This is a genomic window from Streptomyces sp. BK022 (assembly GCF_004217355.1).
Lineage (GTDB): Bacteria > Actinomycetota > Actinomycetes > Streptomycetales > Streptomycetaceae > Streptomyces > Streptomyces griseoluteus.
In genome coordinates, this window is record NZ_SHKU01000003.1 from 57,672 (window position 1) to 115,342 (window position 57,671).

General features: G+C 72.5%; 49 protein-coding genes, 1 tRNA gene and 1 other RNA gene (2 of these 51 cut by a window edge). 39 read left to right on the plus strand and 12 right to left on the minus strand.

What is annotated here, in order from left to right; genetic code table 11:
* On the minus strand, positions 1 to 305 hold the beginning of the coding sequence (locus EV284_RS11765) for an FHA domain-containing protein (protein ID WP_130333112.1). It extends 2,875 nt beyond the left edge of the window; only the first 305 of its 3,180 coding nucleotides appear in the window; its start codon is at positions 303 to 305; its stop codon lies beyond the left edge, outside the window.
* Between the two features lie 374 nt (positions 306 to 679).
* Between EV284_RS11765 and EV284_RS11770 the strand changes: the two genes are divergently transcribed.
* The 4 genes from EV284_RS11770 (at position 680) to EV284_RS11785 (ending at position 6,320) form a co-directional block, all read left to right on the plus strand.
* Positions 680 to 2,368 carry a serine/threonine-protein kinase gene (locus tag EV284_RS11770; RefSeq protein ID WP_130333114.1) on the plus strand — a complete coding sequence of 563 codons (1,689 nt, stop codon included), beginning with the start codon at positions 680 to 682 and terminating at the stop codon, positions 2,366 to 2,368.
* A 131-nt stretch (positions 2,369 to 2,499) separates the two neighbouring features.
* Positions 2,500 to 3,720, plus strand: coding sequence for a serine/threonine-protein kinase (locus tag EV284_RS11775; RefSeq protein ID WP_130333116.1), 1,221 nt, complete (start codon positions 2,500 to 2,502; stop codon positions 3,718 to 3,720).
* Between the two features lie 221 nt (positions 3,721 to 3,941).
* Entirely contained in the window at positions 3,942 to 5,048 is a 1,107-nt protein-coding gene (gene prfB, locus EV284_RS11780) for a peptide chain release factor 2 (protein ID WP_130333118.1), read from the plus strand.
* A 327-nt stretch (positions 5,049 to 5,375) separates the two neighbouring features.
* Positions 5,376 to 6,320 (plus strand): LPXTG cell wall anchor domain-containing protein, encoded by a 945-nt coding sequence (locus EV284_RS11785; protein ID WP_130333120.1) that lies wholly within the window; start codon positions 5,376 to 5,378, stop codon positions 6,318 to 6,320.
* Between the two features lie 95 nt (positions 6,321 to 6,415).
* Here EV284_RS11785 and EV284_RS11790 read toward each other — a convergent pair whose 3' ends face one another.
* Complete coding sequence (locus tag EV284_RS11790; RefSeq protein WP_031182644.1) at positions 6,416 to 6,610, minus strand: hypothetical protein; 195 nt, start codon at positions 6,608 to 6,610, stop codon at positions 6,416 to 6,418.
* Between the two features lie 246 nt (positions 6,611 to 6,856).
* Here EV284_RS11790 and ftsE point away from each other — a divergent pair, with 246 nt between their 5' ends.
* From ftsE to ssrA, 5 genes are all read left to right on the plus strand, one after another.
* On the plus strand, positions 6,857 to 7,546 hold the full coding sequence (ftsE, locus tag EV284_RS11795; RefSeq protein ID WP_030810993.1) for a cell division ATP-binding protein FtsE: 690 nt from the start codon (positions 6,857 to 6,859) through the stop codon (positions 7,544 to 7,546).
* Between the two features lie 34 nt (positions 7,547 to 7,580).
* Complete coding sequence (gene ftsX, locus EV284_RS11800; protein ID WP_030810990.1) at positions 7,581 to 8,501, plus strand: permease-like cell division protein FtsX; 921 nt, start codon at positions 7,581 to 7,583, stop codon at positions 8,499 to 8,501.
* A gap of 67 nt (positions 8,502 to 8,568) precedes the next feature.
* Positions 8,569 to 9,756 carry a S41 family peptidase gene (locus tag EV284_RS11805; RefSeq protein WP_207229010.1) on the plus strand — a complete coding sequence of 396 codons (1,188 nt, stop codon included), beginning with the start codon at positions 8,569 to 8,571 and terminating at the stop codon, positions 9,754 to 9,756.
* Positions 9,757 to 9,833: 77 nt separating this feature from the next.
* Positions 9,834 to 10,385 carry an SsrA-binding protein SmpB gene (gene smpB / locus EV284_RS11810; RefSeq protein ID WP_130333122.1) on the plus strand — a complete coding sequence of 184 codons (552 nt, stop codon included), beginning with the start codon at positions 9,834 to 9,836 and terminating at the stop codon, positions 10,383 to 10,385.
* A 109-nt stretch (positions 10,386 to 10,494) separates the two neighbouring features.
* Positions 10,495 to 10,863: a transfer-messenger RNA gene (ssrA, locus tag EV284_RS11815) on the plus strand.
* Positions 10,864 to 10,937: 74 nt separating this feature from the next.
* Here ssrA and EV284_RS11820 read toward each other — a convergent pair.
* Complete coding sequence (locus EV284_RS11820; protein WP_130333124.1) at positions 10,938 to 12,140, minus strand: MFS transporter; 1,203 nt, start codon at positions 12,138 to 12,140, stop codon at positions 10,938 to 10,940.
* 85 nt (positions 12,141 to 12,225) lie between these two features.
* Between EV284_RS11820 and EV284_RS11825 the strand changes: the two genes are divergently transcribed.
* The 10 genes from EV284_RS11825 (at position 12,226) to EV284_RS11870 (ending at position 24,745) form a co-directional block, all read left to right on the plus strand.
* Positions 12,226 to 13,191, plus strand: a complete 966-nt coding sequence (locus tag EV284_RS11825; RefSeq protein ID WP_130333126.1) for a LysR family transcriptional regulator — start codon at positions 12,226 to 12,228, stop codon at positions 13,189 to 13,191.
* 361 nt (positions 13,192 to 13,552) lie between these two features.
* Positions 13,553 to 14,368 carry a hypothetical protein gene (locus EV284_RS32665; RefSeq protein ID WP_165425515.1) on the plus strand — a complete coding sequence of 272 codons (816 nt, stop codon included), beginning with the start codon at positions 13,553 to 13,555 and terminating at the stop codon, positions 14,366 to 14,368.
* A 17-nt stretch (positions 14,369 to 14,385) separates the two neighbouring features.
* Positions 14,386 to 16,533 (plus strand): bifunctional polysaccharide deacetylase/glycosyltransferase family 2 protein, encoded by a 2,148-nt coding sequence (locus EV284_RS11835; RefSeq protein WP_130333128.1) that lies wholly within the window; start codon positions 14,386 to 14,388, stop codon positions 16,531 to 16,533.
* On the plus strand, positions 16,530 to 17,714 hold the full coding sequence (locus tag EV284_RS11840) for an acyltransferase family protein (RefSeq protein ID WP_130333130.1): 1,185 nt from the start codon (positions 16,530 to 16,532) through the stop codon (positions 17,712 to 17,714). Before EV284_RS11835 ends, EV284_RS11840 begins: the two co-directional genes overlap by 4 nt.
* A 96-nt stretch (positions 17,715 to 17,810) precedes the next feature.
* Positions 17,811 to 18,374, plus strand: a complete 564-nt coding sequence (locus tag EV284_RS11845; protein ID WP_130333132.1) for a CGNR zinc finger domain-containing protein — start codon at positions 17,811 to 17,813, stop codon at positions 18,372 to 18,374.
* A gap of 270 nt (positions 18,375 to 18,644) precedes the next feature.
* Positions 18,645 to 19,238 (plus strand): sigma-70 family RNA polymerase sigma factor, encoded by a 594-nt coding sequence (locus tag EV284_RS11850; RefSeq protein ID WP_030810966.1) that lies wholly within the window; start codon positions 18,645 to 18,647, stop codon positions 19,236 to 19,238.
* Between the two features lie 47 nt (positions 19,239 to 19,285).
* Positions 19,286 to 20,059, plus strand: a complete 774-nt coding sequence (locus EV284_RS11855; RefSeq protein WP_278045820.1) for a zf-HC2 domain-containing protein — start codon at positions 19,286 to 19,288, stop codon at positions 20,057 to 20,059.
* An 87-nt stretch (positions 20,060 to 20,146) separates the two neighbouring features.
* Positions 20,147 to 22,456, plus strand: coding sequence for a UvrD-helicase domain-containing protein (locus EV284_RS11860; protein WP_130333134.1), 2,310 nt, complete (start codon positions 20,147 to 20,149; stop codon positions 22,454 to 22,456).
* Between the two features lie 325 nt (positions 22,457 to 22,781).
* Positions 22,782 to 24,197 carry an NAD-dependent malic enzyme gene (locus EV284_RS11865; RefSeq protein ID WP_130333135.1) on the plus strand — a complete coding sequence of 472 codons (1,416 nt, stop codon included), beginning with the start codon at positions 22,782 to 22,784 and terminating at the stop codon, positions 24,195 to 24,197.
* A gap of 266 nt (positions 24,198 to 24,463) precedes the next feature.
* The gene (locus EV284_RS11870) at positions 24,464 to 24,745 is read left to right on the plus strand and encodes an HU family DNA-binding protein (protein WP_018549700.1); all 282 of its coding nucleotides are present in this window, start codon (positions 24,464 to 24,466) and stop codon (positions 24,743 to 24,745) included.
* Positions 24,746 to 24,915: 170 nt separating this feature from the next.
* Here EV284_RS11870 and murA read toward each other — a convergent pair whose 3' ends face one another.
* Positions 24,916 to 26,256, minus strand: a complete 1,341-nt coding sequence (gene murA / locus EV284_RS11875) for a UDP-N-acetylglucosamine 1-carboxyvinyltransferase (RefSeq protein ID WP_031182632.1) — start codon at positions 26,254 to 26,256, stop codon at positions 24,916 to 24,918.
* A gap of 246 nt (positions 26,257 to 26,502) precedes the next feature.
* On the opposite strand from murA, the gene EV284_RS11880 reads away from it, so the two are divergent.
* The 7 genes from EV284_RS11880 (at position 26,503) to EV284_RS11910 (ending at position 35,427) form a co-directional block, all read left to right on the plus strand.
* Positions 26,503 to 27,078 (plus strand): YqgE/AlgH family protein, encoded by a 576-nt coding sequence (locus EV284_RS11880; protein ID WP_165425516.1) that lies wholly within the window; start codon positions 26,503 to 26,505, stop codon positions 27,076 to 27,078.
* Positions 27,079 to 27,107: 29 nt separating this feature from the next.
* A complete protein-coding gene (locus tag EV284_RS11885) occupies positions 27,108 to 27,392 on the plus strand; it encodes a DUF3039 domain-containing protein (protein WP_130333139.1) in 285 nt (94 codons plus the stop codon).
* Positions 27,393 to 27,557: 165 nt separating this feature from the next.
* Entirely contained in the window at positions 27,558 to 29,219 is a 1,662-nt protein-coding gene (locus tag EV284_RS11890; RefSeq protein ID WP_242625694.1) for a beta-N-acetylhexosaminidase, read from the plus strand.
* A gap of 225 nt (positions 29,220 to 29,444) precedes the next feature.
* Complete coding sequence (locus EV284_RS11895; protein ID WP_030810943.1) at positions 29,445 to 30,338, plus strand: FAD binding domain-containing protein; 894 nt, start codon at positions 29,445 to 29,447, stop codon at positions 30,336 to 30,338.
* Positions 30,335 to 31,792: a (2Fe-2S)-binding protein gene (locus EV284_RS11900; RefSeq protein ID WP_130333143.1), complete on the plus strand. Its 1,458-nt coding sequence runs from the start codon at positions 30,335 to 30,337 to the stop codon at positions 31,790 to 31,792. Before EV284_RS11895 ends, EV284_RS11900 begins: the two co-directional genes overlap by 4 nt.
* Entirely contained in the window at positions 31,789 to 34,095 is a 2,307-nt protein-coding gene (locus tag EV284_RS11905; RefSeq protein ID WP_130333145.1) for a molybdopterin cofactor-binding domain-containing protein, read from the plus strand. The genes EV284_RS11900 and EV284_RS11905 overlap by 4 nt, the downstream gene beginning before the upstream one ends.
* A gap of 225 nt (positions 34,096 to 34,320) precedes the next feature.
* Complete coding sequence (locus tag EV284_RS11910) at positions 34,321 to 35,427, plus strand: SUKH-4 family immunity protein (protein ID WP_130333147.1); 1,107 nt, start codon at positions 34,321 to 34,323, stop codon at positions 35,425 to 35,427.
* 75 nt (positions 35,428 to 35,502) lie between these two features.
* On the opposite strand, the gene EV284_RS11915 is transcribed toward EV284_RS11910, so the two are convergent.
* Complete coding sequence (locus EV284_RS11915; protein WP_130333149.1) at positions 35,503 to 35,907, minus strand: nuclear transport factor 2 family protein; 405 nt, start codon at positions 35,905 to 35,907, stop codon at positions 35,503 to 35,505.
* 175 nt (positions 35,908 to 36,082) lie between these two features.
* A tRNA-Cys gene (locus EV284_RS11920) sits at positions 36,083 to 36,154 on the minus strand.
* A 177-nt stretch (positions 36,155 to 36,331) separates the two neighbouring features.
* Between EV284_RS11920 and EV284_RS11925 the strand changes: the two genes are divergently transcribed.
* From EV284_RS11925 to EV284_RS11940, 4 genes are all read left to right on the plus strand, one after another.
* Complete coding sequence (locus tag EV284_RS11925; RefSeq protein WP_130333151.1) at positions 36,332 to 37,735, plus strand: MFS transporter; 1,404 nt, start codon at positions 36,332 to 36,334, stop codon at positions 37,733 to 37,735.
* A 147-nt stretch (positions 37,736 to 37,882) separates the two neighbouring features.
* Entirely contained in the window at positions 37,883 to 39,676 is a 1,794-nt protein-coding gene (locus EV284_RS11930) for a DEAD/DEAH box helicase (protein ID WP_130333153.1), read from the plus strand.
* Positions 39,677 to 39,953: 277 nt separating this feature from the next.
* Entirely contained in the window at positions 39,954 to 40,595 is a 642-nt protein-coding gene (locus EV284_RS11935; protein ID WP_130333155.1) for a helix-turn-helix domain-containing protein, read from the plus strand.
* Between the two features lie 48 nt (positions 40,596 to 40,643).
* Positions 40,644 to 41,435, plus strand: a complete 792-nt coding sequence (locus EV284_RS11940) for a S16 family serine protease (protein WP_130333157.1) — start codon at positions 40,644 to 40,646, stop codon at positions 41,433 to 41,435.
* On the opposite strand, the gene EV284_RS11945 is transcribed toward EV284_RS11940, so the two are convergent.
* On the minus strand, positions 41,432 to 41,914 hold the full coding sequence (locus EV284_RS11945; protein ID WP_130333159.1) for an Lrp/AsnC family transcriptional regulator: 483 nt from the start codon (positions 41,912 to 41,914) through the stop codon (positions 41,432 to 41,434). The genes EV284_RS11940 and EV284_RS11945 overlap by 4 nt on opposite strands.
* 123 nt (positions 41,915 to 42,037) lie before the next feature.
* Here EV284_RS11945 and hppD point away from each other — a divergent pair, with 123 nt between their 5' ends.
* Positions 42,038 to 43,183 (plus strand): 4-hydroxyphenylpyruvate dioxygenase, encoded by a 1,146-nt coding sequence (gene hppD, locus EV284_RS11950; protein ID WP_130333161.1) that lies wholly within the window; start codon positions 42,038 to 42,040, stop codon positions 43,181 to 43,183.
* 53 nt (positions 43,184 to 43,236) lie between these two features.
* Here the strand turns inward: hppD and EV284_RS11955 are convergent, their stop codons facing one another.
* Complete coding sequence (locus EV284_RS11955) at positions 43,237 to 44,715, minus strand: tetratricopeptide repeat protein (RefSeq protein ID WP_130333163.1); 1,479 nt, start codon at positions 44,713 to 44,715, stop codon at positions 43,237 to 43,239.
* 92 nt (positions 44,716 to 44,807) lie between these two features.
* Between EV284_RS11955 and EV284_RS11960 the strand changes: the two genes are divergently transcribed.
* Positions 44,808 to 46,223: an FAD-linked oxidase C-terminal domain-containing protein gene (locus EV284_RS11960; protein ID WP_130334649.1), complete on the plus strand. Its 1,416-nt coding sequence runs from the start codon at positions 44,808 to 44,810 to the stop codon at positions 46,221 to 46,223.
* A 56-nt stretch (positions 46,224 to 46,279) separates the two neighbouring features.
* Here the strand turns inward: EV284_RS11960 and EV284_RS11965 are convergent, their stop codons facing one another.
* Positions 46,280 to 46,693 (minus strand): SsgA family sporulation/cell division regulator, encoded by a 414-nt coding sequence (locus tag EV284_RS11965; protein WP_130333165.1) that lies wholly within the window; start codon positions 46,691 to 46,693, stop codon positions 46,280 to 46,282.
* A gap of 233 nt (positions 46,694 to 46,926) precedes the next feature.
* Here EV284_RS11965 and EV284_RS11970 point away from each other — a divergent pair, with 233 nt between their 5' ends.
* Both EV284_RS11970 and EV284_RS11975 read left to right on the plus strand, forming a co-directional pair.
* Positions 46,927 to 48,339 carry an RDD family protein gene (locus tag EV284_RS11970; RefSeq protein ID WP_130333167.1) on the plus strand — a complete coding sequence of 471 codons (1,413 nt, stop codon included), beginning with the start codon at positions 46,927 to 46,929 and terminating at the stop codon, positions 48,337 to 48,339.
* A gap of 61 nt (positions 48,340 to 48,400) precedes the next feature.
* Entirely contained in the window at positions 48,401 to 49,210 is an 810-nt protein-coding gene (locus tag EV284_RS11975) for an RDD family protein (RefSeq protein ID WP_130333169.1), read from the plus strand.
* Positions 49,211 to 49,310: 100 nt separating this feature from the next.
* Here the strand turns inward: EV284_RS11975 and EV284_RS11980 are convergent, their stop codons facing one another.
* Entirely contained in the window at positions 49,311 to 49,604 is a 294-nt protein-coding gene (locus EV284_RS11980) for a hypothetical protein (RefSeq protein WP_130333171.1), read from the minus strand.
* Positions 49,605 to 49,975: 371 nt separating this feature from the next.
* Here EV284_RS11980 and EV284_RS11985 point away from each other — a divergent pair, with 371 nt between their 5' ends.
* Positions 49,976 to 52,333 (plus strand): immune inhibitor A domain-containing protein, encoded by a 2,358-nt coding sequence (locus EV284_RS11985; RefSeq protein WP_130333173.1) that lies wholly within the window; start codon positions 49,976 to 49,978, stop codon positions 52,331 to 52,333.
* A 121-nt stretch (positions 52,334 to 52,454) separates the two neighbouring features.
* Positions 52,455 to 52,760 (plus strand): hypothetical protein, encoded by a 306-nt coding sequence (locus EV284_RS11990; protein WP_130333175.1) that lies wholly within the window; start codon positions 52,455 to 52,457, stop codon positions 52,758 to 52,760.
* 179 nt (positions 52,761 to 52,939) lie between these two features.
* Here the strand turns inward: EV284_RS11990 and EV284_RS11995 are convergent, their stop codons facing one another.
* Together EV284_RS11995 and EV284_RS12000 are read right to left on the minus strand one after the other, a co-directional pair.
* On the minus strand, positions 52,940 to 53,533 hold the full coding sequence (locus EV284_RS11995) for an isochorismatase family protein (RefSeq protein WP_130333177.1): 594 nt from the start codon (positions 53,531 to 53,533) through the stop codon (positions 52,940 to 52,942).
* 59 nt (positions 53,534 to 53,592) lie between these two features.
* Positions 53,593 to 54,939 carry a nicotinate phosphoribosyltransferase gene (locus tag EV284_RS12000; RefSeq protein ID WP_130333179.1) on the minus strand — a complete coding sequence of 449 codons (1,347 nt, stop codon included), beginning with the start codon at positions 54,937 to 54,939 and terminating at the stop codon, positions 53,593 to 53,595.
* A 57-nt stretch (positions 54,940 to 54,996) separates the two neighbouring features.
* Between EV284_RS12000 and clpS the strand changes: the two genes are divergently transcribed.
* From clpS to EV284_RS12015, 3 genes are all read left to right on the plus strand, one after another.
* Positions 54,997 to 55,314 (plus strand): ATP-dependent Clp protease adapter ClpS, encoded by a 318-nt coding sequence (clpS, locus tag EV284_RS12005; RefSeq protein ID WP_031182609.1) that lies wholly within the window; start codon positions 54,997 to 54,999, stop codon positions 55,312 to 55,314.
* 10 nt (positions 55,315 to 55,324) lie between these two features.
* Entirely contained in the window at positions 55,325 to 55,933 is a 609-nt protein-coding gene (locus EV284_RS12010; protein ID WP_130333181.1) for a DUF2017 domain-containing protein, read from the plus strand.
* Positions 55,934 to 56,269: 336 nt separating this feature from the next.
* On the plus strand, positions 56,270 to 57,671 hold the 5' portion of the coding sequence (locus EV284_RS12015; RefSeq protein WP_130333183.1) for an amino acid permease. Its footprint extends 17 nt past the window's final position; 1,402 of the gene's 1,419 nt are visible here — the first part of the coding sequence; the start codon lies at positions 56,270 to 56,272; its stop codon lies off the right edge, out of view.

Here is a 57,671-nt window from a genome sequence, read left to right on the forward strand (position 1 = left end):
AGCTCGGGATGCGACTCCGGGGCCACGGGGGCGCCCAGCGACAGCACCGCGCCGTCGACCAGCGGGGGCTCGCCGAGGGTGTGGCGGCGCGGGTCCAGGCGGTCGGTGCCCGCGTACAGCACCACGGGAGCCCCGCCGCCGTCCCGGCCGGCCCCGCTCTCGCCGGTGACCGCCGAGGCCAGCGCGGGCGCCACCGCCGCCAGCTCGGTGCCGGTGGGCGCGGTGACCAGCACGTCGCGCGTCGCGGCGCCACCCCGCCCCGGGGACGCGCCCTGCGGATCTACGACGGTCAGCCGGATCTGCATCGCCGTCAGCGGTCCCTTCCGCCCGGCCGCGGAGGTCCCCCACTCCGCACGGGCACGTAGGCCAGTACTGCACGCATCCTCGCACCTGTCGCGGCCGTCCCGCCCGCGTCCCGGTACGAAGTGATCTTGATTGGTCAGCTCTGCCCCCAAAAGTGCCTGACCAGTAACGGGGCGGCGATCACTTGAGATCGGTCACGCACCGGAACCGGCAACCGGCGGACCGAGGTGAGCGTCTTTCCACCGAACGCGGACGAACGCGGACCGGAAGCCGCACGTAGTACTCAGGGGGCGGCTTCCCGGGGGGCCACTACAGTGGTCGGAACGCCGGAAGACCCCGGCGGCAATCGGCGAACAAGCAGCAGGGAGCGCGTGACGTGCGGCCAGTCGGCAGCAAGTACCTGCTCGAGGAGCCGCTCGGACGCGGCGCCACGGGCACCGTCTGGCGCGCCCGCCAGCGGGAGACGGCGGGCGCCGAGGCGGCCGTGGCGGGCCAGCCCGGTGAGACGGTCGCCATCAAGGTCCTCAAGGAGGAGCTGGCGAGCGACCCGGACATCGTGATGCGCTTCCTGCGCGAGCGCTCCGTACTCCTCCGGCTCACCCACCCCAACATCGTCCGGGTCCGCGACCTGGTCGTCGAGGGTGACCTGCTGGCGCTCGTCATGGACCTCGTCGAGGGTCCCGACCTGCACCGCTACCTGCGCGAGAACGGCACCTTCTCGCCGGTCGCCGCCTCCCTGCTCACCGCCCAGGTCGCCGACGCGCTCGCCGCCAGCCACGCCGACGGCGTCGTCCACCGCGACCTGAAGCCCGCCAACGTGCTGCTGCGCCAGTACGACGGCCGGATGCATCCGATGCTGACCGACTTCGGCATCGCCCGGCTGGCCGACTCACCCGGCCTGACCCGCACCCACGAGTTCGTCGGCACCCCCGCCTACGTCGCCCCGGAGTCCGCCGAGGGCCGCCCGCAGACCTCCGCCGTCGACGTCTACGGCGCCGGCATCCTGCTGTACGAGCTGGTCACCGGGCGTCCGCCGTTCTCCGGCGCCACCGCCCTGGAGGTGCTGCACCAGCACCTCAGCGCCGAGCCGCGCCGTCCCTCCACCGTCCCCGACCCGCTGTGGACGGTGATCGAGCGCTGCCTGCGCAAGAACCCGGACGAACGGCCCAGCGCCGAGAACCTCGCCCGCGCCCTGCGCGTGGTCGCCGAGGGCGTCGGGGTGCACGCCAACCCCGGGCAGATCGCCGCGGCCGAGGGCGTCGCCGCCCTCCTCGCACCCGACCCCGCCCCGGCCCCCGTACCGGACGTGCCGGGCGCCTCCGACGCCACCCAGGTGCTGCCCCCGAACACCGCCCAGGCGGCCTACGACCCCAACGCGGCCACCAGCTTCCTGCCGCACACCGCCGGCCCGCACGGCGCCGCCGACCCGACCACCGTGCTCCCGAGCACCGGCGCGGCCGACCCCACCACGGTCATGCCGCCGGTGCCGCAGGGCCGTCCGGGCCAGTACGACCCGCAGGACCCCTACGGGCAGAACCAGCAGAACGCGCAGCACCCGGACCAGCCGCACCCCTGGCAGACCCAGCTCCGCGCCGCCCGCGACCGCAACGAGCAGACCCAGGTCCAGTACCTCGACCCGGACGAGGACCCGCTGCGCCGCCGCCCCCAGCGGCAGGCCGCCCGCCCGCAGCACCAGCCGCAGCAGCCGCGTCAGCAGCAGCCGCAGCAGCGCCCGGCGCCCCGGCGCTCGACCCCGCAGCCGCAGCAGTACTCCCCGCCGCCGCAGCCGCAGCGGTACGCCCCGGAGCCGCAGCGGCCCGCGCGCGAGCCCCGGCCGCCCCGGCAGCGCGGCGCCAACCCGATGAAGATCCCCGGCCTCGGCTGCCTGAAGGGCTGCCTCTTCACGATCGTCATCCTGGTCGTGGCGAGCTGGCTGATCTGGGAGCTGACCCCGCTGCACACGTGGGTCGGCCAGGGCAAGGACTACTGGGACCAGCTCGGCGAGTGGGCCGGCTCCGTCGCCGACTGGTTCAAGAGCCTGGACAGTTCCTCCGGCGGCAACTGAACCACCGCTCGCGCAGCCGGTTCTGGGGACTTGTCGACACCCAGCGGGTGATTTCCGTCTCCGCGGTGAAGGCGGCCCCCACGGGCGCGTAGTTTTGTCGACCGGGGCAACACGCGTCTGTGGGAGCAGTCTTGGCACGGAAGATCGGCAGCCGGTACACCGCCAACCAGATCCTGGGGCGGGGCAGCGCCGGGACAGTGTGGCTGGGCGAGGGACCCGACGGGCCCGTCGCCATCAAGATGCTGCGCGAGGACCTCGCCTCCGACCAGGAGCTGGTCGGCCGCTTCGTACAGGAGCGGACCGCGCTGCTGGGACTCGAGCACCCGCACATCGTGACCGTGCGGGACCTCGTGGTCGACGGCAACGACCTCGCCCTCGTCATGGACATCGTGCGCGGCACCGACCTGCGCACCCGCCTGGAGCGCGAGCGCCGGCTCGCGCCCGAGGCCGCGGTGGCGATCGTCGCCGACGTGGCGGACGGGCTCGCCGCCGCGCACGCGGCCGGGGTCGTCCACCGGGACGTCAAGCCCGAGAACATCCTCCTCGACATGCGCGGCCCGCTCGGCCCCGGCGGCGCCCACCCGGCGCTGCTCACCGACTTCGGCGTGGCCAAGCTCATCGACTCCCCCCGGCGCACACGTGCCACGAAGATCATCGGCACCCCGGACTACCTCGCCCCCGAGATCGTCGAGGGCCTGCCCCCGCGCGCGGCCGTCGACATCTACGCCCTCGCCACGGTCCTGTACGAGCTGCTCGCCGGCTTCACCCCCTTCGGCGGCGGCCACCCGGGCGCGGTGCTGCGCCGGCACGTCACCGAGACCGTCGTGCCGCTGCCGGGCATCCCCGAGGAGCTGTGGCAGCTCATCGTCCAGTGCCTCGCCAAGGGCCCCGCCTCCCGGCTGCGCGCCTCCGAACTGGCCGCCCGGCTCCGTGAACAGCTCCCCACCCTCGCGGGCATCCCCCCACTGGAGGTCGACGAGCCCGACCCCGAGGCGACCCCTGAGGAGCCCCCCGCCCCCGTCCCGTCCGGCGAGCCGGTCCGCCGACGGGGCGCCGTCTCCCTGGTCCCCGGCGCCAAGCCCGACTCCAACCGCGACACCCATACCTCCATGCGCGTCCCGGCCCCCGACGAGCTGGCCGGCGGTGCCCACGGAACGGCTCGCGCCCCGCGCACCCCCGGCGCCCCCCGCCCCGGCTCGGCCCGCCACCGGGCCGCGGCCCGGCGCCGGAGGATCACGCTGACCGTGGCCGGGGTCCTGCTGGCGGCAGCGGTCGGAGCGGGCGCCTGGGCGGCGACGAGCGGAGGGGACGAGACCCCGCCTCCGGCGCAGAGCAGCACGTCGGCACCGTGAGAGCGGGTGCCGTCCAGCCGGGGTCAGGCACATCAGGGGTGCCCCCCAGCCCAGGTCCAGCGACATCCAGCCCGTCCGGCGTTTGAGGACGAGGCCCCTTGGGGGCCGACAGCTGGGGTCCGGGGGCGGCAGCCCCTGGTACGCGCGCCGCAGCACCCCGCGCCCTCGTGGGCCAGACCGTCGGAGACCTCCGCACCCGGCGGAGCCGTTACGCTGGGGGCGTGGCAGTCGTCGATGTATCCGAAGAGCTGAAGTCCCTCTCCTCGACCATGGAGTCGATCGAGGCCGTCCTGGACCTCGACAAGCTGAGGGCAGACATCGCCGTGCTCGAGGAGCAGGCGGCCGCGCCGTCCCTCTGGGACAACCCGGACGAGGCGCAGAAGATCACCAGCAAGCTCTCCCATCTCCAGGCCGAGGTCAGGAAGGCGGAGGCGCTGCGCGGGCGGATCGACGATCTCGCCGTCCTCTTCGAGATGGCCGAGGAGGAGGACGACCCGGACACCCTCGCCGAGGCCGAGTCCGAAATGGTCCTGGTGAAGAAGGCGCTGGACGAGATGGAGGTCCGTACCCTCCTGTCCGGCGAGTACGACTCCCGCGAGGCGCTGGTCAACATCCGCGCCGAGGCGGGCGGCGTCGACGCCGCCGACTTCGCCGAGCAGCTCCAGCGCATGTACCTCCGCTGGGCCGAGCGGCACGGCTACAAGACGGAGATCTACGAGACGTCGTACGCGGAGGAGGCCGGCATCAAGTCGACCACCTTCGCCGTCCAGATCCCGTACGCCTACGGCACCCTCTCCGTCGAGCAGGGCACGCACCGCCTGGTGCGCATCTCGCCGTTCGACAACCAGGGCCGCCGCCAGACCTCCTTCGCGGGTGTCGAGGTGCTCCCGGTCGTGGAGCAGACCGACCATGTCGAGATCGACGAGTCGGACCTGCGCATCGACGTGTACCGCTCCTCGGGCCCCGGCGGTCAGGGCGTGAACACGACGGACTCCGCGGTCCGCCTGACCCACCTGCCCACCGGCATCGTGGTCTCCTGCCAGAACGAGCGCTCGCAGATCCAGAACAAGGCCACGGCGATGAACGTCCTCCAGGCCAAGCTGCTGGAGCGCCAGCGGCAGGAGGAGCGCGCCAAGATGGACGCCCTCAAGGGCGACGGCGGCAGCTCCTGGGGCAACCAGATGCGGTCGTACGTCCTGCACCCGTACCAGATGGTCAAGGACCTGCGCACCGAGTTCGAGGTCGGCAACCCGCAGTCCGTGCTCGACGGTGAGATCGACGGCTTCCTGGAGGCCGGAATTCGCTGGCGCAAGCAGCAGGAGAAGTAAGTTTGTCGACATGACAACCTCGCGCAACTGCCGTCCGATGGGCGGCAGTTGTTTTATGTGTGGGGTTTAGGTCACAGTCACATCAACCAACTCCCGTCAAACGCACCCCCCATGGGACATTGCGCCCGCAACGGCCTTGACGTTGCTTAAAAAAATGGGAAAGGTGAAGCGCGGCATGCGTATCCGTGGGGCGCATGTGAACCGGGGGAACGGGAGAGCGCCAGGTGCCGGCCGAGGGCCGGGACCGGTGTCGTCAGCTGCCCCCGTCGAGCACGGGCCGCCCCATGCGCCGCCACATCGACAACAGCTACTGGGGGTAGCAACCATATGACGAAGAAGACGCGCGTCCGCGTCGCACGCATAGCCGCCGGCGCCGTGATGGCCGCCGGCGCCTCGCTGATGGTGGCCGGCGTGGCCTCCGCCGACCCTGGCCAGCCCGGCCCCGACCCGACCTGCGACGTCCTGGCCACCTGCACCGAGCCGGACCCCGGCACGTCCGGCGGGAACTCCTCCGGTGGTTCCGAGGGCGCGTCCGGTGGTTCCGAAGGTGCGTCCGGTGGCTCCGAGGGCGCGTCCGGCGGGAACTCCTCCGGTGGCTCCGAGGGCGGTGACGCGAGCATCGGCGGGATCATCGGCGGTGTGATCGGCGGCGGCGACTCCGGGTCCTCCACGGGTGACCCTTCCTCCACGGGCGGTAACTCCACGGGTGGTTCCTCCTCCACGGGCGGTAACTCCACGGGTGGTTCCTCCTCCACGGGCGGTAACTCCTCGACGGGTGGTTCCTCCACCACGGGCGGTAACTCCTCGACGGGCGGTTCCTCCACCACCGGCGGCAGCTCCTCGACGGGTGGCTCCTCCACCACGGGCGGTTCCTCCACCACCGGCGGTACCTCCACCACGGGCGGCTCCACCACCACGGGTGGCGGCTCGACTGACGGCGGCGGCTCCACGGGCGGCGACGAGTCCACCGGCGGCACCTCCGGCGGTTCCGCGACCGGCGGCGGCTCCGCCACGGGCGGCGGTGACACCACCGGCGGCACCACGCCCGACGGCGGCAACGACAACGTCTCCCAGGAGGAGGGCACCTCCGCCCTCACCGACACCGGCTCGGACACCGCCCCGCAGCAGACCGGGAACGGCAAGCAGCTGGCCGAGACCGGTGCGGGGGAGACCACCTTCCTGCTGGTCGGTGCCGCGACGATGATCGCGGGCGGCGTCGCCTTCCGCGTCCTGCCGCGTCTGGCGGGCAGCCGCGGCGGCACGGCCGCCTGAGGGTAGCCGAAACGTCACTCCGCGCAACCTGGGCGGAGAAAGGGGAAGGGCCCGGAGCATCCCGCTCCGGGCCCTTCCTCGTGTCCTTGGGAGACCTAGACGGTCTGGTGCGCCAGCAGTGCCGTCAGCGCGATCAGCACCACCAGCAGCGCGACCAGCGCCGCCGGGCTCACCCCGCCCAGGAACCCCGTCTGCTGCTGGAGCCGCTCACGGCTCGCCCGGCACACCGGGCAGCGGCCCTCATTGACGGGCGCCGCGCAGTTCGCGCACACCAACCGGTCGTACGTCATGCGCTCGCCCTCCTCGTGCCAGGCCCTCAACCCCGTACAACGCCGACGGGAACGAGAACGTTCCCCCTCCACTGTGCCAGGTTCCCCCCGAAAGAGCGCGGGCGCTCCGGAAAGCGGGGAGTGCCGCCCGCGCAAACGCCCGTACAAAAACGCACAAGTCTCTCCCAACACGACCGGGCCCTGCGTAGGCACTCCCGGTTCGCGTATGGTCACGCTCATCATCCCCCGGCGACCCGTGGTGCATCCGTGATCCGATTCGACAGTGTCTCCAAGGTCTACCCCAAGCAGACCCGCCCCGCCCTCAGGGAGGTGTCCCTGGAAGTGGAGAAGGGCGAGTTCGTCTTCCTCGTGGGGTCGTCCGGCTCCGGCAAGTCGACCTTCCTCCGGCTGGTGCTCCGCGAGGAGCGGTGCAGCCACGGCCAGGTGCACGTCCTCGGCAAGGACCTCGCCCGGCTGTCCAACTGGAAGGTGCCGCAGATGCGCCGCCAGCTCGGGACGGTCTTCCAGGACTTCCGCCTGCTGCCCAACAAGACAGTCGCGGAGAACGTGGCCTTCGCGCAGGAGGTCATCGGCAAGTCCCGTGGCGAGATCCGCAAGTCCGTGCCCCAGGTGCTCGACCTGGTCGGGCTCGGCGGCAAGGAGGACCGCATGCCGGGCGAGCTGTCCGGTGGTGAGCAGCAACGCGTCGCCATCGCGCGGGCGTTCGTCAACCGGCCCAAGCTGCTGATCGCCGACGAGCCCACCGGCAACCTCGACCCGCAGACCTCCGTCGGCATCATGAAACTGCTCGACCGCATCAACCGGACGGGCACCACCGTCATCATGGCGACGCACGACCAGAACATCGTGGACCAGATGCGCAAGCGCGTCATCGAGCTGGAGAAGGGCCGCCTCGTCCGCGACCAGGCCCGCGGCGTCTACGGCTACCAGCACTAATCAAGTTCACGACGGAAAGGCTTGACCAGACGCCATGCGCGCCCAGTTCGTCATGTCGGAGATCGGTGTCGGTCTCCGCCGCAACCTGACGATGACCTTCGCCGTCATCGTCTCCGTCGCCCTGTCCCTGGCCCTCTTCGGCGGCTCCCTGATGATGAGCGACCAGGTGAGCACCATGAAGGGCTACTGGTACGACAAGGTCAACGTCTCGATCTTCCTCTGCAACAAGAGCGACGCCCAGTCGGACGTCAACTGCGCCAAGGGCGCCGCCACCGAGGACCAGAAGAAGCAGATCCAGGCCGACCTCGGCAAGATGTCCTCCATCGTGGAGAAGGTCACCTACGAGTCGCAGGACACCGCCTACAAGCACTACAAGGAGCAGTTCGGCAACTCCCCGCTGGCCAGCTCGCTGACGCCGGACCAGATGCAGGAGTCGTACCGGATCAAGCTCAAGGACCCGCAGAAGTACCAGGTGATCGCCACCGCGTTCAACGGGCGGGCCGGTGTGCAGTCGGTGCAGGACCAGCGGAGCATCCTCGACAACCTCTTCCAGCTGCTCAACCTGATGAACCGGGCCGCGCTGTTCCTGATGGCGCTGATGCTGTTCGTCGCGCTGCTCTTGATCGTCAACACCGTGCGGGTGTCCGCGTTCAGCCGCCGCCGGGAGACCGGCATCATGCGGCTGGTCGGCGCCTCCGGCTTCTACATCCAGGCGCCGTTCATCATGGAGGCTGCGGTCGCCGGACTCATCGGCGGCAGCCTCGCGTGCGTCTTCCTGGTGCTGGGCCGGTACTTCACCATCGACCACGGCATGGCCCTGTCCAGCAAGCTGACGCTGATCAACTTCATCGGCTGGGACTCGGTGTTGACCAAGCTGCCGCTGATCCTCGCGACCAGCGTGCTGATGCCTTCCCTGGCGGCGTTCTTCGCGTTGCGCAAGTACCTGAAGGTGTGACACATGCCAAGAGGGCCGTACAGGCATCCGTCTGTACGGCCCTTCTCGTTGTCCTAGACTCACCGCCATGTCAGGCCGCGCCCTGTTCCGCCAGCCCCGCCGCAAACGCCGCGGGGCCGCCCTGACATTGGTGTTCGCCGGTGCGCTCACCGCGGGGGCCGTCACCAACTGCCTGCCGGGTACCGCGCAGACCGGCCGCCCGGACGCCAACGCCCTTGCGGCCGGGGGTGGTCGGGCCATCGGGAAACCGCTTCCCGAGGATGTGCGCCGGGCCGCGGCCGAGGCGCTGGCGAAGGGGGAGTCGCCCACCGAGGCAGCCGAACAGGCCGTCAGCCGTAGCGGGGACCGCTGGGCCGCCGTCTACTCCGAGGACGAGTATGCCGAGTTCCGCGACTCCCTGGACGGTGAGTACACCGGCGTCGGACTGTGGGCCAGGCGCGCCCGGGACGGGCGGGTCACCGTGAGCCGTGTGCGGTCCCACTCGCCCGCCGCCGACGCGGGCATCCGCAGGGGGGACCGGCTGCGCAGCGTCGACGGGCGCGGGGTCGACGGCCGGCCGGTCACCGAGGTGGTCTCCCTGCTGCGCGGCGACGCCGACGACGCCTCCGCCGGAACCCCGGTCACCCTCGGCATCCAGCGCGGCGCCGACTCCTGGTCCCGGACCCTGCACCGCGCCCGGCTCTCCACCGACCCGGTGACCGTCACCGACCCGGTCGCCGGGGTCGTCGTGGTCCGGGTGTCGGCCTTCACCAAGGGCTCCGCCAAGGCCGTACGGGACGCCGTCAGGCGCGCCCCGGCCGGCAGCGGGGTCGTGCTCGACCTGCGCGGTAACTCCGGCGGCCTGGTCACCGAGGCCGTCGCCACCGCCTCCTGCTTCCTCGACGGCGGCCTGGTCGCCACCTACGACGTGGACGGCGCCCAGCGCGCCCTGCACGCGGCCTCCGGCGGCGACACCACCCGCCCGCTGGTCACCCTGGTCGACGGCGGCACGATGAGCGCGGCCGAGCTGCTGACCGGCGCCCTCCAGGACCGGGGCCGAGCCGTGGTGATCGGCTCGCGCACCTTCGGCAAGGGCTCGGTCCAGATGCCGACCGCGCTGCCGGACGGCTCGGTGGCCGAGCTGACCGTCGGCCACTACCGGACCCCCTCCGGCCACGCCGTCGACGGCCGGGGCATCACCCCGGACCTGGAGCCGGGCCCGAGCGCCCTGAAACGCGCGGAAACGGTTCTCACCGGTCTCGGCGATCCCCGATAGCCCCCTGACCCTCCCCTGACCTCACCCCTAATCCGCTTCCCTTCGCCCCCCTCCATGGTGCGAAAATGGGCGGCACTATGAGTAAGGGAATGTACGTACCGAAGGAGTCCCAGCCCAAGCAGGGCGGGGCGGCCTCCGCCAAGGGCAGGGTCAAGGACGGCAAGCGCAAGCTCGTCGCCCAGAACAAGAAGGCCAAGCACGACTACGCGATCATCGACACCTACGAGGCCGGGATCGTGCTGTCCGGCACCGAGGTGAAGTCGCTGCGCCAGGGCCGGGCCTCGCTGGCGGACGGTTTCGTCCAGATCGACGGGAACGAGGCGTGGCTGCACAACGCCCACATCCCCGAGTACAGCCAGGGCACCTGGACCAACCACGCCGTGCGCCGCAAGCGCAAGCTGCTGCTGCACCGCGAGGAGATCGACAAGCTGGAGGCGAAGTCGCAGGAGACGGGCCACACGATCGTGCCCCTCGCCCTGTACTTCAAGGACGGCCGCGCCAAGGCGGAGATCGCACTGGCGCGAGGCAAGAAGGAGTACGACAAGCGGCAGACCCTGCGCGAGAAGCAGGACCGGCGCGAGTCGGACCGGGCCATCGCGGCCGCCAAGCGCAAGCAGCGCGGCGGCTGACCGGGCCGGCGGGAATAGGCTGGCACACTCCCGCGTTGGTCACGTACGATGGCACAGCACCCCATCGAGGGTGCGCCGCCTCCTGCGGGGGGCATTGAAAAAACAACATGGGGATGATCGGTTTCGACAGCGGATGTCGAAGCAGGGGAAGCGTGTCGAGGAAGCGGCAATGATCTCGTAAACCATATGTCGCAAACAATAATCGCCAACACCAAGCGCGATTCCTTCGCCCTCGCTGCCTAAGTAGCGACTTGCGAAGTGTCAGCCCGGGGCTGTTCCCGACCCGGATCCTGGCATCAGCTAGGGAACTAAACCTTGATCCCGGTCACGGGGTGAAGAGGGAAATCTAACAGTGACTGAGCCCGTCGGAGACTTGTCCGCGTGATCTCCGGGGCCGAGAAAATCGAAGCGGACTGCACACGGAGAAGCCCTGTTTCTGCACCGGTGGACGCGGGTTCGATTCCCGCCATCTCCACGATCGGGAGGCCCTCGGGCCTTCGGAACCCATGTGGGCAAAGGCCCCGTCGCTCTGAGCGGCGGGGCCTTCGTCTTTCACCGGGTGACCCGCTCGTGCCCGGTGACCCGCAGTGCCCAGCCGAGCAGGCAGGCCGCGCAGGCCGCCAGCGCCGGTATCGCGTAGGCCGCGCCCGCGCCGAGGCGGTCCGCCGCCCAGCCGCCGGAGGCCGAGCCGCAGGCGATGCCGGTGAGCAGCGCGGTCACCACCAGGCTCATGCCCTCGTTGAGGCGGCTCTCCGGCGTGCGCTCCTGCACCAGCGTCATCGCGGTGACCATGGTCGGCGCGGTCGCCGTGCCCGCCACCAGCAGGGCGCCGGCCAGCACCAGGAGCGATCCGGTGGCGGCCGCGAGCCAGGGCAGCGTCATCAGCGCCGCCATGGCGGGCAGGCACCACCCGAGCCGCCGGGCGGCCGGCCCCGGAGGCAGCGCCCCGTACAGCAGGCCCGCCGCGCAGGACCCCGCCGCCTGGAGGGCGAGCACGACCCCGGCCAGCGCGCGCCGCCCCTGGGCGTCGGCGAAGGCCACCGTGACGACCTCCATCGAACCGAACACCGCCCCGGTCGCCGTGAAGCAGACCAGCAGGGGCCGGATGCCGGGGGCGCGCAGCGGGGACGGCGCCCGGCTGCCGGTGCTGGGCGGGGGCTCGGTGGCGCGCTGGGCGGTGAACACCAGCATCCCGGCCGCCAGCAGCGCGGCCCCGGCGAGCGTGCCCGCCTCGGGGAAGAAGGTGCCGGTCAGGAAGGACGCCAGAGCCGGACCCAGCATGAAGCACAGCTCGTCGGCGGCCTGCTCGAAGGAGTTCGCGGTGTGCCGGGCCTCGGGGTCGTCCCGCAGCAGGTGGGCCCAGCGGGCGCGGGACAGCCCGCCCACGTTGGGCGTGGCCGCCCAGGAGGCGTACGCGGCGAACAGTGTCCAGTCGGGGGCGTCGTACCGCACGCACAGCAGGAGGGCCAGGGCGCCGAGCACCGCCACCAGGGTCGCGGGCCGGGCCACCCTGGCCTGTCCGTGACGGTCGACCAGCCGGGCCAGCCAGGGGCCCGCGAGCCCGCTCGCCACCAGGCCGGTCGCGCTCACCGCCCCGGCCAGGGCGTACGAGCCGCGCGCCCCGGCGATCATCACCACCGCGCTCACCCCGGCCATGCCCACCGGGAGGCGGGCGAGCAGGTTGCCGGCGGTGAAGGCGAGGGCGCCGGGGCGGGCGAAGAGACGGCGGTAGGCGGGTGCGGTCTGCGTGGACATGCCGCTCACGCTCTCCCGTGCGGCGGCCGCCGGTCCAACACCTGTTCCGCCCCGATTCACGCGCTCCCGTTGTAAGTTCACCGCCATGCCTCCCGCGATCGACCCCCGGCTGCTGCGCGCCTTCGTGACCGTCGCCGAGGAACTGCACTTCACCCGTGCCGCCGTGCGGCTCCATGTCGCCCAGCAGGCGCTCAGCCGGGACGTACGGCGGCTCGAACGGGAGCTGGGTGCCGAGTTGTTCGTCCGCACCACCCGGCAGGTGACGCTCACCGCGGACGGCGAGCGGCTGCTGCCACACGCCCGGCGGGTGCTGGCCGCCCAGGACGACCTCCTCGCCGCCTTCGGCACCGCCCGGCCGCTGCTGGTCGACGTCAACTCCGAAGGCCCCCTCACCGCCCACCGGGTGCTGCTCCGGGCCCGTGAACTGGCCGCCGGGTGCGAGCTGCTGGCCCGCTACGAGCGCGGGCTCACCGGAGCGGCGGCCGCCCTGCTCACCGGGCGGCTGGACGTCTCCTTCGGCCGCTACGCCGGTCTGGACCCGGCGCTCCGCTCCGGCCTCGACCAACAGCCCGTGCGCTACGAGCAGATGGCGGTCCTGCTGCCCGAGGACCACCCGCTGGCCGCGCTGCCCGAGGTGCCGCTCGGGGCGCTCGCCGGAGAGGCGGTGTACGCCGGCGCGGGCAACCCGGGCACGCGGGAGTGGACCGAGCTGGCGCGTCAGCTCTTCGAGGGACGCGGCATCCGGCTCGCGCCACCCCATCCGGTGGTTCTCGGCGCCGAGGAGTTCGCCCGCGTGATGGCGGCGAGCCGGATGCCGGTGCTCGCTGTGGTGGATTTTCCGGCCATGTCCGGCGCGGCGCTGCGGCCGCTGGTCGATCCGGTTCCGCTTTCGCCCGTCTCGCTGGTGTGGCGGAAGGGGCTGGTCCATCCCGCGCTCGACGCGCTGAAGGCGGCGGCGGCCGAGCTGGCGCGCACCGAAAGGTGGCTTTCGCCGCCCGGTGACCGATGGATTCCGGCCACCGATTTCGAGGTGATGAGCCGCCCGTTCTGACACTCCGAGCACACGCGAACTCACCTTGCGCTACATTCGGGGACCCGAGCACTGGGGTAGAGGGGGGCGCTCGGACCGGGTGGGGGCCTGGTCCGGCCGGCGCGTGCTCGGGCTCGCCGGCGCACCCCGGAACAGTCCCGTGGGGGGATGCGCGCACATGGAACAGTGGCGGGAAGAACGCCGACCGGAATGGCCCGACGTGGCCTCGGCGGCACGAGACATGCAGGTCACAGGGGGTCGGACCCAGGCTTTTCCGGAAACCGGAACCGTCGCGGAAGCGGACCTCGCGCCACCGCGCGGGGACCGGCCCGGCGGTGGACGCGCCGCGTTCCCACGCGTCGTACGCCCGTCCGACGCAGGAGTGTTCGCCGCGACGGAGATACTCCGGGGCGGCCCGGCCGCCCTCGCCGGGGCCGAAGCGACAGCTCTGCTCCCGCGCTCCGGGGCCCATGTCACGGCGGCCGAGTTCCGACCCTCCGGTGCCCGGTCCGGCACCGAGCGGACGGCGCTGCTGCCCACCCGGTCCGCCGCGGGGGCCCACGATCCGCACGAGGTGACCGTCCAGCTCGACTCCGTCCAGGCCGAGGGTCCCGAGGGCGCCGACGCCTCGGACCGCCCGGTGTTCGTCGACGAGTCCGGCCGCCGCAACCGTACCTTCCGCCGCCTCGGCCTGCTGGTCGCCGGGCTCTGCGCGGGATACGCCGTCGTCATCGGCGTCACCCTGCTCTCCGGCAGCTCCGACGCGCCCTGGCTGCCGGTGCCGCAGAAGGAGGACAGGCCGGCGAGTCGCGTCGACTCCTCACCCGTGCCCAGCGCCTCGGCCCCGGCCGCGCCCGGCGGCGGTGACCGCCCCGGCCCCGGCACCGGCAGGGGACCGGCGGCGCCGGGCACCGCACCGGCCACCGTCGCCGCCGTGCCCGTACCGGGACGGCGGAGCCCGGCCGCCGCCGGCACCACGGCGGCCCGGCCGCCCGCCGCCACGAGTCCGACGCCCCGGCGGTCCGCGCCACCGGCGCCCGGCGGCGGCAGCCCGCAGCCGACGCCCACCGCGACCGCGTCCACCGAGGCGTCCCCGGTGCCCGGCACCACCGCGCCCAGTCCGGCCGCCACCGAGTCCCCGGCAGGCGGAGGCGGCCCGCAGCCCCAGGGCTCGGCCGGCCGTCCCGCCGCGTCCTGACACCGGAAGAACCTCCGATGACTCCGCGAACCGCCCGCCGGGCGCTGCCCCGGCGCCGCCGGCTCCCGCTGCGCCCGCTGCTGGCCTTCCTGCTCCTGCTCGCCACGCTGGCCATGCTCATGCTGCGCGGCTATGTCCACAACGAGATCCTCGCCGACCACCGCGTGCGCCCCGAGGCGCCCGACGGGCACGTACCCGCCCGGGTCACCGACGGCGGCCCCGTCATCGACACCCGAGGGCCGCGCACCGACAGCCTCCGGGTGCCGAAGCAGCGCATCGTGCTGACCTTCGACGACGGCCCCGACCCGACCTGGACGCCCCGGGTCCTGGACGCGCTCAAGCGGAACCACGCGCGGGCCACCTTCTTCGTGACCGGCACCATGACCTCCCGCCATCCCGAGCTGGTCCGGCGCATGGTCGCCGAGGGGCACGAGGTCGGCCTGCACACCTTCAACCACCCCGACCTCTCCTACCAGTCGCAGCGAAGGGTCGACTGGGAGCTGTCCCAGGGGCAGCTGGCCCTCGCGGGCGCGGCCGGCATCCGCAGCTCGCTGTTCCGGCCCCCGTACTCCTCCTTCGCCTCCGCGATGGACGACCGGTCCTGGCCGGTGGCCGGGTACGTCGGCGGGCGGGGCTATCTCGTCGTACTCAACGACCGGGACAGCGAGGACTGGCGCAGGCCGGGGGTCGAGGAGATCATCCGCCGGGCCACGCCCGCGAAGGGCAGGGGCGCGGTCGTCCTGATGCACGACTCCGGCGGCGACCGGAGCCAGACCGTCCAGGCGATCGACACCCTGCTGCCCCGGCTCCAGGCCGAGGGCTACCGCTTCCAGACCCTCACCCAGGCGCTCGACGCGCCGAGCGCCGACACGCCTGTGACCGGGGTCGGGCTGTGGACCGGCAAGGCGTGGATCGCGCTGGTCAAGGCGGCCGACGGCATCACCGCCGGGCTCGTCGTGGGCCTCGCCGTCGTCGGCGTCCTGGTCTTCGGCCGGTTCGGGCTGATGCTGCTGCTGTCCGCCGCGCACGCCCGCCGCACCCGCCGCCGCGGTTTCCGCTGGGGCCCGGAGCCGGTCACCGAACCGGCGACCGTGCTGGTCCCCGCGTACAACGAGGCCAAGTGCATCGAGAACACCGTGCGCTCCCTGGTCGGCGGGGAGCACCCGGTGGAGGTCATCGTGGTCGACGACGGCTCCTCCGACGGCACCGCCCGCATCGTGGAGGGGCTCGCGCTGCCCGGCGTCCGGGTGGTCCGCCAGCACAACGCGGGCAAGCCCGCCGCCCTCAACCGGGGCCTGGCGAACGCCGCTCACGACCTGATCGTGATGATGGACGGCGACACGGTCTTCGAGCCGTCCACCGTCCGCGAGCTGGTGCAGCCCTTCGCCGACCCACGCGTCGGCGCCGTCGCGGGCAACGCCAAGGTCGGCAACAAGGACACTCTCATCGGCGCCTGGCAGCACATCGAGTACGTGATGGGCTTCAACCTGGACCGCCGGATGTACGACGTGCTGCGCTGCATGCCCACCATCCCCGGCGCCGTCGGCGCGTTCCGCCGCACCGCGCTGGAGCGGGCCGGCGGGATGAGCGACGACACCCTCGCCGAGGACACCGACATCACCATGGCCCTGCACCGCGACGGCTGGCGGGTGGTCTACGCGGAGAAGGCCCGCGCCTGGACCGAGGCCCCGGAGTCCGTACGGCAGCTGTGGTCCCAGCGCTACCGCTGGTCCTACGGCACCATGCAGGCCATCTGGAAACACCGCCGGGCCGTGCTGGAACGCGGGCCGTCCGGACGGTTCGGCCGGGTCGGACTGCCGCTGGTCTCGCTGTTCATGGTGGTCGCCCCGCTGCTGGCCCCGCTGATCGACCTGTTCCTCGTCTACGGCCTGGTCTTCGGCCCGACCGGAAAGACGATCGCGTCCTGGTTCGCCGTCCTGGCCGTCCAGGCGGTCTGCGCGGCCTACGCCTTCGCGCTGGACCGGGAGCGGCTCGCCCCGCTGATCTCCCTGCCGCTCCAGCAACTCCTGTACCGCCAGCTCATGTACGTCGTGCTCCTCCAGTCCTGGATCACGGCACTCACCGGCGGCCGGCTGCGCTGGCAGAAGCTCCGCCGCAAGGGCGGGGTGTCGGCCCCGGTCCCGGCCGAAGGAGCACTGCGATGACGACGGCCCTCACTCCCGAGGTGGCTCCCGAGCCGGTACAGCGGCGTGCCCCGGTCCGGGACCGCTACTTCGACCTGCTCCGCGCGGTCGCCCTGTTCCGGGTGGTCTTCTACCACCTCATGGGCTGGGCCTGGCTGCCCGTGCTCTTCCCGTCCATGGGCGTGATGTTCGCCCTCGCCGGCAACCTGATGGCCCGCTCCCTGAAGCGCCCGGCCGTGGACGTCGTCCGCGGCCGGCTGCGCCGCCTGCTGCCTCCGCTCTGGCTGCTGGGGGCGATCGGGGTCCTGGGCATGGTGCTCCAGGGGTGGCGTCCGGACGCCGAGGGGCACCCCGGCTGGTGGTTCGTCCACCTCGGCTTCTGGGTGCTGCCGCTGAGCGACCCGCCGTACGCGGGCACGCTCCCCGGCGTTCACGGGGTGCTCGGCCCCGACTGGGCGGCCGAACTGGCGGGACCCCTCTGGTACCTCCGCGCCTACCTGTGGTTCGTGCTGCTCTCCCCGCTCCTGCTGAGGGCGCTGAAGGCGATCCCGTGGACCACCGTGCTGGCACCGGTCGCGCTGGCCGCCGCCTTCGAGTTCGGCCACCTCCAGCTCCCCGGCGAGCGCGTCCCGTCGGCGCTGACCGACTTCGGCACCTTCGGCGCCTGCTGGGTCCTCGGCATGGCCCACCAGCAGGGGGTCCTGAAGCGCGTCCCGCGCTACGCGGTGCCGTCCGTCGCCCCGGTCGTCGCCGGTCTCGGCCTCTGGTACGCGCTCACGCACGGCTTCCGGCAGGGGCACGACCTGGACGACATCCCGTTCGCCCAGTCCCTCTGGTCGCTGGCCACCGTGCTGCTCCTGCTCCACATCAGCCCGGTCTGGACCGAGTGGCCGCGCCTGCTGCGCCCCTTCGACCGCCTGGTCACCCTGCTCAACTCCCGCGCGGTGACCATCTATCTCTGGCACAACCTCTGCATCCTGATCGCCTCCACCCTCTGGGACCAGCTCTGGCGCTACGACGTCCTGGACGAGAAGTGCCCCTGGCTCCTGGAGAGCCCCTGGCCCGTCCTCGCCCTCACCTGGGCCCTGATCTGCGCCTGCGTCGTCACCTTCGGCTGGGCGGAGGACCTGGCGGCCAGACGCAGGCCCCGGCTGTGGCCGGACGGACGCCCGCGCCCGGCCAGCCGCCACCGCGCGGCCTGACCGGGCCGGGGCACGGGGGGTTCCGGCCGCCGGTCGGAAGGCGCACTGTGGAGGGGAGCGAGAAGACGCCCTCCTGCCCAGGCGGTGACGCAGCGCATGGCACTCGGTACGCCCCGATTCGACGCCGGGCGAAGTTGCCTGGACCTGCTGGCCACCGCGCATCCCGGGGAACGGATCGGTACGGCGGAGGAGTTGGCGGCCTGGGTGGTCGCGGCCGGGCTGGTGCCGGCGGGGACCGACCCGGTGCCGGCGGACGGGGGATGGGTCGCGCGGTTCCGGGAACTGCGGTGGCACACCGAGAGGTTGCTGCGGTCCCCCCGCGCCCCCGACGACTCCCTGGACCGGGTCAACCGCGCCGCCCGCGCCGCCGCACCCCCCGCCGTCCGGGCCGTCGCCAGGCAGAACGGGCCGCTCGTCGGGGAGTTGGCCGAGCCGCCCACGGCCGCCGCCCTCCTCTCCCTCCTCGCCCGCGACGCCATCGACCTCCTCACCGACCCCCTGGCGCGGGCGGCCGTGCGCGAATGCGCGTCGGACGGCTGCTCCCTGCTGTACCTCGACACCTCGCGCGGGCGCCGCAGGCGGTGGTGCTCCAGTGAGGTGTGCGGGAACCGTGAGCGGGTCGCCCGGCACCGCAGGCGGGTCGCGCTCGCCCGGTCCTGAACGTCCGGGTACGGCCCAAGTGCCGGAAAGGCACATTCACTTGAGCCGTGTGATTTGGGCAACACGAGGTTTGCCTGACCATCAGTCAGGGCAGCGCAAGCTCACTTGACGCCGTGTCGGAAATGTAAAGATCGCGCGGTGAGAATGTGCGCGCATGTCCCGCTCGTCACACCACCCTTGAGAAAAACACCACCTCACCTTGAACAACCGCGCCTCCCGCCCCGTACGAAGGGGCGAGCGACCGACGGGGGCAAGCCCCGGACACCGGAGGTGGGCGTGCGCAAGGATGCGGCCGTGGCCAATGAACGTGGATCGAGGGCCCGACATCGCATGTCCTCGCAGCCCTCACAGTCGTCGGAACCCGACGAGGAGTTGATGCGTGCCCTGTACCGGGAGCACGCCGGACCGCTCCTCGCCTATGTCCTCCGGCTGGTCGCCGGTGACCGCCAGCGCGCCGAGGACGTCGTACAGGAAACGCTCATCCGTGCCTGGAAGAACGCCGGCCAGCTCAATCGGGCGACCGGTTCGGTACGCCCCTGGCTGGTGACGGTCGCCCGGCGCATCGTCATCGATGGCCACCGCAGCCGGCAGGCCCGGCCGCAGGAGGTCGATCCGTCGCCGCTGGAGGTCATCCCCGCGGAGGACGAGATCGACAAGGCGCTGTGGCTGATGACGCTGACGGACGCGCTCGACGACCTGACCCCGGCCCACCGGGAGGTGCTCGTCGAGACCTACTTCAAGGGGCGTACCGTCAACGAGGCGGCCCAGACCCTCGGGATACCCAGCGGCACGGTCCGCTCACGGGTCTTCTACGCCCTGCGATCGATGAAGCTGGCGCTGGAGGAGCGGGGGGTGACGGCGTGATGGGTGTGTACGGGGGAATGCGAGGATTCGGCGCGGGGAGTACGGGTATGTCTGGCCCCATGCAGGGATCTCCGGTGCCGAACGAGCACGAGACCGTCGGCGCCTACGCCCTCGGGATTCTCGACGACACCGAGGCGACCGCCTTCGAGACGCACCTCGCGGGCTGCGAGTGGTGCGCCCAGCAACTGGACGAACTCGCGGGGATGGAGCCCATGCTGGCCGCCCTCGCCGACCTGCCGGGCACCGGCAGCACCCCGGTCATCGGGGAGTCGCTGTCCGCGCGGCCCACCCCGAGGCTGGTCGAGAAGCTGGTCGACGAGGTCGCCGAGCGGCGCGCGAGCAAGCGGCGCCGCGGCTTCTACCTGGTCGCGGCCGCGGCCGCGCTGATCATCGGCGGCCCGGTGGCCGTGATGTCGGTGAGCGGCGGTGGCACGAGTCAGACGGCGACCCCGCTGGCCGCCTCCGCCAAGGACCACTTCGACCAGTTGCCCACCAAGGTCACCGGCACGGACGCCGGCACCGGCGTCTCCGCGACCGTCGCCCTGCAGGGCAAGGCGTGGGGCACCGACGCGGTGCTGCGCCTCGGCGGGGTCAAGGGCGAGCTGAAGTGCTCCCTGATCGCGGTCGGCAAGAACGGCGAGCGGCAGACGCTCGGCTCCTGGAGCGTGCCCAAGGACGGCTACGGCCTCCCGGACGCCAAGACCGAGCAGGCCCGCAACCCCCTCTTCATCGGGGGCGGCACCGCTCTCCAGCCCGGCGACATCGCCCACTTCGACGTCATGACCCTGGACGGCAGGAAGCTGGTCCAAGTGGACGCCTAGTGGCTGTCTGAAATCACGCCCGCGTAGCTTTGCCGGGTCCTCTTCGCGTACGGTTGACGGCTGCCCAGCACGTCAGAAGGGGGCCCGGTGGCCGCTCAGGTTCAGCATTCCGCGGTCGGCTCGGTTAACGGCGCGAACGACTCCGTACGGGACCGAGAGATCAGCGTCGAACAGGAACACCTGGACCGGGTGTACCGGCGGCTCGAGGAGAAGATCCACGAGGCCGAGTTCCTGATGCACGACGCGGCCCAGCGCGCCCATGTGGGGACGCCGGGCGCGCTGGCCGAGCGGGACGCGCAGGTCTTCCGGGCCGGCATCCATCTCAACCGGCTCAACAACGAGTTCGAGGACTTCCTCTTCGGCCGGGTCGACCTGCTCCAGGGCAAGGACGGCAAGAAGGGACCGGACGGCGCGTACACCGCCGTCGAGCCCGCCGAGGGGGCCGTGCGCCCCGACAACACCGCCGACATCGCCGAGACCCTGCACATCGGGCGGATCGGCGTCCTGGACGAGGACTACTCGCCGCTGGTCATCGACTGGCGGGCGCCGGCCGCCGCGCCGTTCTACCGCGCCACCCCCGTCGATCCCGGCCGGGTCGTGCGGCGCCGGGTCATCCGCTCCAAGGGCCGCCGCGTCCTCGGGGTCGAGGACGACCTGATGCGCCCCGAGCTGAAGGCCACCCTGGACGGCGGGGAGCTGCCCGTCATCGGCGACGGCGCGCTGATGGCCGCCCTCGGCCAGGCGCGCGGGCACACCATGCGGGACATCGTCTCCTCGATCCAGGCCGAGCAGGACCGGGTCATCCGCGCCCCCGCCGCCTCCGTCACCTACGTGGAGGGCGGCCCCGGCACCGGCAAGACCGCCGTCGCCCTGCACCGCGCGGCCTATCTGCTCTACCAGGACCGCAGACGCTACGCGGGCGGCATCCTGATCGTCTCGCCGACCCCGCTGCTGGTGGCCTACACCGAGGGCGTGCTGCCCTCCCTCGGCGAGGAGGGCCAGGTCGCCATCCGCGCGATCGGCTCGCTGGTCGACGGTGTCGAGGCCACGCTCCACGACTCCCCGGCCGTCGCCCGCGCCAAGGGCTCGTACCGGATGCTGAAGGTGCTGCGCCGGGCCGCGCGCGGCGCCCTCGAACTCGGCACCGACGCCCCTCCCGACCGGCTCCGCGTCGTCGCCTTCGGCCGCCGCCTGGAGCTGGAGGCCCAGGAGCTGGAGGCCGTCCGCCGCACCGCGCTCGGCGGCACCGCCCCCGTCAACCTGCTCCGCCCGCGCGCCCGCAAACTGCTGCTGGACGCGCTGTGGGCGAAGTCCGGCGCCTCCGGCCGGCACACCGACCCCGAGCTGGCCGCCGAGCTGCGCGCCTCCTTCGACGAGGACGTGGCCGACGAGGACTCCTTCATCGCCTTCCTCGACGCCTGGTGGCCCGAGCTGACCCCCAGGGGCGTCCTCGCCGCCATGGCCGACGAGAGGCGGCTCGGCCGCTGGGCCCGCCGGGTGCTCAACCCCGGCGAGGTCCGCAAGGTCGCCCGCGCCCTGAAGCGGGACGGCTTCTCCGTGCACGACATCGCCATGCTGGACGAACTCCAGGCGATCCTCGGCGCCCCGGCCCGCCCCCGCAAGAAGCGGGAACTGGACCCGCTGGACCAGCTCACCGGCCTGGAGGAGCTGATGCCGGTGCGGGAGGAGACCCAGCGCGAGCGCGCCGAGCGGCTCGCCCAGGAGCGCACCGAGTACGCGCACGTCATCGTGGACGAGGCGCAGGACCTCACCCCGATGCAGTGGCGCATGGTCGGCCGCCGGGGCCGGCACGCCACCTGGACGGTCGTCGGGGACCCGGCCCAGTCCTCCTGGTCCGACCCGGACGAGGCGGCCGAGGCCCGCGACGAGGCCCTGGGCTCCAGACCCCGGCGCCGCTTCGAGCTGACCGTCAACTACCGCAACCCCGCCGAGATCGCCGAGCTGGCCGCCAAGGTGCTCGCCCTCGCCATGCCCGGCTCCGAGTCCCCCCGCGCCGTACGCTCCACCGGCGTCCAGCCGCGCTTCGAGGTCGCCGGGGACTCCCTGGCCGCCACCGTCCGCGCGGAGGCGGACCGGCTGCTCTCCCTGGTCGACGGCACCGTCGGCGTCGTCGTCGCCATGAACCGGCGCGAGGAGGCCCGCCGCTGGCTCGCCGGGCTCGGGGACCGCGTGGTCGCCCTCGGCAGCCTGGAGGCCAAGGGCCTGGAGTACGACGCGACCGTGGTCGTCTCCCCGGCCGAGATCGCCGACGAGTCCCCGGCCGGCCTGCGCGTGCTGTACGTCGCCCTCACCCGTGCGACCCAGCAGCTCACCGTCGTCTCCGGCGACCGCGACGAGCCGGACGCGGCCCGTGTCCCGGACCTGCTGCGGGACTGAACGGGCGCAGTTTCCGAGAACCCCGCGCACAGGGGAATGCCCCTGGGGGTGCGTTTGTTAGCCTTGTCGTGACACCGGCCCGATCCAAGCCCCCGGGCCCAACCTTCGTCGCTACGAGCGACCACTTGCCGCGAGGCGAGCATGGCGGGTCGGTGTCGTGAAAGTGAGCGAGAGGCCCACGTCCTTTGTGACGTGGGCCTCTCGTCTTGGGCGACGGCCCGAGAACACAACGTCCGCAATCGGAGCCGACTACCACGTACTCGGCGGTAGGTGCGACGATCGGACGGCACAACACGCGACACGGTGAAAGCAGAGGAAGTCGGCCATGGCAACGGCGCCCAGCGTCTCCTACTCGATGACGGTCCGGTTGGAGGTGCCCGCGAGCGGAACGGCCGTATCGCAGCTCACCACCGCCGTCGAGTCCTCCGGAGGCTCCGTCACCGGCCTCGACGTCACCGCCTCCGGGCACGAGAAGCTCCGGATCGACGTCACCATCGCGGCCAGCTCCACCGCGCACGCCGACGAGATCGTCGAGGAGCTCCGGAACATCGAGGGCGTCACCCTCGGCAAGGTCTCCGACCGTACGTTCCTGATGCACCTCGGCGGCAAGATCGAGATGCAGTCCAAGCACCCCATCCGCAACCGCGACGACCTCTCCATGGTCTACACGCCCGGTGTGGCCCGCGTCTGCATGGCCATCGCGGAGAACCCCGAGGACGCCCGGCGCCTGACCATCAAGCGCAACTCCGTTGCGGTCGTGACGGACGGTTCCGCGGTGCTCGGCCTCGGCAACATCGGCCCCAAGGCCGCGCTGCCGGTCATGGAGGGCAAGGCGGCCCTGTTCAAGCGGTTCGCCGGCATCGACGCCTGGCCGCTGTGCCTGGACACCCAGGACACCGACGCGATCGTGGAGATCGTCAAGGCCATCGCCCCCGGCTTCGCGGGCATCAACCTGGAGGACATCTCCGCGCCCCGCTGCTTCGAGATCGAGGCCCGGCTGCGCGAGGCCCTGGACATCCCGGTCTTCCACGACGACCAGCACGGCACCGCCATCGTCGTGCTCGCCGCGCTCACCAACGCGCTGCGCGTCACCGGCCGTTCGATGGAGTCCATCCGGGTCGTCATGTCCGGCGCCGGAGCGGCCGGTACGGCCATCCTGAAGCTGCTGCTGGCCGCGGGCGTCAAGAACGCCGTCGTCGCCGACATCCACGGCGTGGTGCACGCCGGCCGCGGCGACCTGGTCGACGCCCCGGCGGACTCCGCGCTGCGCTGGATCGCGGACAACACCAACCCCGAGGGGCTCACCGGCACTCTCAAGGAGGCCGTGCGCGGCGCCGACGTCTTCATCGGGGTCTCCGCCCCGAACGTCCTGGACGGCACCGACGTGGCCGCCATGGCGGACGGCGCGATCGTCTTCGCACTGGCGAACCCGGACCCCGAGGTCGACCCCGCCGTGGCCCGGCAGACGGCCGCCGTGGTGGCCACCGGCCGCTCGGACTTCCCCAACCAGATCAACAACGTGCTGGTCTTCCCCGGTGTCTTCCGCGGCCTGCTGGACGCCCAGTCCCGCACCGTCAACACCGAGATGATGCTCGCCGCCGCGCAGGCCCTCGCCAACGTGGTGACGGAGGACGAGCTGAACCCGAACTACATCGTCCCCAGCGTCTTCAACGACAAGGTCGCGGGCGCGGTGGCCGGGGCCGTCCGGGAGGCCGCAAAGGCGGCCGGAGCGGCGTCCTAGCAGCGCTTGCCGTAGGGTCGGGGAGGTTGTGGGACCGACGCCGCCTCCCCTACGGCGAGTCGTCGGTTCCCCGGTCGTGACGCCCTCTAGGGTGTCGGCGGGGCAGGCGCTTTTCCTGTGACTCCCCAGGGTGGTCTCATGACTCCTGCGGGTGCCGGATTGGCTTTCCCGCCGCAGGTAGGGGCAGGATGCGTCTCTGGGCGCGAGCGCATCGGCATCGATCTCACCTCACGCCTCATTGGCAAGAAGAACACGGGAGTAAGAACATGAACCGCAGTGAGCTGGTGGCCGCGCTGGCCGACCGCGCCGAGGTGACCCGCAAGGACGCCGACGCCGTGCTGGCCGCGTTCGCCGAGGTCGTCGGCGACATCGTCTCCAAGGGCGACGAGAAGGTCACCATCCCCGGCTTCCTGACCTTCGAGCGCACCCACCGTGCCGCTCGTACCGCGCGCAACCCGCAGACCGGTGAGCCCATCAACATCCCGGCCGGCTTCAGCGTGAAGGTCTCCGCGGGCTCGAAGCTCAAGGAAGCCGCCAAGGGCAAGTAAGCGCTCCGCTCGGGGCACCGGGCAACTGGGCGTCGTCGTGATCTGCGGGCCGCCCGTGGCTTGTCGCGCAGTTCCCCGCGCCCCTCACGGGGCGCGCCCCAGTGGGCGAAGTCGAAATGGGCGGCCCCCCTGTCACCAGGGGGGCCGCCCATTTGCGTGTGCGGGGCCCGTCAGCCGAGCGCCTTGCCCGGCAGTTCGACCTTCGCGCCGAGTTCCACGAGCTTCTCCATGAAGTTCTCGTAGCCGCGGTTGATCAGGTCGATGCCGTGGACGCGCGAGGTGCCCTCGGCGGCGAGGGCCGCGATGAGGTACGAGAAGCCGCCGCGCAGGTCGGGGATGACCAGGTCGGCGCCCTGGAGCTTGGTCGGGCCTGAGACGACCGCCGAGTGCAGGAAGTTCCGCGCGCCGAAGCGGCAGTCCGAGCCGCCCAGGCACTCGCGGTAGAGCTGGATGTGGGCGCCCATCTGGTTCAGCGCCGAGGTGAAGCCGAGCCGGGACTCGTACACCGTCTCGTGGACGATGGACAGGCCCGTGGCCTGGGTGAGGGCCACCACCAGCGGCTGCTGCCAGTCGGTCTGGAAGCCGGGGTGCACGTCCGTCTCCAGCGCGATGGACTTGAGCTGGCCGCCGGGGTGCCAGAAGCGGATGCCCTCGTCGTCGATCTCGAAGGCGCCGCCGACCTTGCGGTAGGTGTTCAGGAACGTCATCATCGAGCGCTGCTGGGCGCCCCGGACGTAGATGTTGCCGCCGGTCGCGAGCGCCGCGGAAGCCCAGGAGGCGGCCTCCAGGCGGTCCGGGAGGGCGCGGTGGTTGTAGCCGCCGAGCGAGTCCACACCGGTGATGCGGATCGTCCGGTCGGTGTCCATGGCGATGATCGCGCCCATCTTCTGCAGTACGCAGATGAGGTCCTCGATCTCGGGCTCCACGGCCGCGTTGGACAGCTCGGTGACGCCCTCGGCCAGCACGGCCGTCAGCAGCACCTGCTCGGTGGCGCCCACCGACGGGTACGGCAGGTCGATCTTCGTGCCGCGCAGCCGCTGCGGGGCCTCCAGGTACTGACCGTCCGCCCGCTTCTCGATGGTCGCGCCGAACTGGCGCAGCACGTCGAAGTGGAAGTCGATCGGCCGGCCGCCGATGTCGCAGCCGCCGAGGCCGGGGATGAAGGCGTGGCCCAGGCGGTGCAGCAGCGGGCCGCAGAACAGGATCGGGATACGGCTGGAACCCGCGTGGGCGTCGATGTCGGCGACGTTCGCGCTCTCGACGTACGTCGGGTCCAGGATCAGCTCGCCCGGCTCCTCGCCCGGCCGTACCGTCACGCCGTGCAACTGGAGCAGGCCGCGCACGACCCGCACGTCTCGGATGTCCGGGACGTTGCGCAGGCGGCTGGGCGCGCTGCCCAGAAGGGCGGCGACCATGGCCTTCGGCACGAGGTTCTTCGCACCGCGGACACGGATCTCGCCCTCCAGCGGGGTTCCGCCGTGGACAAGCAGGACATCGTCGTTGACGGTCATGAATCTCGCGTTCCGATGAGTCGGGCAGGGGTCGGCCGATCACTTTGCGCAGGGGCCGGAGAGACAGGGTAATCGCCGATCACCCTTCGCCCGTAAGCCCGAGTACCCGCCAGCCGTGTCACAACACGAACCGTTTCCCCGCAGGCACGTCGGGTCACCGGACCGCCGCCCCTCCGTACGGACGTGCTCCCTGTTCATGCGCCGTGCGGCCCCCACGCGGGCCCGGGATGCGGGATCATGTCTGGCATGACCGAGGTGTCCTCGCTCACAGGGCGGCTGCTCGTGGCAACCCCCGCTCTGGCGGACCCGAACTTCGACCGCGCGGTGGTGCTCCTCCTCGACCACGACGAGGAGGGCTCCCTGGGCGTGGTCCTCAACCGCCCCACCCCGGTGGACGTGCGGGACGTGCTGGCCGGCTGGGCGGCCCTGGCGGGCGAGCCCGGCGTGGTCTTCCAGGGCGGCCCCGTCTCGCTGGACTCCGCGCTCGGCGTCGCCGTGGTCCCCGGCGGCGGGGAGGGGGAGAGCGCGGCCCCGCTCGGCTGGCGCCGGGTGCACGGCGCGATCGGTCTGGTCGACCTCGAGACCCCGCCCGAGCTGGTCGCCTCCGCCCTCGGCGCGCTGCGCATCTTCGCCGGGTACGCGGGCTGGGGGCCGGGCCAGCTCCAGGACGAGCTGGACCAGGGCGCCTGGTACGTGGTCGAGTCCGAGCCCGGTGACATCTCCTCCCCGGAGCCCGAACGGCTGTGGCGCGAGGTGCTGCGACGCCAGCGCGGAGACCTGGCGATGGTGGCCACGTATCCGGACGACCCGTCGCTCAACTGATGGCCGTGAGCTTCAGTACCCTTGGGGCTATGAGCACTCTTGAGCCCGAGCGCGGGACTGGTACGGGGACCCTCGTCGAGCCGACGCCGCAGACGTCCCACGGCGACGGCGACCATGAGCGCTTCGCCCATTACGTCCAGAAGGACAAGATCATGGCGAGCGCCCTGGACGGCACCCCCGTCGTGGCGCTGTGCGGCAAGGTCTGGGTGCCGGGCCGCGACCCGAAGAAGTACCCCGTCTGCCCCATGTGCAAAGAGATCTACGAGTCCATGAGCAGCGGTGGCGACAAGGGCGGGGACAAGGACAAGAAGTAACCCGTCCCGCTCCACCCCGCTCCCTCGCGGATTCTCCCCGGCACCCTTCCCCGTGCTTTTCACGTGTGTTTCACCGGGCGCCGGGGCAACGTCCCCCTGACGCCGATTCCGGCTGTGCGCCGAGGTATTGCGGGGGCTGAATTGACCGGTGGGATTCACGAGGTGATTCCGGCGCCGGTCGAGGCGTACCGGGGGACGGGCGAGGGATTCACGCTCGGCCCCGGCACCGGTCTGATCGCCGCGGGGGAGGGCGCCGAGAGCACCGCGCGCTGGCTGCGCGCCACCCTGGGCGCGGCCACCGGCTTCCCCCTGACCCCGGCCGGCGGCGCCGGCGAGAGTGCCGTACGGCTCACCGCCGACCCGCGTCTCACCGGGGAGCTCGGCCCCGAGGGCTACCGGCTCGACGTCACGCGAACCGGCGCCGACCTGCGCGCCGGCGGTCCGGCCGGGCTGTTCTGGGGCGCCCAGACGCTACGGCAACTCCTCGGTCCCGACGCCTTCCGGCGCGCTCCGCTGCCCGGCCGCACCTGGCGGCTGCCGCCCGTGCGGATCAGCGACACGCCCCGCTTCGGCTGGCGCGGCCTGCTGCTCGACGTGGCCCGGCATTTCATGCCCAAGGAAGGCGTGCTGCGCTATCTCGATCTGCTGGCCGCGCACAAACTCAACGTGCTGCACCTGCACCTGACGGACGATCAGGGATGGCGCGTCGAGATCGGGCGCCACCCCCGGCTCACCGAGGTCGGCTCCTGGCGCGCGCGGACCAGATTCGGCCACCGCTCGTCCTCCCTCTGGACGGAGAAGCCGCACGGCGGCCACTACACCCGGGACGACATCCGGGAGATCGTCTCGTACGCCGCCGAACGGCATATCACCGTCGTCCCGGAAATCGATCTCCCCGGCCACTGTCAGGCCGCCATCGCCGCCTATCCGGAACTCGGCAACACCGACGCCGTCGACACCGCCGCCGTCACCGTCCGGGACGACTGGGGGATCTCCCCGCACGTCCTCGCCCCCACCGAGGCCGTCCTCGAGTTCTACGAGGGCGTGCTGGAGGAGGTGCTCGCGCTGTTCCCGTCGCCCTTCGTGCACCTCGGCGGCGACGAGTGCCCGCCGGACCAGTGGCGGAAGTCGGCCACCGCGCGGGCCCGCGCCGCCGAACTCGGACTCGCGGACGTGGACGGGCTGCGCTCCTGGTTCGCCGGCCACTTCGGCGCCTGGCTGGCCGCGCGCGGGCGCCGGATGATCGGCTGGGACGAGATCCTCGACGGCCCGCTGCCGCCAGGCGCCGCCGTCTCCTCCTGGCGCGGGCACCGGGGCGGCCGGATCGCCGCGCGGGCCGGGCACGACGTGGTGATGTGCCCCGAGCAGCACGTGTACCTCGACCACCGGCAGGCGCCCGGCGAGGACGAACCCGTGCCCATCGGCTACGTCCGCACCCTGGCCGACGTCTACCGGTTCGAGCCCGTACCCGACGGCCTCACCGCGGAGGAGGCCCGCCATGTGCTGGGCGCCCAGGCCAACATGTGGACCGAGGTGACCGAGGACGCCGGGCGCGTGGACTACCAGGTCTTCCCCCGGCTCGCCGCGTTCGCCGAGGTCGCCTGGAGCCCGCTGCCCGCCCCGGCGGAGCGCGACCTCGCGGACTTCGAGCGCCGGATGGGCGCCCACTACCGGCGACTGGACGCCCTCGGCGTCGCCTACCGCCCGCCCGGCGGCCCCCACCCCTGGCAGCGGCGCCCCGACGTGCCCGGCCGGCCCTTCGCCGGACCGCCCGCCGAGCCGGAGTTCCCGGCCCCCGCGCCCCCGGACGCCCGCCCGGGCGCGTAACGGGACAACCGCCCGTGACATCACCGAAGAGGGTCAATCGGACCCACCCGAAGATGCTGGTGTAAACGGGACCATCCGCCCGATGGAGTGGGTCAACACCCCTTGGCCGACCCGCGCGTCCGAGCCTTGCGAAGATGTGCCAGAGTTGCCACGTCCGCCCTGTCAGCACGTACCGTACGGCAGCACAGGCGCGACCAGGTGGGGCAGCGGGAAGGGGCAGCCGGTTTGACCACGCACGCACCGCAGGCGGCACAGGCCGTGACGCTGCCCACGACGCTGGACGAGGCGGTGGCGGCCCTGACCGCCATGCCCGCCGCGGTCCCCGTCGCCGGCGGCACCGACCTCATGGCGGCCGTCAACTCCGGGCAGCTCAGGCCCGCCGCGCTGGTCGGCCTCGGCCGGATCAGCGAGATCCGCGGCTGGCAGTACCAGGACGGCCACGCGCTGCTCGGCGCCGGCCTCACCCACGCCCGCATGGGCCGGCCCGACTTCGCCGCGCTGATCCCGGCGCTCGCCGCCGCCGCGCGCGCCGCCGGACCTCCGCACATCCGCAACGCGGGCACCCTCGGCGGCAACATCGCCTCCGCCGCGCCCACCGGCGACGCGCTGCCGGTGCTGGCCGCGCTGGAGGCGACGCTGATCGTCGCCGGACCGGACGGCGCCCGCCGCGAGGTCCCCGTCTCGCACCTGCTGGCCGGGGTCGAGATGCTCCGCGGCGGCGAACTCATCGGCTACGTCCGGGTTCCGCTGCTGCACGCCCCCCAGGTCTTCCTCAAGGCCACCGGACGCACCGGGCCCGGCCGCTCGGTCGCCTCCGTCGCCCTCGTCCTCGACCCCGCCCGGCGCGGAGTGCGGTGCGCGGTCGGTGCCATAGCGCCGATGCCGCTGCGCCCGCTGGACGCCGAGCAGTGGGTCGCGCAGCTCATCGACTGGGACAACGACCGCGTCCTCGTCCCCGAAGCCCTGCAGGCGTTCGGCGAGTACGTCGCCGCGGCCTGCATCCCCGACCCGGTGCCGGAGCCGGACGGCACGGTCGTCCCGCTGCCGCCCGCGGTACTGCACCTGCGGCGCACCGTCGCCGCGCTGGCACGACGAGCACTGGGGAGGGCGCTGTCGTGACCGACGACCAGCGCGGACACGAGGACGACACGCCCCAGGGCGGCGGACGCTGGAACCCGCTGCCCCAGGGCGAGTACGACGACGGCGCGACCGCGTTCGTGCAGCTCCCCGAGGGCGGCATCGACGCCCTGCTGGCCGGGGACAGCCCGCTGGCCGCGCCGGGCCACGGCTATGTGCCGCCCCGGATAACGACCCCGCCCGAGGGCCAGGACGCGTGGGGCGCCCAGGAGCAGTGGTCCGCGCAGGACACCGTCCCGGCGCGGCAGCCGCACGGTGACGACCGGTTCACCTACCAGCCCGGGGCGCAGGGGCACTGGGCTCCCGAGGAGACCGCGGCCACGTCCGGCCACGACGTCACCGGGCAGTGGTCCGTGCCGGTCGCCGGGGGTGACCTGCCCGACGAGTCGGGCGAGTTCACCACCTCCGCGCTGGCCGAGCAGTGGGGCGCCGCCCCGCCCGTCCTCCCCGGCGGCGCGGCCGCGCCCTGGGTCACGGACACCATCGGCGGGGCGTGGGGGCCGCAGGAGCCCGCCGCGCCCGAGGCCGCGGCGGAGCCCGAGCCTGTCGCGGAGGCCGAGGGGCCTGCCGGGACGGACGAGCCCGCCGGGGGCGACGAGAGCCCCGAGGAGGCCCCTGAGGGCGCCCCTGACGGCCCGTCGGACGAGGACGCGACCCCGGAGCCCGAGGCGGCTCCCGAGGCCGTGGAGGAGCCCCTGGCGGCCGAGGTGGGGGCGGACTTCGCCGAAGAGGCAGCCGAGACCGAGGAACCGCCGCCCCCGCCCCAGGACGAACATCCCCTCGCCTCCTACGTGCTGCGCGTCAACGGCGGCGACCGGCCCGTCACCGACGCCTGGATCGGCGAGTCCCTGCTCTACGTGCTGCGCGAGCGCCTCGGCCTCGCGGGCGCCAAGGACGGCTGCTCCCAGGGCGAGTGCGGGGCGTGCAACGTCCAGGTCGACGGACGGCTCGTGGCCTCCTGCCTGGTCCCGGCGGTCACCGCCGCGGGCAGCGAGGTCCGTACCGTCGAGGGCCTGGCGAGCGGCGGGCAGCCCTCCGACGTCCAGCGGGCGCTCGCCCGGTGCGGCGCCGTGCAGTGCGGCTTCTGCGTCCCCGGCATCGCCATGACCCTGCACGACCTGCTGGAGGGCAACCCCGCCCCCACCGAGCTGGAGACCCGCCAGGCGCTCTGCGGCAACCTCTGCCGCTGCTCCGGCTACCGGGGCGTGCTCGACGCCGTCCGTGACGTCGTCGCCGAGCGCGAGGCAGGCGTCGGCGCCGACGCCGAGCCGGACGACGGCACCGCGCGCATCCCGCACCAGGCGGGCCCCGGCTCCGGCGGGGTGCACCCCTCCGCGTTCGAAGCGCCCGGTGCCTTCGGCGCGTTCGGCGCCCCGCACGACCCGCAGGACCACCCGCACCACCCGCACCACGGCCAGGACGGAGGCCAGGCGTGAGCGACGAAGCCGCCACCGCGACCACGGCGGCGGAAGCCCCCGCGGCCGAGCCGCTGCCGCACGGCCTGGGCGCCTCCCTGCCCCACGCCGACGCCCGCGCCAAGACCGAGGGCACCTTCCCCTACGCGGCCGACCTGTGGGCCGAGGGCCTGCTGTGGGCCGCCGTGCTGCGCTCCCCGCACGCGCACGCGCGCATCGTGTCCATCGACACCACGCACGCGCGCGCCATGCCCGGCGTGCGGGCCGTCGTCACCCACGAGGACGTGCCCGGCACCTCCCGGCACGGCCGGGGCACCCCGGACCGGCCGGTGTTCGCCTCCGAGGTGGTCCGCCACCACGGCGAGCCCATCGCCGCCGTCGCCGCCGACCACCCCGACACCGCGCGGATGGCCGCCGCCGCCGTCATCGTCGAGTACGAGCCCCTCGACCCGGTCACCGACCCCGAGCGCGCCTTCGAGGCCGAGCCGCTGCACCCGGACGGCAACCTGATCCGGCACATCCCGCTGCGCCACGGCGACCCCGACGCGGCCGGCGAGATCGTCGTGGAGGGCCTGTACCGCATCGGCCGCCAGGACCCCGCGCCCATCGGCGCCGAGGCCGGGCTCGCCGTACCGCGCCCGGACGGCGGGGTGGAGCTGTACCTCGCCTCCACCGACCCGCACAGCGACCGCAACACCGCCGCCGCCTGCTTCGGGCTGCCCGCCGACCGCGTGAAGATCGTGGTCACCGGCGTGCCCGGCGCCACCGCCGACCGGGAGGACCAGGGCTTCCAGCTGCCGCTCGGTCTGCTCGCGCTGCGCACCGGCTGCCCGGTGAAGCTCACCGCCAGCCGCGAGGAGTCCTTCCTCGGGCACACCCACCGCCACCCCACCCTGCTGCGCTACCGCCACCACGCGGACGCCGAGGGAAGACTCGTCAAGGTCGAGGCGCAGATCCTGCTGGACGCGGGCGCCTACGCCGACACCTCCGCCGACGCCCTGGCCGCCGCGGTCTCCTTCGCGTGCGGCCCCTATGTCGTCCCGAACGCCTTCATCGAGGGCTGGGCCGTACGCACCAACAACCCGCCCTCCGGCCATGTGCGCGGCGAGGGCGCGATGCAGGTGTGCGCCGCCTACGAGGCGCAGATGGACAAACTGGCCAAGAAGCTGGGCCTGGACCCGGCCGAGGTGCGGCTGCGCAACGTCCTGGCCACCGGTGACGTGCTGCCCATCGGCCAGACCGTGACCTGCCCGGCTCCCGTGGCCGAACTCCTCACCGCGGTGAGGGACTTCCCGCTGCCGGCGCTGCCCAAGGACGGCCCGGAGGAGGACTGGCTGCTGCCCGGCGGCCCCGAGGGCGCGGGTGAGCCGGGCGCGGTGCGCCGGGGCGTCGGCTACGGCCTCGGCATGGTGCACATGCTCGGCGCGGAGGGCACCGACGAGGTGTCCACCGCGACCGTACGCGTCCACGACGGCGTCGCCACCGTGCTGTGCGCCGCCGTGGAGTCCGGGCAGGGGTTCACCACGCTGGCCCGGCAGATCGTGCAGGAGACGCTCGGCATCGACGACGTCCACGTGGCGCCGGTCGACACCGACCAGCCCCCGGCCGGCCCCGGCTGCCGGGGCCGGCACACCTGGGTCTCCGGCGGGGCGGTGGAGCGGGCGGCCAAGATGGTCCGCACCCAGCTCCTGCAGCCGCTGGCACACCAGTTCGGCATGTCCACCGAGCTGCTCCAGATCGCCGACGGCAAGATCACCTCGTACGACGGGGTGCTCTCCACCACCGTCACCGAGGCGCTGGAGGGCAAGGAGCTGTGGGCCACCGCGCAGTGCCGCCCCCACCCCACCGAGCCGCTGGATGGCGCCGGTCAGGGGGACGCCTTCGTCGGCCTCGCCTTCTGCGCGATCCGCGCGGTGGTCGACGTCGACGTGGAGCTGGGCTCGGTACGGGTGGTGGAGCTGGCGGTCGCGCAGGACGTGGGCCGGGTGCTCAACCCCGCGCAGCTGGCGGCGCGGATCGAGGGCGGGGTCACGCAGGGCGTGGGCATCGCGCTCACCGAGAACCTCCGTACGCCGCGCGGGCTGATCCGCCATCCCGACCTCACCGGGTACGCGCTGCCGACCGCGCTGGACGCGCCGGACATCCGGATCGTGAAGCTGGTCGAGGAGCGGGACGTGGTGGCGCCGTTCGGCGCGAAGCCGGTCAGCGCGGTGCCGGTGGTGACGTCGCCCGCGGCGATCGCGTCGGCGGTGCGGGCGGCCACGGGGCGGCCGGTGAACCGGCTGCCGATCCGGCCGCAGGCCGCCGTGGTCAACGCGCGGTGAGCTGGGGTTCGTCCGGCTGAGGTCGCCTTGTGCGCGGCTGGGCTCGCCCGTTCGGCTGAACCCGCTTCCGTGAGGCAACGCGGACGCGTCCCCGTGCGTCTTCCGTCTCGGGGCGTTGTCAGTGGTGCGGTCTAGGGTTCTTGGAGTCCGAGGGTTCTCGGAGCCGGGGGACGGCCGCCGCGCGCGGAGCCCGCCGTACCGAGTCCGATCGCGGGGGAGCGAGCCATGAGCATGACCGATGCCGAGGTCACGGCGATCACGCTGACCGAGGCCGAGCTGGACCGCTGGGTCACGCACGCGCCGACCCGCGGGCTGCTCGCCGGTACCGGACTGCCCCCGGCCACCGGCCCGCTGACCTTCGCCCCGCTGCGCGCGCACGGGCTGCGCAGGCTCGCCGACGCGACCGACGGCCCGTGCCGGCTGGCGGACGAGCTGCGGGACCGGCTGGTCATCGGGGAGCTGCTCAGCCCGGCGGGCATGGAGCGCGAGTCGATACTCCTCGACGGCGCGACGGGTGAGGTGACGACCGCCTACCTCGTCGACCCCTCGCGCACCCGGCCCTTCGCGCCCTCCCTCACCACCATGCTGCGCTTCGCCGCCGTCACCGAGGAACTGGCGGGCCTGCGCGGCCGGTTCGCCTCCCTCGCCGGGCAGTACGGGCCGGGTGTCGCCGGTGAGGCGTCCCGTCGGCTGCTGGCGCTGTTCGAGGCGGGGACGGACGGCGCGGTCCCGCCGTACTGGAAGGCGGCGGCGCTGATCCGCCCGCTGTCCCTGGCCGTGGCGCCGGGGTCGGCGGGGCTCGCCCTGGAGATGCCGGGGCGGCTGCTGGACCAGGAGTTCGGGCACGGACGCGTGGCCCGCTTCGAGGAGACCGACTTCCCGCCCACGCTCACCCACGAGCCGACGCGGCGCTTCCTGCGCGAGACGGGGCTGCCGGAGGAGGTGGTCGACACGGAGCTGCTGCTGCCGACGCTCGCGGAGTTCTACGGGGACGAGTCCGAGCCCGACCACCTGATCCGCCTGGGCTCCCTCACCCCGGACACGACCCTCGTCCTCGACGGCCGGACCGGCGCGGTCCTCACCCACGCGGACTCCACCCTCCACCCCCTCAACACCGACGTCTCCACCCTGGCCTACACCCTCTGGCTCCTCCACCACGAACGCACCATCGACACCCACCTCTCCGGCGAGCTGACGACCCTGGCGTACGACCAGCTGGCGGCGGCGATGCTGGACACGCTGACGGTGCTGGACCCTACGGGGGTTTCGGACGGGGGGTCTTGGCACTACTGGACGGAGCTGCTGCGGGGCGAAGCGGGCGGGGTCCTCTGAGCGGCGCGTCCCGTCTCCCCCGAGCGGTGCCGCCCGTACACGGCAGGCGCGGCCGGACCTGAGCGAGGCCGGGAGTCAGGCTCCGGTGACGGTCCGTCCCGGCATCGGCTCCGCGAGCGCGGCTCGCCAGGCGGGCGCGCCGAACGGACCGGCGAAGTACTGCGTCTCGTGCACCACCTGCCGGTCGGCGAACTCCATGATGCTCACCGAGTGCGACGGCACACCGTCGTAGGTGATGAGGCACTCGCTCACCCACAGATCCCCGTGGCCGGTGATCCGCTGGACGGTGAAGTGCCGGTCGGCCGGGTGCCCGCCACGTTGCGCCGAGATCGTCGCCCGGCCCCGGAACCGCTCACCCGACTGCGGGTAGTCCAGGACCGCGTCCGTCGCGTAGATGGCGTGCTCGGCCTCGGTGTCCCCGCGTTCCGAGGCCCGCCAATGCTCCTCGATCGCGGCCCTGGTCAGGGAGTCAGCATCCATGGCACCGCCCTTCCGCAGCGGTGCCAGCCTAGGCACGGCGAGCCGCAGCCGGCTTGTGGCCCGGCGGACCCGGCCTGCCAGGTCATCCCTTCGGCCGGACCGGAGGGCCCCGGTCGTCGGCAACGAAGAAGGGCGGCGCCTCTCCTGGAGGCGCCGCCCCTGTCGGGCCGGTCGGAGGCCGTGGCGGGAATCGAACCCGCGTAACTCGCTTTGCAGGCGAGTCCCTGAGCCACTCGGGCACACGGCCGTGTGCTGTGGAATGAACGTAGGGCGGGGTGGGGGAGGGGGGCAAGGGTGGGCGAGGGGGTGCAATGTGACTGCCATGTGGTGTTCACAGGGGGATGGGGGCCTACGGCGAAGGTCGTAGAACGGGTGGGGCTTCCGACAGGGGTCAATCGCGGGTACGGGTCTTACCCTGGCCTCTATGGCCGCCCTTGACTCTTCCGACAGCGTCGTCTCCGCCATAGGTCGTCACGAGGACGGGGGCGGGGTGTTGGGGCGGGCGCATCGCGCGCTCAGTGTGGGGATCGTGTCCGTCGTGCTGCTGATCGCCTTCGAGGCGACCGCCATCGGGACCGTGATGCCGGTCGCGGCGCGGGAGCTGGACGGGGTCTCGCTGTACGCGTTCGCGTTCTCCGGTTACTTCACCACCAGCCTCACCGGGATGGTGCTCGCCGGGCAGTGGGCGGACCGGCGGGGGCCGCTCGCGGCGCTGGCCTGCGGGATCGGGGCGTTCGCGGGCGGGCTCGTGGTGTCCGGGACCGCGCAGGTGATGTGGGTGTTCATCCTGGGGCGGGCGGTGCAGGGGTTCGGCGGCGGGCTGGTGATCGTCGCCGTGTACGTGGTCGTCGGCCGGGCCTACCCCGAGCGGCTGCGGCCCGCGATCATGGCGGGATTCGCCGCCGCGTGGGTCGTGCCGTCCATCGTCGGACCGCTCGCCTCCGGCGCCGTCGCGGAGCACCTCGGCTGGCGGTGGGTGTTCCTCGGCATCCCGCTGCTCGTACTGCTTCCGCTGGGCCTGGCCCTTCCGCAGATCCGGCGCCGGGCGGGCGGGCCCGTGGACCACGACGCCGGTGTCCCCGCCTTCGACCGGCGCCGCATCCGGCTGGCGCTCACCGTCTCGCTGGGCGCCGGGCTCGTGCAGTACGCGGCGCAGGACCTACGGCCGCTCTCCCTGGTGCCCGGCATCCTCGGCGCCGCCCTGCTGGTGCCCGCGGTGCTGCGGCTGCTGCCGAGGGGGACCTACCGGGCGGCGCGCGGGCTGCCCTCCGTGGTGCTGCTGCGCGGGCTGTCGGCGGGGTCGTTCATCGCGGCGGAGTCCTTCGTACCGCTGATGCTCGTCACCCAGCGGGGGCTGTCGCCGACGCTCGCCGGGTTCTCGCTGGCCGCCGGCGGGCTGACGTGGGCGGCGGCGTCGTGGGTGCAGTCGCGGGACCGGATGGAGCCGTACCGGGAGCGGCTGATGACCTTCGGGATGGTGCTGGTCGCCGCCGCCGTCGCCACCGCACCCGCCGTGCTCATACCCGCCGTGCCGGTGTGGACCGTCGCCGTCGCGTGGGGGTTCGGCTGCTTCGGGATGGGCCTGGTGATCTCCTCCACCAGCGTCCTCCTGCTCAAGCTCTCCGCCCCTGCCGAGGCAGGCGCCAACTCCGCCGCCCTCCAGATCTCCGACGCCCTCTCCAACGTCGTCCTCCTCGCCGCGGCGGGCGCGGCCTTCGCCGCCCTGGGCTCCACCGGCACCACCGCCTTCGCCGCGGTCTTCCTGCCGATGGCGGCGGTCGCGCTGGTGGGGGCGTGGGTGACCACCCGACTGCGGACGCCGGGCTGAGCGCAGGCCCCCTCGCCCCCACTGTGACCTCAGTCCCACCCGTCCCGCCCGCCGCCCCGTCCGAGCACGGCGGAGCCGGCGGCGCCGGTAGGGTGGCCCGGTTGTCATACGTAGCCGAGTTGCCCTACGCCCCCACCCCCGGAGACCGTGACTACCACCGCCGCTTCCGCCTCGAACCATCTGTCCCCCGCCTTTCCCGGCCGGGCCCCCTGGGGCACCGCCAGCAAGCTGCGTGCCTGGCAGCAGGGGGCGATGGACAAGTACATCCAGGAGCAGCCGCGTGACTTCCTCGCCGTCGCCACCCCCGGCGCCGGCAAGACGACCTTCGCGCTGACGCTGGCCTCCTGGCTGCTGCACCACCACGTCGTGCAGCAGGTGACCGTCGTCGCGCCGACCGAGCACCTGAAGAAGCAGTGGGCGGAGGCCGCCGCGCGGATAGGGATCAAGCTCGACCCGGAGTACAGCGCGGGCCCGGTCGGCAAGGACTACCACGGGGTGGCGGTCACCTACGCCGGTGTCGGCGTCCGCCCGATGCTGCACCGCAACCGCTCCGAGCAGCGCAAGACGCTGGTGATCCTGGACGAGATCCACCACGCCGGTGACTCCAAGTCCTGGGGCGAGGCCTGCCTGGAGGCCTTCGAGCCCGCGACCCGGCGCCTGGCGCTGACCGGTACGCCGTTCCGCTCGGACACCAACCCGATCCCCTTCGTCACGTACGAGGAGGGCAACGACGGCATCCGGCGCTCCGCGGCCGACTACACCTACGGCTACGGCAACGCGCTCGCCGACCACGTCGTCCGGCCCGTCATCTTCCTCAGCTACAGCGGCCAGATGCGCTGGCGCACCAAGGCGGGCGACGAGATCGCCGCCCGGCTCGGCGAGCCGATGACCAAGGACGCGGTCAGCCAGGCGTGGCGCACCGCGCTCGACCCGCGCGGCGAGTGGATGCCGAGCGTGCTGCGCGCCGCCGACCAGCGGCTCACCGAGGTCCGCAAGGCCATCCCGGACGCCGGCGCCCTCGTCATCGCCTCCGACCAGGACTCCGCCCGCGCCTACGCCAAGCTGATCCGCGAGCTGACCGGCACCAAGGCCACCCTCGTCCTCTCCGACGACACGGGCGCCTCCAAGCGCATCGACGACTTCAGCGCGAGCAACGACCGCTGGATGGTCGCGGTCCGCATGGTGTCCGAGGGCGTCGACGTGCCCCGGCTCGCCGTCGGCGTGTACGCCACCACCATCTCCACCCCGCTGTTCTTCGCCCAGGCCGTCGGCCGTTTCGTGCGGTCCCGGCGGCGCGGCGAGACCGCGTCCGTGTTCCTGCCGACCGTCCCCGACCTGCTGACCTTCGCCAATGAGATGGAGAAGGAGCGGGACCACGCCCTCGACAAGCCGAAGAAGCAGGGCGAGGAGGACCCGTACGCCGAGTCCGAGAAGGAGATGGACGAGGCGAACAAGCAGCAGGACGAGGACACCGGCGAGCAGGAGCAGTTCTCCTTCGAGGCGCTGGAGTCCGAGGCCGTCTTCGACCGCGTCCTCTACGACGGCGCCGAGTTCGGCATGCAGGCCCACCCCGGCAGCGAGGAGGAGCAGGACTACCTCGGCATCCCCGGACTGCTGGAGCCCGAGCAGGTGCAGTTGCTGCTGCAGAAGCGGCAGGCCCGGCAGATCGCGCACAGCAAGAAGCGGCCGGACACCGAGGCCGACCTGCTGGAGCTGCCCGCCGAGCGGCGCCCCGTGGTCAGCCACAAGGAGATGATGGAGCTGCGCAAGCAGCTCAACACCATGGTCAGCGCCTACGTCCACCAGAGCGGCAAGCCGCACGGCGTGATCCACACCGAGCTGCGCCGGGTCTGCGGCGGCCCGGCGAGCGCGGAGGCGACCGCCGGCCAGCTCAAGCAGCGCATCGCCAAGATGGGGGAGTGGGCGACCCGGATGCGCTGAAACGCGCGCCGGGCGTATGCGGACGAACACTGGCAGGCCGGAATCGGCCCTGACCGGATTCTGGACCGAGTCTTCCGCTGAGCGGACCGGCTCGCTACTGTCCCGCTACGCACACGCCCCGTGGCAGCGCCGCCGCGGAGCGCAGCCGTGAAGCGACGGGCCCGTCAGCCGCCGGGCCGTCCTGCCGATCGGCGGCCTCTGATACGCGTCGCCGACGGGGCTCGGTGACGCGCGCCGCTCGGAGGGCGCCGACCTCACCGCAGAAGGAGGGGGCGTCGTGACCGCGGAGACCTCCCAGACGCTCGACCGGGGACTGCGCGTCCTCAAGCTGCTCGCCGACACGGACCACGGCCTGACCGTCACCGAGCTGTCCGGCAAGCTCGGGGTGAACCGGACGGTGGTGTACCGGTTGCTGGCCACGCTGGAGCAGCACGCGCTCGTCCGCCGCGACCTCGGCGGCCGCGCCCGCGTCGGGCTGGGGGTCCTGCGGCTCGGCCGCCAGGTGCATCCGCTGGTACGGGAGGCGGCGCTGCCCGCGCTGCGCTCGCTGGCCGAGGACATCGGCGCCACGGCCCATCTGACCCTGGTCGACGGTACGGAGGCGCTCGCCGTCGCCGTGGTCGAGCCGACCTGGACGGACTACCACGTCGCCTACCGCGCGGGCTTCCGCCACCCCCTGGAACGGGGCGCCGCCGGCAAGGCCATCCTCGCCGCCCGCCACTCCCCGGCCCCCGACCCCGGCTACACCCTGACCCACGGCGAACTCGAGGCCGGCGCGAGCGGTGCCGCGGCCCCCCTCCTGGGCGTCACCGGCGTCGAGGGCAGCGTGGGAGTCGTCATGCTGACCGACGCGGTCCCGGAGCGGGTGGGCCGCCGCGTGATGGAAGCGGCGCGCGAGGTCGCGGACGCGCTCAGGTAGGAGGCACCGGCCAGGCTCGGAGCGGCGGCCGCGCGTTAGATTTACCCCGTGCTCTCACGTCTCTCGCGTTCCCGGATCATCGCCCTGTGCTCTCTGCCTGTCGTGGGGCTGGTGGCCGTCGCGGTGTTCGCGCCGTTGCCGTTCGCGGTGGCTCAGCCGGGGATGACGGCGAACGTGCTGGGGAAGAACGACGGGACGCCCGTGATCACGGTGACGGGGGCGCAGACCCGGAAGACGTCGGGCGAGCTGCGGATGACGACCATCGAGGCGACCTCACCGGGTACGCGGGTCTCGCTCGGGCAGGTGGTCGACAACTGGTTCCGCAGCGACCGTGCGGTGATGCCGTACGACGCGGTGTACCCGACCGGGGACACGATCAAGGAGATCGAGAAGCACAACACGGCCCAGATGCGGCAGTCGCAGGACGCGGCGACCACCGCGGCCCTGGACCACCTGGGCAAGGACCCCGACGACGTGAAGGTCACCCTGCGCCTCGCCGACGTGGGCGGCCCCAGCGCGGGCCTGCTGTTCAGCCTGGGCATCATCGACAAGCTGGACGGCGACGGCGGCGGCGGCGACCTCACCGGCGGCCGCACCATCGCCGGTACCGGCACGATCGACGCGGACGGCAAGGTCGGCGCGGTCGGCGGGGTGGCCCTGAAGACGCAGGCCGCCCGGCGCGACGGCGCCACCGTCTTCCTGGTGCCGAAGGCCGAGTGCGCCGACGCCCACACCGACCTCCCCAAGGGCCTGCGCCTGATCCCGGTCACCGACCTCGACGGTGCCGTGGACTCCCTGGTCGCCCTGGAGAAGGGCACCGGCAAGATCCCCAGCTGCTAGTCCCCCTCGGCGAACTCCCCGGCCGCCTGCTCCACCAGCGGGATGATCCGCAGCGGTACCGGGTTCTCCATCACGATCGCCGTGGAGGCCCGCACGATGCCGTCGAAGCCGACCACCCGGTCGATGACCCGCTGCAGATCGGCGTTGGAGCGGGCCACCAGCCGGCACAGCATGTCCCCGGTACCGGTCGTGGTGAGCAGCTCCAGCACCTCCGGCACCCCGTCCAGGTACGCCCGTACGTCCGCGCCCTGCCCCTGCCGGATCTGGAGCGTGGCGAACGCGGTCACCGGATAGCCGAGCGCGGAGGGGTCCACCTGCGGCCCGAACCCCCGGATCACCCCGCGCGAGCGCAGCCGGTCAAGCCGCGCCTGGGCGGTGCCGCGTGCCACCCCCAGCCGCCGGGACATCTCCAGCACCCCGATCCGCGGCTCCTCGGCCAGCAGCACGATGATCTGCCCGTCCAGATGATCGATCGCCACGACGTCCTCCCCGGATGGTCATCCTGTACAGAAAGCCCGCCGGTACCGCCGCAAGGCTGAACAGAGTGACCAGCGAATACGCGAACTATTGCGCACCTTGCAGAGCGGGGCCACCCTTCGAGCATGACGCAGACCACTCAGCACACTCCCGACACCGCCCGGCAGGCCGACCCCTTCCCGGTCAAGGGAATGGACGCGGTCGTCTTCGCCGTGGGCAACGCCAAGCAGGCCGCGCACTACTACTCCAGCGCCTTCGGCATGCGCCTGGTCGCCTACTCCGGCCCGGAGAACGGCAGCCGCGAGACCGCGAGTTACGTCCTGGAGAACGGCGCCGCCCGGTTCGTGTTCACCTCGGTGATCCGCCCCGCCACCCCCTGGGGCGAGTTCCTCGACCGGCACGTCGGCGAGCACGGCGACGGCGTGGTGGACCTCGCCATCGAGGTCCCGGACGCCCGCGCCGCGTTCGCCTACGCCGTCGAGCACGGCGCCCGCCCCCTCACCGAGCCGCACGAGGTGAAGGACGAGCACGGCACCGTCGTCCTGGCCGCCATCGCCACCTACGGCGAGACCCGGCACACCCTGGTCGAGCGCTCCGGCTACGACGGCCCCTACCTCCCCGGTTTCGTCGCCGCCGACCCGATCGTCGAGCCGCCCGCCCGCCGCACCTTCCAGGCCATCGACCACTGCGTGGGCAACGTCGAACTCGGCCGGATGGACGAGTGGGTGGCGTTCTACAACAACGTCCTCGGCTTCACGAACATGAAGGAGTTCGTGGGCGACGACATCGCCACCGAGTACAGCGCGCTGATGTCGAAGGTCGTCGCGGACGGCACCCTGAAGGTGAAGTTCCCGCTCAACGAGCCGGCCGTCGCCAAGAAGAAGTCCCAGATCGACGAGTACCTGGAGTTCTACGGCGGCCCCGGCGTCCAGCACATCGCGCTGGCCACCAACGACATCGTGCAGACGGTACGCACGATGCGCGCGGCCGGCGTCCAGTTCCTCGACACCCCGGACTCCTACTACGACACCCTCGGCGAGTGGGTCGGCGACACCCGTGTGCCGATCGAGACGCTGCGCGAGATGAAGATCCTCGCCGACCGCGACGAGGACGGCTATCTGCTGCAGATCTTCACCAAGCCGGTCCAGGACCGGCCGACGGTGTTCTTCGAACTCATCGAGCGCCACGGTTCGATGGGCTTCGGCAAGGGCAACTTCAAGGCCCTCTTCGAGGCCATCGAGCGGGAGCAGGAGAAGCGGGGCAACCTGTAGTCCCGCTCGGGACAGACCGAGTCGGGGGCGCGAGGAGCGGTCGCGCCCCCGACTCACAGCACGTCGGCGGGCAGCGGCCCCGCGGTCACCTCGCCCATGTCGCGCAGCGCGGCCCGCGCCTCGGGCGCCCACAGCGGCGAGAAGGCCGGGTTCACCAGCAGCGCGTCCTCCAGCTGCCGCCGGGCGGAGCCGTACCGCTCCAGCTCGTACTCGATCATGCCCCGGTGGAAGTCGTGCAGCGCGCTGCGCACCCCGCCGCCCTTGGTCTTGTCCGTGGCGATGGTGGCGAACTTCAGCGCCTCCGGGTCCTCGCCCGCCCGGTGCAGCGCCCAGCCCAGCGCGTCGGCCACCTCGATGCCGGGCTGCCGCTGGTACTCCGCGCGCAGCCGGGCCACCGCCTCCTGCGGGTCTCCGTGGTCCGCCTCCAGCCGGCCGAGCAGCAGCTCCTCGTCGACGCCGTCGGAGGCCGACTTCTCCGCCCGCTTCCGCGCCAGCTCGTACTGCGCCTCGGCGTCCTGGGTGCGGTTCAGCGACTCGTACAACTCGGCCAGCTCCAGCGTGACGTCCGCGTCCGGCCGCCTCGCCAGGGCCTCGCCGTACGCGGTGAGCGCGTCGGCGGTGCGGCCCTGGGCGGCGAGGACGCGGGCCTTGCCGACGCCCGCCGTCGCCTCGGCCGGGTCCAGGCGGAGGGCCTCGGTGAACTGGGCCAGAGCCTCGGGGAGTTCGCCGCGCTCCCAGGCCAACTGACCCACCCCGGCGCGGTAGGCCGCCTGCTCGGCGGGCGTACCGGCGGCCGCCGCCGCGTCCGTGAGCTGGGCCAGCGCGTCCTCGCGCCAGCCCCGGTCCCGGTACACGGCCGACGCCCGCGCCATCACGGCCGGGCGGTCCGCAGGGGCGGTGCGCAGCGCCATCAGCTTGTCCAGGGTGGCCCGGGCGGCGGTGTAGTCACCGAGCCCGTTGTACGCGTCGATCAGCGGGGGATACGCCGACCAGCGCTTCGGGGTCAGCTTCAGCGCCTGCTCCCCGTACCGCTTGGCCGCCGCGAAGTCCCGGCGGGCGTTGGCCAGCGCGGTCATCCCGGCCAGCGCCTCCGTGTTCGTCGTGGCGCGCGCCCTCAGCGAGGTGCCGAGCGCCCGCTCGGCACGCGGGAGGTCGGCCGCGTCGGCGGTGCGGTTCGCCCGGGCCACGTAGGCCGCGCCGAGCACCGCCCATGCGCGGGCGTCGGCGGGGCGGGCCCGTACCCCGCTCTCCTGCCGGGTGATCAGCTCCGTCAGGTCGGGCAGCGCCGCCGGGACGCCGGTGGTGACCGCCGTCAGCGCGCGCGCCTGCGGTCCGGGCGCGGGTGCCGGGGGCCGGTGCGGGGCCCGCTGCGGCGCCTCGCGCGGCAGCAGCGTCAGGGCCACGCCCGCCGCGGCCCCGGCCGCCGCCACGGTGAGCAGCGTGCGGCGCAGCCACCGCCGGGGGCCGCGCGGCGGGGGCTCGGCCACCAGGGACGTACCGGGCCGCGCGTCGCCGTACTGTCTCTTCGCCATGCCGTTCACTGTGCGTCAATATGACGAGCACATCCGGGTGGCCCAAGGGCGGCGCGTACGGGGTTCACACCGATGGCCCCGAGTGCCACGCTGTGATCATGAGCCGTATCGAAGCACCCCGTGACGGCGACACCGCGCCCGCCGAGACCCTCATCGAAGCGCTGCTGGCGGGGCTGCCCGCCGGGGCCGTGCTCACCGATCCCGACGTCACCGCCTCCTACGCGCACGACATGGCGAGCTTCTGCCCGGCCGGGGCCCCCGCCGCCGTGGTCCTGCCACGCACCGTCGAACAGGTCCAGCACGTGCTGCGCACCGCGACCGCGCTGCGCGTGCCGGTCGTCCCGCAGGGCGCCCGCACCGGGCTGTCCGGCGCTGCCAACGCCTCCGAGGGCTGCATCGTGCTGTCCCTCACCAAGATGGACCGCATCCTGGAGATCAGCCCCGTCGACCGGATCGCCGTCGTCGAACCGGGCGTGGTCAACGCCGTGCTCTCCCGCGCGGTGGAGGAGCACGGCCTGTACTACCCGCCGGACCCGTCGAGCTGGGAGACCTGCACCATCGGCGGCAACATCGGCACCGCCTCCGGCGGCCTGTGCTGCGTCAAGTACGGGGTGACGGCCGAGTACGTCCTCGGACTGGACGTCGTCCTCGCCGACGGCCGGCTGATGTCCACCGGCCGCCGCACGGCGAAGGGCGTCGCCGGGTACGACCTGACCCGGCTCTTCGTCGGCTCCGAGGGCTCGCTCGGCATCGTGGTCCGCGCCGTGCTCGGGCTCCGGCCCAAGCCGCCCCGGCAACTGGTGCTGGCCGCCGAGTTCGCCACCGCCGCCGAGGCGTGCGACGCGGTGTGCTCGATCATGGCCGGCGGGCACGTGCCCTCGCTGCTGGAGATGATGGACCGCACCACCGTCAAGGCCGTCAACGACTTCGCCCGGATGGGTCTGCCGGAGTCCACCGAGGCGCTGCTGCTGGCCGCCTTCGACACCCCGGAGCCGGCCGCCGACCTGGCCGCCGTCGGCGCCCTGTGCGAGGCGGCCGGGGCCACCGGGGTGGTCGTCGCCGACGACGCCGCCGAGTCCGAACTCCTGCTCCAGGCGCGGCGGATGTCGCTCGTCGCGCTGGAGGCGGTCAAGGGCACCACGATGATCGACGACGTATGCGTGCCCCGCTCCAGGCTCGGCGCGATGCTGGAGGGCGTGGAGCGGATCGCCGCCAAGTACGACCTGACCATCGGCCTGTGCGCGCACGCCGGGGACGGCAACACCCACCCCACGGTCTGCTTCGACGCCCTTGACGAGGACGAGTCCCGCCGCGCCCGCGAGTCCTTCGACGAGATCATGGCCCTCGGCCTCGAACTCGGCGGCACCATCACCGGCGAGCACGGGGTGGGCGTGCTGAAGAAGGAGTGGCTGGCGCGCGAACTCGGGCCGGTGGGGCTGGAGATGCAGCGGGCCGTGAAGGGCGTCTTCGACCCGCTCGGCATCCTCAACCCCGGCAAGCTCTTCTGAGTCGGGTTCTCGCGAGCCCCGTAACCGTGAGCCCCGGTCACCTGGGCCGGGGCGCCTCACCGGGCCAGCAACTGGTCGAGCGCGTCGTCGATGCCGAGCTGCGCCGCCTCGGCGCCCGGCGGCACCGCCCGCAGCGTCCGCTCCAGCCAGGCGGACACCTGCGGGGTGGGCGCCTCCAGCAGGGCGTCACCGTCGGGCGAGCTGAGCGCCATCAGCACCACGCTGCGGCCGTTCACCTTCGTCGGCCACACCCGCACGTCCCCGTGCCCGCACGGCCGGAACACCCCCTCCACGAGCAGCTCGCGGGCGAACGTCCAGTGCACCGGGCAGTCGGAGTTGACGTGGAAGGTGACGTGGACGGCGTAGGGGTCGTCCGACCGGTACGCGAGCCGGGCCGGTACCGGGATGCTCCGCTCCGGCGAGAGGATGAGCCTCAGCTCCAGTTCGCGCTCCACCACCGTGTGCTCCATGATCTGTCTCCTTCACCTGACCGGGGGCCGCTCGGACGGGCCCGTGCCAGGAGAGAGGGGGCAGGGGCGCGGTCATTACGCGGGTTCCCGGAAATTTTTCTCCCACGGTGGCCGGGAGGCCCCCGGGATCGCCCGGAAGTGGTCGGCTCCGGGCGGAGAGGGGTAAGGGGCGCCCCGGGTCTGATAGATGTGGAGGCTCCCTTCCACCCCCGAGCAGATACGGGACGACGGACATGAGCGCCCCTACGCCGGCCCACGGTGACGACAGGCCCCGCGAGGGCTACTACCCGGACCCGTCCATCCCCGGCTACGTCCGCTACTGGAACGGCACCGCCTGGGTGCCCGGCACCAGCCGCCCCGCCCCCGCGGACGGCGAACCGCTCACCGCCCCGTCAACCTCCGGCCCCGACACGCCCCCTGTGGAGGAGACGGGCCCGCATTTCTTCGAGGAGGGCGGCTCCGCCGGTGGTTCGGCGGTCCAGGGGGAGGCGCCGCCGGACACGTTCCTGTTCCGGCGGCCGACGCCGGGTCCCGCGGCGGGAGGCCCGCGGGACGACGGGACGATGACGTTCCGCCGGGTGCGGGCGGAAGACGCCGCGGCGGGGCAGGGGCCCGAGGTCCGGGGAGCGGTGGGGGACTCCGGGGGCGACCAGTGGCCCGGGGCCGCGAGGGCGGGTGCGGGCGGCGCCCAGGCACCCGGTACGGCCGGGCGGTTCGGGGCCGCCTCCACCGGGGCCCCGGGTGCCGGGAGTCCGGGCCCGGCCGGAGGTGCGGGTCCCGTCTCGGGGGCCGGGGCCGCCACGCCTCAAGGGCCCGTGGGTCACGGCGCCTTCCCGGCCGGTGGGCCCGCCCGGGCGGCTGCGGGTCCCGCCCAGGCCGCCGTGGCTCCGCCGGTCCCGTCGCAGGGCCTGCCGGGCGCGGCCGACCCCCGCCGGTCAGGACCGCCGCCGCAGGCGGGCGCCCCGCAGGGTTCCGCCTCACTCGCCCCCGTACTCCCGCCCCAGGCACAGGCCGGCGGCCCTCTCGCCCCCGGCCCCGGCGGCGGACAGGCGTCCTGGGCGCAGCAGGTGCACCAGCTGGCCGGGGCGGGCGAGGAGCAGCCCGTGGCGCCGTGGAAGCCGCCGGTGGAGGACCCGTTCCTCGCGGCGGCCCGGCGCCAGGCGGAGGCCCGCCCGGCCGGACTCGGCAAGCGCTTCGCCGCCCGCCTGATCGACAACCTCTTCATCGGCGCCGTCACGGCCGCCGCGGCCGTACCCCTGGGCGTCCGCGCCGTCGACCACACGCAGAGCAAGATCGAGGCGGCCCGGCTGTCCGGCCGTACCGTCACGGTCTGGCTGCTCGACGGCACCACCGGCGTCTCGCTCGCCCTCGTCCTCGGCGTCCTGCTGGTCTTCGGGGTGGTGTACGAGGTGCTGCCGACCGCCCGCTGGGGCCGCACCCTGGGCAAGCGGCTGTGCGGCATCCAGGTACGGGACATCGAGGGGCACCAGCCCCCGTCCTTCGGGGCCGCGCTGCGCCGCTGGCTGGTCTACAGCCTGCCCGGCGTCCTCGTCATCGGTGTGATCGGTGTGCTGTGGGGGCTGTTCGACCGTCCGTGGCGCCAGTGCTGGCACGACAAGGCGGCGCACACCTTCGTGGCCGAATAGGGTCCCCCGTACGGCCGCCCGCCGGGTGCGGCGGCCCCGCGTTCGCGGTCGACTCGGTGCCATGAGCAGTGAACCGCCCCCCGGGTCCGGACCGCAGCCCCCCGACGACGACCCGCTGAGGAAGCGGCCCCCGTCCGGTCCGGGGCAGGGGTCGGGTTCGCCGTACGACCGCCCGTACGGCGCCCAGCAGCCCCCACCGCCCGGCGGTGAGCCACCGCCCCAGGGCGGCGGCCCCCACGGGCCGGGTGACCCCTACGGGTCGGGCGGCCCCTACGGGTCGGGCGGCCCCTACGGGGCGGGTGGCCCCTACGGGGGCGGTCCGCAGGGCCCCGGCGGTCCCTACGGGGGAGGCGGCCCCTACGGAGACGGCCCGTACGGGGGCGGCCCCGGAGGTCCCGGCCGCCCCGGCGACCCCCTCGCCGGCATGCCCCCGCTCGCGGACAGCGGCAAGCGCACGGTCGCCCGCATCATCGACATGATCATCGTCGGTATCGCCGTCTGGCTGCTGACCTGGGCCTTCGGGGTGCACCAGTACGACGTGAACGGCGACCGGATGGAGGTCGGCAAGTCGCTCGGCCAGTCCATCATCGCGGCCGTGCTGTACGTCGCCTACGACACCATCCTGATCGCCCGCACCGGACAGACGCTCGGCATGCGCTGGTTCAAGATGCGGGTGGCCAACCTGCACGACGGCGCCACCCCCTCCCGGCAGTCCTCGCTGATCCGGGCGCTGGTGCTGTGGCTGCCGTTCGCCTTCTGCTGCGCCTGCGTCTGGACCGCGATCTGCGGCGGCTGGAGCTACTTCGACCGCCCCTACAAGCAGGGTCTGCACGACAAGGCGGCGAAGACGGTGGTGGTCGCCACCACCTGACCGGGCGGGGACGCGGCGCGCCGGAGCGGCGGGCGGGGAGGACTTCCCCGCCCGCCGCTCCGGCGTGTGATCTGCGTGCGGTCCGCGTGTGCGGCCGCGGTCAGGACGCCGCGCGGCCGCGTACCGACTCCGCCGAGGCGCCGACCGGGCGGCGGCGCTCGGACAGCCGGGCGGGCTCGGCGGGCGCCGGCCCGGTGGCGGCGGCGGAGCGGGCCGGGCGTGGCCGGGGCAGCGGCACCGTCATGGCGACCAGCAGCCCGAGCGCGAGCGCGGCCAGCGCGATGACGGCGACACCGATGCCCGAACCGGTCTGGGACAGGGCCAGCATGGCGACGGTGGAGAGGATCACGGTGCAGGAACCGTAGACGAGCTGTGCGACGGTCGGACGAGGCATGGCAATCGTGTCCTCGGAAGACGGGGGCAGGGGGAGTGCGGGGCGCCGTTTCGGCTCTCTTCGCGTGCATGCCCGAGTCCTGTGCCAGGTAAGCCCCGCCTCACCCCAGGGGGCGGTGCACAGGGGGCGCACGGAGTCATGACCCACGCCAACTGGGTCGATGCACGCGCCCGTTCTGCCGTAGCACGTGTTCGTAAAGCGGACACCAACTCCGCATAGTGCACTTGTCCTGCTCAAGTCAAGGTCTGTCTTTTCTGGCGAACCTCTAGTCAAATTACGGCACTTGACTACACGCGTTGATCGTGCGCGCACGGAATCTTCCAAGGTCCGGAACCCTCCTGCCGTGCGCGCGGCGCGGGGGAGGATCTCAAGTGACCAGCAGACCCTGGACGTTCAGAGCCGCGGCGATAGGCGTGGCCCTCGCGGCGTCATCCGCCACCTTCGCCACGTTCGCCGTGGCCGAGGCCGGCACGATGGCCCGCCCGGCCGCCGAGAACCGGCACGACCCGGCCCCGGCCGGACAGCGGGAGCACGACCTCGACGGCCCGCTGAGCAAGACCCAGGAGGCTCAGCGCCAGGAGGCCCTGAACCAGCTCATCGCCGGCAAGGCCACGGCGCAGGAGCGCAACGGCTCCAAGGTCGTCCAGCTCAAGAGCAAGAAGGGCGACAGCAAGTACGTCGAGCTGAGCCGGGAGAAGACCGACAAGATCTTCACCATCCTGGTGGAGTTCGGGGACCAGACGGACCCCAAGTTCGGCGGCACCCCCGGCCCGCTGCACAACAAGATCGCCGCGCCGGACCGCACGAAGGACAACTCCACTGCCTGGCAGGCGGATTACAACCAGCAGCACTACCAGGACCTCTACTTCGGCACCGGTGCCAAGACCGAGTCGCTGAAGAAGTACTACGAGAAGCAGTCCTCGGGCCGCTACTCGGTCGAGGGCGAGGTCTCGGACTGGGTCAAGGTCCCCTACAACGAGGCCCGTTACGGCAACAACGCCTGCGGCCAGACCAACTGCACCAGCGTGTGGAACGTGGTCAGCGACGGTCTGAAGTCCTGGGTCGCCGGCCAGAAGGCGGCCGGCAAGTCGGACGCCGCCATCAAGGCCGACCTGGCCCAGTACGACCAGTGGGACCGCTACGACTACGACGGCGACGGCAACTTCAACGAGCCGGACGGCTACGTCGACCACTTCCAGATCGTGCACGCCGGTGAGGACGAGTCCGCCGGCGGCGGCGCCGAGGGCGAGAACGCCATCTGGGCGCACCGCTGGTACGCGTTCGGCACCGACGCGGGCGCGACCGGCCCGGCCGGCAACAAGCTCGGCGGCGCCCCGGTCGGCGACACCGGCGTCTGGGTCGGCGACTACACCATCCAGCCGGAGAACGGCGGACTCGGCGTCTTCGCCCACGAGTACGGCCACGACCTCGGTCTGCCGGACGAGTACGACACCGCCGGCGGCGACAACTCCACCGGTTTCTGGACCCTGATGTCCTCCGGTTCCTGGCTCGGCACCGGCAAGGACTCCATCGGTGACCTGCCCGGCGACATGAACGCGTGGGACAAGCTCCAGCTCGGCTGGCTGACCTACGACACCGCCAAGGCGGGCGTCTCCTCCTGGCACAAGCTCGGTCTCGCGGAGTACAACACCAAGTACCGCCAGGCCCTGCTGGTCACGCTGCCGGACAAGGCGGTCAAGACCGAGATCGTCACCCCGGCCCAGGGCGCGACCCAGTGGTGGAGCGGCAGCGGTGACAACCTCAAGAACACGCTGACCCGTTCGGTCGACCTGACCGGCAAGTCCAAGGCCACCCTGGGCCTGGACGGCTGGTACGACATCGAGGCCGGTTACGACTACCTCTACGCCGAGGTCTCCACGGACGGCGCCAACTGGACCGCCCTGGACGGCACGGTGGACGGCCAGCCGATCCCGCGCGACGGCTCCGACAAGCCCGCGCTGACCGGCACGGTCGACGGCTACAAGAAGCTGTCGTACTCGCTGGACGCCTACGCGGGCCAGAAGATCCAGCTCCGCTTCCGCTACCAGACCGACGGCGGCGTGGCGCTCAAGGGCTTCGCGGCCGACGAGATCACGGTCACCGCTGACGGCACCCCGCTGTTCTCCGACAACGCCGAGTCGGCCGACGCCGCTTGGGCCGCGACCGGGTTCTCCCGCATCGGCGCCTCCTTCACCAAGGAGTACGCGCAGTACTACCTCGCGGAGAACCGCCAGTACGTGTCGTACGACAAGACGCTGAAGGTCGGCCCGTACAACTTCGGCTTCGCCGGCACCGAGCGGCCCGACTGGGTGGAGCACTACCCGTACCAGGACGGCCTGTTGATCTGGAAGTGGGACACCTCCCAGGCGGACAACAACACCAACGCGGACGCGCACCCCGGTACCGGTCTGATCCTGCCGGTCGACGCCCACCCGAAGGCGCTGAAGTGGTCCGACGGCACGCTGCTGCGCAACCGGATGCAGGCGTACGACTCGCCGTTCTCGCTGGACCCGACGGACGGGATCACGCTGCACAAGGCGGGCCAGGTGACGAAGATCAAGGCGCAGAACGGGGTGTCGGTCTTCGACGACCGCACCCACACGTACTGGGACCCGTCGAACCCCACCGGTGGCGTGAAGGTCACTGACACCAACACCAAGATCAAGATCAAGAAGCAGGCGGACGACGGCTCCACGATCGAGCTGGAAGTCGGCCCCGCGGCGAAGTAAGCGACATCTTCGCAGGTCAGAGACGTATCGGCGGTGACCCCCTAGCGGGTCGCCGCCGATCGTGTTTAGGTGCGTCCTGTGGACCGCTTATTGACACCTGACTGAACGGGGATGTGACCGCATGGCCGCAGGAGGATTCTGCAAGCTGCCCGGTGGGACGGTCGTGGTGGCGGTGAACCTGCCGCACGGCGCCGCCGGCGTCCGGGTCCTGGTCCACGCGGGCAATCGCGCGAAGGCTCTGACCCGGCTGCGAAACCTCGGCCTGTGGTCCGTCTTCCTGCGCGGCAACACCGCCCCGCCCACCCCCGACGAGGTGACCGCGGTCCTCCACCACCCCGACGGCCTCATATGGCGCACGGCCCCGACCGAGGGCACGGGCCTGTGGCGCCCGATCAGGGCGCTGCGATCCTCTGCGGTTCAGCCGTAGCCCCTCGGGTGCGGGCCAGTCATGGCTGGTCGCGCAGTTCCCCGCGCCCCTTAGGTGGGTCAGCTGTGCCGGAGCCTTCCAGGTGGACGCCGGTTCACGCACGTGACTCCGTCCAGGCTCGCCGACCCAGGGGCGCGGGGAACTGCGCGGCCAGCTACAGCCGGGCCCGCGCGGTCGTACTACGCGTTGACCACCGGCTTGCCGGTCAGGTGGACGCCTGCCTCGCGGAGGGACTCCAGGGCGCGGGCCGTGGTCTCCTGGGCCACCCCGGCCGTCAGGTCCAGCAGCACGTGCGTGCGGAAACCCTCCGCGGCCGCGTCCAGGGCGGTGGCCCGTACGCAGTGGTCCGTGGCGATGCCGACCACGTCGACCTCTTCGACGCCCCGCCCGCGCAGCCAGTCCGCCAGAGTGGCCCCGTTCTCGTCCGTGCCCTCGAAGCCGCTGTACGCGGCGGAGTACGCGCCCTTGTCGAAGACCGCGTCGACCGCGCCGGAGGCGACCGCCGGGGCGAAGTTGGGGTGGAAGCCCACCCCCTCCGTGCCCGCGACGCAGTGCGCGGGCCAGGAGTGGACGTAGTCCGGGTTGTCCGCGAAGTGACCGCCCGGCGCGATGTGGTGATCACGGGTGGCCACCACGTGCCGGTACCCGGACCCGGCCGCCTGGCCGATCAGCTCGGTGATCGCGGCGGCCACGTCCGCGCCGCCCGCCACCGCGAGACTGCCCCCCTCGCAGAAGTCGTTCTGCACGTCAACGACGATCAAGGCGCGGCGCATGGTGGTGTCCTTCGAGTGGGGTCCAAGGAATCGAGCCTAGAGACTTCCGGCCTCCCGCACTAGCTACCCGAGGGCAGGTGCAGGTACTCCGTCGGAATGACGGGCTCCCCGCGGGAGAGCTGCGTCGCGGACAGCGGAAGGTTGCCCCGCGCCGCGATGTGCCGCTCGCGCGCCGCGTCCAGCGGCTCGCGGGCGACGACCTCGCCCGCCCTGATCAGCTCCACCAGCAACTGCCGGTCGGCCAGCTCCTCGGGCACCGGCCCGGTGCCCACGACCTCGGCCTCCGCGACCCCGTACTTGTCCAGCCGCCGTGCCGCCCACTTGCGGCCGCCGACGGAGGTTTTCCCGCCGCTGGACTTCTTCGCCACCGGCACCAGCTCGGCGGCCGGATCGGCGGACTCGGCGCGGGCGACCAGCTTGTAGACCATCGAGCAGGTGGGATGCCCGGAGCCGGTGACCAGCTGCGTGCCCACGCCGTACGCGTCCACCGGAGCCGCCGCCAGCGAGGCGATGGCGTACTCGTCCAGGTCCGAGGTGACCACGATCCGGGTCTTCGTCGCGCCGAGCTCGTCGAGCTGCTGCCGCACCCGGTGCGCGACCAGCAGCAGGTCGCCCGAGTCGATCCGCACCGCGCCCAACCCCGGACCGGCCACCTCCACCGCCGTACGGACGGCCTCCTCGACGTCGTAGGTGTCCACCAGCAGAGTGGTGTCCGCGCCGAGGGCGTCGACCTGGGCGCGGAAGGCGTCCCGCTCGTGGTCGTGCAGCAGGGTGAAGGCGTGCGCGGAGGTGCCCACGGTCGGGATGCCGTACCGGAAGCCCGCCGCGAGGTCGGAGGTGGTGGCGAAACCGCCCACGTAGGCGGCGCGCGCCGCGGCGACGGCGGCCAGCTCATGGGTGCGGCGGGCACCCATCTCGATCAGCGGCCGACCGCCCGCGGCGGAGGACATCCGGGAGGCGGCGGCCGCGATGGCCGAGTCGTGGTTGAGGATGGAGAGGATCACCGTCTCCAGCAGCACGCACTCCGCGAAGCTGCCCTCGACCCGCAGCAGCGGCGAGCCGGGGAAGTACACCTCGCCCTCGGGGTAGCCCCAGATGTCGCCCTGGAAGCGGTAGTCCGCCAGCCACTTCAGGGTCGGCTCGTCGACGATCCCCCGCTCGCCCAGGAAGGCGAGCATCGCCGCGTCGAACCGGAAGTTCGTCACCGCGTCCAGCACCCGGCCGGTGCCCGCGACCACGCCGTAGCGGCGGCCGTGCGGGAGGCGGCGGGTGAAGACCTCGAACACGCTGCGCCGCTCGGCCGTCCCGGCCTTCAGGGCGGCTTGCAGCATGGTCAGCTCGTACTGGTCCGTGAAGAGCGCCGTCGACGGGACTTCGACCGGCAGCCCAAGGTCCGCTGTGTTCATGACGACGAAGCGTACTCCCATTTCGTCAGTGTGACGATTTCTGGGGTGCGTGGCAGCATGGCTGTTGTGACGTCACCCGCGCCCGTAGAGATCGAACGCACCGAATCGGCGGAGGAGACCTTCGCCGTACCCGAGCCGGACGTCCCCTGGATCACGATCGTCCACAATGATCCGGTCAACCTCATGAGCTACGTGACCTACGTCTTCCAGACGTACTTCGGCTACTCGAAGGACAAGGCCACCGAGCTCATGCTCGACGTCCACCACAAGGGCCGGGCGGTCGTCTCCAGCGGGAGCCGCGAGGAGATGGAGCGCGACGTGCAGGCGATGCACGGCTACGGACTGTGGGCCACCCTCCAGCAGGACCGGAAGTAAACCGACACAGATGCCCGGACACTTCGAACCGCTCCCCGGCGGCGGCGCGACCGTCGCGCTCGACGACGTCGAGATCTCCATCATCCGCTCGCTGGCCGTCCAGCTCCTGGAGCTGATCGGGCCCGGCCCCGCCGAGGACGCCGGCGGCGATCCGCTCGCCGAGCTGTTCGCCGAGGGCCCCAGCGAGCCGCCCGCCGACCCGGTGCTGCGCCGGCTGTTCCCGGACGCCTACACCGACCCCGGACAGGAGCCGGCCGACCCGGTCGAGGCCGAGGAGCGGCGCGCGCACTCCGCCGAGTTCCGCCGCTACACCGAGAACGACCTCCGGGCCGGCAAACGGGAGAACGCGCTCGCGGTCATCCGCACCCTGGACCAGGTCGCGTCGTCGGCCGAGGGCGGCGAGGCGGTGCTCAAGCTCTCGCCCGAGCGGTCCCGGCAGTGGCTCTCCGCGCTGAACGACCTGCGCCTGGCCATCGGCTCCCGGCTGGAGATCTCGGACGAGGAGGACACGGACCCGCTGTACCGCCTCCCGGACCAGGACCCGCGCAAGCCCATGGTGCTGGCCTACCTCTGGCTCGGCGGCCTCCAGGAGACCCTCGTCTCGACACTGATGCCGTGAACGCCGCTTTCGCGTTCGCTCAGAGGACGCTCAACTCCGGATAACGATCGCGTCACCGTTGCGGCCGTTTTTGACGCATTTGGGCACACTTTGTCCGGTTCTTCCTGTGTGGTGCGCCACAGGGCCCCCCTTTGCTCAATATTGCGGCCGTGATAAATCTTCACGATCGCCCGGCGGACACCACCCATGTCCGGCCGGGTGCGCCACCGAGCCGGCGACCGCCGGCCAGGCACGAGCGGGTCACTGGCCTGCTCACTCCATCAGTTCCGGGGGGATCGAGACCCGATCCGAGGCCGAGTGAAGGCCGCGGGTCGGCATGGAGAAAGGCGCACCACCATGGCCTCTGAGAAGGTCACCGAAGCCCCTGAAGAGGGTTACGAGCGAGGGCTCGGCAGCCGGCAGGTCCAGATGATCGCCATCGGTGGCGCCGTCGGAGTCGGTCTGTTCCTGGGAGCCGGGGCGAACATCGCCAAGGCCGGTCCCAGCCTCATCCTCATGTACGCGCTCGCGGGCGTGGTCATCTTCTTCATCATGCGAGCCCTGGGCGAGCTGCTGCTCTACCGCCCGGTGTCGGGCTCGTTCGCCGAGTACTCGCGCGAGTTCCTCGGCGACTTCTTCGGTTACTTCACCGGCTGGACGTACTGGCTGATGTGGGTCGTGACCGGCATGGCCGAGCTGACGGCCGCCGCCATCTACGTCAACTACTGGTTCCCGGCCGTCCCGCGGTGGGTCACGGCGCTGGTCTTCCTGGTGGTCCTGTTCGGCGTCAACCTGATCTCCGTGAAGCTCTTCGGTGAGCTGGAGTTCTGGTTCTCGATGGTCAAGGTCACCGCCCTGATCGGCATGATCATCATCGGCCTCGGTGTGCTGACCTTCGGCTTCAGCGCCGCCGGCGACACCGCCTCGGTGGCGAACCTGTACCAGTTCGACGGCTTCTTCCCCAAGGGCATCGGCTCCTCGCTGATGACCCTGCAGGGCGTCATGTTCGCCTACCTCGCGGTCGAGCTGGTCGGCGTCACCGCCGGCGAGTCCGAGGACCCGGAGAAGACGCTGCCCAAGGCGATCAACACGCTGCCCTGGCGCATCGCCCTCTTCTACGTCGGTGCCCTCACCGTCATCCTCTGCGTGGTCAAGTGGACCGAGTTCGCGCCGGGCGTCAGCCCGTTCGTGAAGGCGTTCGCGGTGATCGGCATCCCGGCCGGCGCGGGCATCGTGAACTTCGTCGTCCTCACCGCCGCCCTGTCCTCCTGCAACTCCGGCATGTACTCCACGGGCCGCATGCTGCGCACCCTGGCGGACAACGGCGAGGCCCCGCGGGTCTTCGCCAAGCTGTCCTCCACCAAGACCCCGGCGCTCGGCATCACCGTCTCGGTGCTGTTCATGGGCATCGGCGTGGTGCTGAACTACGTGGTCCCGGAGAAGGCGTTCGGCTACGTCACCTCCGTCGCCACCGCCGCGGGCATCTGGACCTGGCTGATGATCCTGATCAGCCACGTGCTCTACCGCCGCAAGGTCGTCGCGGGCAAGCTGCCCGCCTCCTCCTTCCCGGCGCCGGGCGGCTCGGTCTGCTCGTACATCGCCATCGTCTTCCTGCTCTTCGTCACCGGTCTGATCGCGTACGATGCCGACTCCCGCGTCTGCCTGTACGTGATGGCCGTCTGGGCCGTCGCGCTCGGCATCGGCTGGAAGATCATGAAGTCCCGCACGCCGCAGAGCGGCGAGCGTGACGAGCCGGCGC

Bases quoted from the DNA above. Each gene is read 5' to 3' on its own strand.
- EV284_RS11975 (WP_130333169.1), top strand. From the start codon at position 48,401: ATGAGCAGTGAACCGCCCCCCGGGTCCGGACCGCAGCCCCCCGACGAC.
- EV284_RS11865 (WP_130333135.1), top strand. From the start codon at position 22,782: ATGGCAACGGCGCCCAGCGTCTCCTACTCGATGACGGTCCGGTTGGAG.
- EV284_RS11910 (WP_130333147.1), top strand. From the start codon at position 34,321: ATGAGCATGACCGATGCCGAGGTCACGGCGATCACGCTGACCGAGGCC.
- EV284_RS11880 (WP_165425516.1), top strand. From the start codon at position 26,503: ATGACCGAGGTGTCCTCGCTCACAGGGCGGCTGCTCGTGGCAACCCCC.
- EV284_RS11965 (WP_130333165.1), bottom strand. From the start codon at position 46,693: ATGGAGCACACGGTGGTGGAGCGCGAACTGGAGCTGAGGCTCATCCTC.
- EV284_RS11835 (WP_130333128.1), top strand. From the start codon at position 14,386: ATGACTCCGCGAACCGCCCGCCGGGCGCTGCCCCGGCGCCGCCGGCTC.
- EV284_RS11825 (WP_130333126.1), top strand. From the start codon at position 12,226: ATGCCTCCCGCGATCGACCCCCGGCTGCTGCGCGCCTTCGTGACCGTC.
- EV284_RS11840 (WP_130333130.1), top strand. From the start codon at position 16,530: ATGACGACGGCCCTCACTCCCGAGGTGGCTCCCGAGCCGGTACAGCGG.
- EV284_RS11790 (WP_031182644.1), bottom strand. From the start codon at position 6,610: ATGACGTACGACCGGTTGGTGTGCGCGAACTGCGCGGCGCCCGTCAAT.
- EV284_RS11995 (WP_130333177.1), bottom strand. From the start codon at position 53,533: ATGCGCCGCGCCTTGATCGTCGTTGACGTGCAGAACGACTTCTGCGAG.
- EV284_RS11980 (WP_130333171.1), bottom strand. From the start codon at position 49,604: ATGCCTCGTCCGACCGTCGCACAGCTCGTCTACGGTTCCTGCACCGTG.
- hppD (WP_130333161.1), top strand. From the start codon at position 42,038: ATGACGCAGACCACTCAGCACACTCCCGACACCGCCCGGCAGGCCGAC.
- murA (WP_031182632.1), bottom strand. From the start codon at position 26,256: ATGACCGTCAACGACGATGTCCTGCTTGTCCACGGCGGAACCCCGCTG.
- EV284_RS11820 (WP_130333124.1), bottom strand. From the start codon at position 12,140: ATGTCCACGCAGACCGCACCCGCCTACCGCCGTCTCTTCGCCCGCCCC.
- EV284_RS12000 (WP_130333179.1), bottom strand. From the start codon at position 54,939: ATGAACACAGCGGACCTTGGGCTGCCGGTCGAAGTCCCGTCGACGGCG.
- EV284_RS11855 (WP_278045820.1), top strand. From the start codon at position 19,286: ATGTCTGGCCCCATGCAGGGATCTCCGGTGCCGAACGAGCACGAGACC.
- clpS (WP_031182609.1), top strand. From the start codon at position 54,997: ATGGCTGTTGTGACGTCACCCGCGCCCGTAGAGATCGAACGCACCGAA.
- EV284_RS12010 (WP_130333181.1), top strand. From the start codon at position 55,325: ATGCCCGGACACTTCGAACCGCTCCCCGGCGGCGGCGCGACCGTCGCG.
- EV284_RS11955 (WP_130333163.1), bottom strand. From the start codon at position 44,715: ATGGCGAAGAGACAGTACGGCGACGCGCGGCCCGGTACGTCCCTGGTG.
- EV284_RS11990 (WP_130333175.1), top strand. From the start codon at position 52,455: ATGGCCGCAGGAGGATTCTGCAAGCTGCCCGGTGGGACGGTCGTGGTG.
- EV284_RS11915 (WP_130333149.1), bottom strand. From the start codon at position 35,907: ATGGATGCTGACTCCCTGACCAGGGCCGCGATCGAGGAGCATTGGCGG.
- EV284_RS11885 (WP_130333139.1), top strand. From the start codon at position 27,108: ATGAGCACTCTTGAGCCCGAGCGCGGGACTGGTACGGGGACCCTCGTC.
- EV284_RS11805 (WP_207229010.1), top strand. From the start codon at position 8,569: ATGTCAGGCCGCGCCCTGTTCCGCCAGCCCCGCCGCAAACGCCGCGGG.
- EV284_RS11785 (WP_130333120.1), top strand. From the start codon at position 5,376: ATGACGAAGAAGACGCGCGTCCGCGTCGCACGCATAGCCGCCGGCGCC.
- EV284_RS11925 (WP_130333151.1), top strand. From the start codon at position 36,332: ATGGCCGCCCTTGACTCTTCCGACAGCGTCGTCTCCGCCATAGGTCGT.
- EV284_RS11845 (WP_130333132.1), top strand. From the start codon at position 17,811: ATGGCACTCGGTACGCCCCGATTCGACGCCGGGCGAAGTTGCCTGGAC.
- ftsX (WP_030810990.1), top strand. From the start codon at position 7,581: ATGCGCGCCCAGTTCGTCATGTCGGAGATCGGTGTCGGTCTCCGCCGC.
- EV284_RS11870 (WP_018549700.1), top strand. From the start codon at position 24,464: ATGAACCGCAGTGAGCTGGTGGCCGCGCTGGCCGACCGCGCCGAGGTG.
- smpB (WP_130333122.1), top strand. From the start codon at position 9,834: ATGAGTAAGGGAATGTACGTACCGAAGGAGTCCCAGCCCAAGCAGGGC.
- EV284_RS11970 (WP_130333167.1), top strand. From the start codon at position 46,927: ATGAGCGCCCCTACGCCGGCCCACGGTGACGACAGGCCCCGCGAGGGC.